The sequence below is a fragment of the Nonomuraea deserti genome (assembly GCF_004348685.1).
In the GTDB taxonomy this organism is placed as follows: domain Bacteria; phylum Actinomycetota; class Actinomycetes; order Streptosporangiales; family Streptosporangiaceae; genus Nonomuraea; species Nonomuraea deserti.
Genome location: NZ_SMKO01000009.1, coordinates 57672 through 113989, shown reverse-complemented (window position 1 = coordinate 113989; position 56318 = coordinate 57672). Strand labels below are relative to the sequence as shown.

52 protein-coding genes (2 of these 52 cut by a window edge) are annotated in these 56318 nt (G+C 72.6%); 25 read left to right on the top strand and 27 right to left on the bottom strand.

The window, feature by feature from the left end; genetic code table 11:
• Window positions 1-28 carry the 3' portion of a YbaB/EbfC family nucleoid-associated protein gene (locus tag E1292_RS06240; protein WP_132592907.1) on the top strand. 401 nt of this gene lie to the left of the window's left edge, so the window shows 28 of its 429 coding nt (coding positions 402-429); its start codon lies beyond the left edge, outside the window; the stop codon is at window positions 26-28.
• Window positions 29-49: 21 nt separating this feature from the next.
• Here the strand turns inward: E1292_RS06240 and eccCa are convergent, their stop codons facing one another.
• Entirely contained in the window at window positions 50-4045 is a 3996-nt protein-coding gene (gene eccCa, locus E1292_RS06235; RefSeq protein ID WP_132592905.1) for a type VII secretion protein EccCa, read from the bottom strand.
• Window positions 4046-4148: 103 nt separating this feature from the next.
• Here eccCa and eccD point away from each other — a divergent pair, with 103 nt between their 5' ends.
• Complete coding sequence (eccD, locus tag E1292_RS06230; protein WP_165974411.1) at window positions 4149-5534, top strand: type VII secretion integral membrane protein EccD; 1386 nt, start codon at window positions 4149-4151, stop codon at window positions 5532-5534.
• Here the strand turns inward: eccD and E1292_RS06225 are convergent.
• Window positions 5531-6373, bottom strand: coding sequence for a hypothetical protein (locus E1292_RS06225; RefSeq protein ID WP_132592901.1), 843 nt, complete (start codon window positions 6371-6373; stop codon window positions 5531-5533). The genes eccD and E1292_RS06225 overlap by 4 nt on opposite strands.
• Window positions 6370-6687 (bottom strand): hypothetical protein, encoded by a 318-nt coding sequence (locus E1292_RS06220; RefSeq protein WP_132592899.1) that lies wholly within the window; start codon window positions 6685-6687, stop codon window positions 6370-6372. Before E1292_RS06220 ends, E1292_RS06225 begins: the two co-directional genes overlap by 4 nt.
• Before the next feature lie 149 nt (window positions 6688-6836).
• On the opposite strand from E1292_RS06220, the gene eccB reads away from it, so the two are divergent.
• Window positions 6837-8237, top strand: a complete 1401-nt coding sequence (gene eccB / locus E1292_RS06215) for a type VII secretion protein EccB (RefSeq protein ID WP_132592897.1) — start codon at window positions 6837-6839, stop codon at window positions 8235-8237.
• Here the strand turns inward: eccB and E1292_RS06210 are convergent.
• From E1292_RS06210 to E1292_RS06200, 4 genes are all read right to left on the bottom strand, one after another.
• On the bottom strand, window positions 8231-9334 hold the full coding sequence (locus E1292_RS06210) for a transglycosylase SLT domain-containing protein (protein ID WP_165974410.1): 1104 nt from the start codon (window positions 9332-9334) through the stop codon (window positions 8231-8233). The two genes, eccB and E1292_RS06210, sit on opposite strands and share 7 nt — an antisense overlap.
• Window positions 9331-9609, bottom strand: coding sequence for a hypothetical protein (locus E1292_RS50930; RefSeq protein ID WP_165974409.1), 279 nt, complete (start codon window positions 9607-9609; stop codon window positions 9331-9333). Before E1292_RS50930 ends, E1292_RS06210 begins: the two co-directional genes overlap by 4 nt.
• A gap of 19 nt (window positions 9610-9628) precedes the next feature.
• Entirely contained in the window at window positions 9629-10630 is a 1002-nt protein-coding gene (locus E1292_RS06205; protein ID WP_132592893.1) for an ArsR/SmtB family transcription factor, read from the bottom strand.
• A 257-nt stretch (window positions 10631-10887) separates the two neighbouring features.
• Window positions 10888-11820, bottom strand: coding sequence for a helix-turn-helix domain-containing protein (locus E1292_RS06200; RefSeq protein WP_165974408.1), 933 nt, complete (start codon window positions 11818-11820; stop codon window positions 10888-10890).
• A 258-nt stretch (window positions 11821-12078) separates the two neighbouring features.
• Between E1292_RS06200 and E1292_RS06195 the strand changes: the two genes are divergently transcribed.
• Window positions 12079-12267 (top strand): hypothetical protein, encoded by a 189-nt coding sequence (locus E1292_RS06195; RefSeq protein WP_132503917.1) that lies wholly within the window; start codon window positions 12079-12081, stop codon window positions 12265-12267.
• Window positions 12268-12414: 147 nt separating this feature from the next.
• Here the strand turns inward: E1292_RS06195 and E1292_RS06190 are convergent, their stop codons facing one another.
• Window positions 12415-13407 (bottom strand): endonuclease/exonuclease/phosphatase family protein, encoded by a 993-nt coding sequence (locus E1292_RS06190; protein WP_132592889.1) that lies wholly within the window; start codon window positions 13405-13407, stop codon window positions 12415-12417.
• 430 nt (window positions 13408-13837) lie between these two features.
• Here E1292_RS06190 and E1292_RS06185 point away from each other — a divergent pair, with 430 nt between their 5' ends.
• Window positions 13838-14281, top strand: coding sequence for a hypothetical protein (locus tag E1292_RS06185; protein ID WP_220446683.1), 444 nt, complete (start codon window positions 13838-13840; stop codon window positions 14279-14281).
• Between the two features lie 335 nt (window positions 14282-14616).
• On the opposite strand, the gene E1292_RS06180 is transcribed toward E1292_RS06185, so the two are convergent.
• Window positions 14617-15555 (bottom strand): SpoIIE family protein phosphatase, encoded by a 939-nt coding sequence (locus tag E1292_RS06180; protein ID WP_132592887.1) that lies wholly within the window; start codon window positions 15553-15555, stop codon window positions 14617-14619.
• Window positions 15556-15883: 328 nt separating this feature from the next.
• Between E1292_RS06180 and E1292_RS06175 the strand changes: the two genes are divergently transcribed.
• Genes E1292_RS06175 through E1292_RS06165 form a run of 3 tightly spaced genes read left to right on the top strand, consistent with a single transcriptional unit; the run spans window position 15884 to window position 18833 of the window.
• Window positions 15884-17038: a sensor histidine kinase gene (locus E1292_RS06175; RefSeq protein ID WP_165974407.1), complete on the top strand. Its 1155-nt coding sequence runs from the start codon at window positions 15884-15886 to the stop codon at window positions 17036-17038.
• Window positions 17035-18153, top strand: coding sequence for a hypothetical protein (locus E1292_RS06170; protein ID WP_132592883.1), 1119 nt, complete (start codon window positions 17035-17037; stop codon window positions 18151-18153). The genes E1292_RS06175 and E1292_RS06170 overlap by 4 nt, the downstream gene beginning before the upstream one ends.
• Window positions 18123-18833: a response regulator gene (locus tag E1292_RS06165; protein ID WP_132592881.1), complete on the top strand. Its 711-nt coding sequence runs from the start codon at window positions 18123-18125 to the stop codon at window positions 18831-18833. Before E1292_RS06170 ends, E1292_RS06165 begins: the two co-directional genes overlap by 31 nt.
• Window positions 18834-18896: 63 nt before the next feature.
• On the opposite strand, the gene E1292_RS06160 is transcribed toward E1292_RS06165, so the two are convergent.
• Complete coding sequence (locus E1292_RS06160; protein ID WP_132592879.1) at window positions 18897-19508, bottom strand: Uma2 family endonuclease; 612 nt, start codon at window positions 19506-19508, stop codon at window positions 18897-18899.
• 301 nt (window positions 19509-19809) lie between these two features.
• Here E1292_RS06160 and E1292_RS06155 point away from each other — a divergent pair, with 301 nt between their 5' ends.
• A complete protein-coding gene (locus E1292_RS06155) occupies window positions 19810-20481 on the top strand; it encodes a lytic polysaccharide monooxygenase auxiliary activity family 9 protein (protein ID WP_132592877.1) in 672 nt (223 codons plus the stop codon).
• A 35-nt stretch (window positions 20482-20516) separates the two neighbouring features.
• Here E1292_RS06155 and E1292_RS06150 read toward each other — a convergent pair whose 3' ends face one another.
• Window positions 20517-21491, bottom strand: a complete 975-nt coding sequence (locus tag E1292_RS06150; RefSeq protein WP_220446682.1) for a LacI family DNA-binding transcriptional regulator — start codon at window positions 21489-21491, stop codon at window positions 20517-20519.
• 133 nt (window positions 21492-21624) lie between these two features.
• Between E1292_RS06150 and E1292_RS06145 the strand changes: the two genes are divergently transcribed.
• The 9 genes from E1292_RS06145 (at window position 21625) to E1292_RS06105 (ending at window position 31405) form a co-directional block, all read left to right on the top strand.
• Window positions 21625-23547 (top strand): primary-amine oxidase, encoded by a 1923-nt coding sequence (locus E1292_RS06145; RefSeq protein WP_246089960.1) that lies wholly within the window; start codon window positions 21625-21627, stop codon window positions 23545-23547.
• A gap of 14 nt (window positions 23548-23561) precedes the next feature.
• Window positions 23562-25184, top strand: a complete 1623-nt coding sequence (locus tag E1292_RS06140) for an ABC transporter substrate-binding protein (protein ID WP_132592873.1) — start codon at window positions 23562-23564, stop codon at window positions 25182-25184.
• Window positions 25185-25186: 2 nt separating this feature from the next.
• Complete coding sequence (locus tag E1292_RS06135; protein WP_132592871.1) at window positions 25187-26155, top strand: ABC transporter permease; 969 nt, start codon at window positions 25187-25189, stop codon at window positions 26153-26155.
• Window positions 26152-26970 carry an ABC transporter permease gene (locus E1292_RS06130; protein WP_132592869.1) on the top strand — a complete coding sequence of 273 codons (819 nt, stop codon included), beginning with the start codon at window positions 26152-26154 and terminating at the stop codon, window positions 26968-26970. The genes E1292_RS06135 and E1292_RS06130 overlap by 4 nt, the downstream gene beginning before the upstream one ends.
• Complete coding sequence (locus E1292_RS06125; protein WP_132592867.1) at window positions 26967-27893, top strand: ABC transporter ATP-binding protein; 927 nt, start codon at window positions 26967-26969, stop codon at window positions 27891-27893. Before E1292_RS06130 ends, E1292_RS06125 begins: the two co-directional genes overlap by 4 nt.
• Window positions 27890-28654 (top strand): ABC transporter ATP-binding protein, encoded by a 765-nt coding sequence (locus tag E1292_RS06120; protein ID WP_132592865.1) that lies wholly within the window; start codon window positions 27890-27892, stop codon window positions 28652-28654. Before E1292_RS06125 ends, E1292_RS06120 begins: the two co-directional genes overlap by 4 nt.
• Entirely contained in the window at window positions 28651-29637 is a 987-nt protein-coding gene (locus E1292_RS06115; protein WP_181958192.1) for a P1 family peptidase, read from the top strand. Before E1292_RS06120 ends, E1292_RS06115 begins: the two co-directional genes overlap by 4 nt.
• A gap of 2 nt (window positions 29638-29639) precedes the next feature.
• Window positions 29640-30275 (top strand): FMN-binding negative transcriptional regulator, encoded by a 636-nt coding sequence (locus tag E1292_RS06110; RefSeq protein ID WP_132592863.1) that lies wholly within the window; start codon window positions 29640-29642, stop codon window positions 30273-30275.
• A gap of 62 nt (window positions 30276-30337) precedes the next feature.
• Window positions 30338-31405 carry a C45 family autoproteolytic acyltransferase/hydrolase gene (locus E1292_RS06105; protein WP_132592861.1) on the top strand — a complete coding sequence of 356 codons (1068 nt, stop codon included), beginning with the start codon at window positions 30338-30340 and terminating at the stop codon, window positions 31403-31405.
• Window positions 31406-31416: 11 nt separating this feature from the next.
• On the opposite strand, the gene E1292_RS06100 is transcribed toward E1292_RS06105, so the two are convergent.
• Window positions 31417-32580, bottom strand: a complete 1164-nt coding sequence (locus tag E1292_RS06100) for an acyl-CoA dehydrogenase family protein (protein ID WP_132592859.1) — start codon at window positions 32578-32580, stop codon at window positions 31417-31419.
• Between the two features lie 64 nt (window positions 32581-32644).
• On the opposite strand from E1292_RS06100, the gene E1292_RS06095 reads away from it, so the two are divergent.
• From E1292_RS06095 to E1292_RS06085, 3 genes are read left to right on the top strand one after another with little or no spacing between them, the layout of a single operon-like run.
• A complete protein-coding gene (locus E1292_RS06095) occupies window positions 32645-34078 on the top strand; it encodes an aldehyde dehydrogenase family protein (RefSeq protein ID WP_220446681.1) in 1434 nt (477 codons plus the stop codon).
• Entirely contained in the window at window positions 34075-35244 is a 1170-nt protein-coding gene (locus E1292_RS06090) for a CaiB/BaiF CoA transferase family protein (protein WP_132592855.1), read from the top strand. The genes E1292_RS06095 and E1292_RS06090 overlap by 4 nt, the downstream gene beginning before the upstream one ends.
• On the top strand, window positions 35241-35909 hold the full coding sequence (locus tag E1292_RS06085) for a GntR family transcriptional regulator (protein ID WP_132592853.1): 669 nt from the start codon (window positions 35241-35243) through the stop codon (window positions 35907-35909). Before E1292_RS06090 ends, E1292_RS06085 begins: the two co-directional genes overlap by 4 nt.
• Before the next feature lie 27 nt (window positions 35910-35936).
• Here E1292_RS06085 and E1292_RS06080 read toward each other — a convergent pair whose 3' ends face one another.
• From E1292_RS06080 to E1292_RS06045, 8 genes are all read right to left on the bottom strand, one after another.
• Window positions 35937-36356, bottom strand: a complete 420-nt coding sequence (locus E1292_RS06080) for a hypothetical protein (RefSeq protein ID WP_132592851.1) — start codon at window positions 36354-36356, stop codon at window positions 35937-35939.
• Window positions 36356-39985, bottom strand: coding sequence for an RHS repeat-associated core domain-containing protein (locus E1292_RS06075; RefSeq protein WP_132592849.1), 3630 nt, complete (start codon window positions 39983-39985; stop codon window positions 36356-36358). Before E1292_RS06075 ends, E1292_RS06080 begins: the two co-directional genes overlap by 1 nt.
• Before the next feature lie 18 nt (window positions 39986-40003).
• Window positions 40004-40477 (bottom strand): WXG100-like domain-containing protein, encoded by a 474-nt coding sequence (locus E1292_RS06070; protein WP_132592847.1) that lies wholly within the window; start codon window positions 40475-40477, stop codon window positions 40004-40006.
• A gap of 1 nt (window position 40478) precedes the next feature.
• Window positions 40479-40802, bottom strand: coding sequence for a hypothetical protein (locus E1292_RS06065; RefSeq protein WP_132592845.1), 324 nt, complete (start codon window positions 40800-40802; stop codon window positions 40479-40481).
• Between the two features lie 15 nt (window positions 40803-40817).
• The gene (locus E1292_RS53515) at window positions 40818-41651 is read right to left on the bottom strand and encodes a YbaB/EbfC family nucleoid-associated protein (RefSeq protein ID WP_246089959.1); all 834 of its coding nucleotides are present in this window, start codon (window positions 41649-41651) and stop codon (window positions 40818-40820) included.
• Between the two features lie 22 nt (window positions 41652-41673).
• Window positions 41674-42312, bottom strand: coding sequence for a TetR/AcrR family transcriptional regulator (locus E1292_RS06055; RefSeq protein ID WP_165974406.1), 639 nt, complete (start codon window positions 42310-42312; stop codon window positions 41674-41676).
• 120 nt (window positions 42313-42432) lie between these two features.
• Window positions 42433-44166, bottom strand: a complete 1734-nt coding sequence (locus tag E1292_RS06050) for an ABC transporter ATP-binding protein (protein ID WP_246089958.1) — start codon at window positions 44164-44166, stop codon at window positions 42433-42435.
• Window positions 44151-45959, bottom strand: coding sequence for an ABC transporter ATP-binding protein (locus E1292_RS06045; protein WP_132592841.1), 1809 nt, complete (start codon window positions 45957-45959; stop codon window positions 44151-44153). Before E1292_RS06045 ends, E1292_RS06050 begins: the two co-directional genes overlap by 16 nt.
• Window positions 45960-46206: 247 nt before the next feature.
• Between E1292_RS06045 and E1292_RS06040 the strand changes: the two genes are divergently transcribed.
• Window positions 46207-48198, top strand: coding sequence for a glycoside hydrolase family 71 protein (locus E1292_RS06040; protein WP_132592839.1), 1992 nt, complete (start codon window positions 46207-46209; stop codon window positions 48196-48198).
• A gap of 37 nt (window positions 48199-48235) precedes the next feature.
• On the opposite strand, the gene E1292_RS06035 is transcribed toward E1292_RS06040, so the two are convergent.
• From E1292_RS06035 to E1292_RS06020, 4 genes are read right to left on the bottom strand one after another with little or no spacing between them, the layout of a single operon-like run.
• Window positions 48236-49027: an alpha/beta hydrolase gene (locus E1292_RS06035; protein WP_132592935.1), complete on the bottom strand. Its 792-nt coding sequence runs from the start codon at window positions 49025-49027 to the stop codon at window positions 48236-48238.
• A 48-nt stretch (window positions 49028-49075) separates the two neighbouring features.
• Entirely contained in the window at window positions 49076-50281 is a 1206-nt protein-coding gene (locus tag E1292_RS06030; RefSeq protein ID WP_132592837.1) for a metal-dependent hydrolase family protein, read from the bottom strand.
• Window positions 50278-50718 (bottom strand): GAF domain-containing protein, encoded by a 441-nt coding sequence (locus E1292_RS06025; RefSeq protein ID WP_132592834.1) that lies wholly within the window; start codon window positions 50716-50718, stop codon window positions 50278-50280. Before E1292_RS06025 ends, E1292_RS06030 begins: the two co-directional genes overlap by 4 nt.
• Window positions 50715-52088 carry an MFS transporter gene (locus E1292_RS06020; protein ID WP_132592832.1) on the bottom strand — a complete coding sequence of 458 codons (1374 nt, stop codon included), beginning with the start codon at window positions 52086-52088 and terminating at the stop codon, window positions 50715-50717. The genes E1292_RS06025 and E1292_RS06020 overlap by 4 nt, the downstream gene beginning before the upstream one ends.
• A gap of 139 nt (window positions 52089-52227) precedes the next feature.
• On the opposite strand from E1292_RS06020, the gene E1292_RS06015 reads away from it, so the two are divergent.
• Window positions 52228-53112 (top strand): MurR/RpiR family transcriptional regulator, encoded by an 885-nt coding sequence (locus tag E1292_RS06015; RefSeq protein WP_132592830.1) that lies wholly within the window; start codon window positions 52228-52230, stop codon window positions 53110-53112.
• Between the two features lie 19 nt (window positions 53113-53131).
• On the opposite strand, the gene E1292_RS06010 is transcribed toward E1292_RS06015, so the two are convergent.
• Window positions 53132-53689, bottom strand: a complete 558-nt coding sequence (locus E1292_RS06010; protein ID WP_246089957.1) for a hypothetical protein — start codon at window positions 53687-53689, stop codon at window positions 53132-53134.
• Window positions 53690-53738: 49 nt separating this feature from the next.
• On the bottom strand, window positions 53739-54089 hold the full coding sequence (locus tag E1292_RS06005) for a winged helix-turn-helix transcriptional regulator (protein WP_220446680.1): 351 nt from the start codon (window positions 54087-54089) through the stop codon (window positions 53739-53741).
• A 90-nt stretch (window positions 54090-54179) separates the two neighbouring features.
• Between E1292_RS06005 and E1292_RS06000 the strand changes: the two genes are divergently transcribed.
• A complete protein-coding gene (locus E1292_RS06000; protein WP_132592828.1) occupies window positions 54180-55286 on the top strand; it encodes an NAD(P)/FAD-dependent oxidoreductase in 1107 nt (368 codons plus the stop codon).
• Window positions 55287-55364: 78 nt separating this feature from the next.
• Here E1292_RS06000 and E1292_RS05995 read toward each other — a convergent pair whose 3' ends face one another.
• A complete protein-coding gene (locus E1292_RS05995; RefSeq protein WP_246089956.1) occupies window positions 55365-56015 on the bottom strand; it encodes a response regulator in 651 nt (216 codons plus the stop codon).
• On the opposite strand from E1292_RS05995, the gene E1292_RS05990 reads away from it, so the two are divergent.
• Window positions 56008-56318: the 5' portion of an ArsB/NhaD family transporter gene (locus tag E1292_RS05990; RefSeq protein WP_281284006.1), read on the top strand. Its footprint extends 790 nt past the window's final position; only the first 311 of its 1101 coding nucleotides appear in the window; its start codon is at window positions 56008-56010; its stop codon lies off the right edge, out of view. The two genes, E1292_RS05995 and E1292_RS05990, sit on opposite strands and share 8 nt — an antisense overlap.

Sequence of the window (56318 nt, the reverse complement as noted above, 5' to 3'; positions counted from 1 at the left end):
CCGCATCCAGCGCGACCTCGGCCCCTGAAACCCGCTCCCCTGAAGCCCTTCAGCCCAGGTAGGCGGTCTGGATGAGTTTCTCGCCCGACCGCCGGTCCACGTAGAGGCCGCGTCCCACCGGGAGCTTGCGCGGCCGTACGTTGCCGAACAGCTGACCCTCGTCCCTCGGCCCCGACAGCAGCACGGCCGGCGAGTTCATCTCCTTCAGCCGCCGAACGATCGGGTCGAGCATGCTGCGTCCCGCCCCGCCCATGGACCGGGCCAGCACCAGGTGCAGGCCGATGTCCCTGGCCTGCGGCAGCAGGTCGCCGAGCACGGTGAGCGGGTTGGCGGAGGTGGCCACGAGGTCGTAGTCGTCCACGATCACGTACAGGTCCTGCCCGGTCCACCAGCTGCGCGTCCGCAGTTGTTCCGAGGTGAGGTCGGGCGGCGGCAGGCGCGTCTGCAGCACCTCCTGCACGCCCTGCAGCAGGGTGGCGGCGGCGGTGCTGGAGGCGGCGTAGCCGATGCGGTGCTCGGTGTCGGTGGCGTCGAGCAGCGTGCGACGGTAGTCGATGACGACGAACCGCGCCTGCAGAGGCGTGTGCGTGTCCGCGATGCCGGCGGCGACCAGGCGCAGCAGGTTGGTCTTGCCGGTCTCGGTGTCGCCGAACACGACGAAGTGCGGGTCGGCGTCGAAGTCCAGCGACACGGGCGCCAGGGCGGCCTCGTCGATGCCGATCGGCACGCGGGCCCCTCCTTCGGCCGGGTCACCGGTGCCGCGCGGCAGCGTGTGCGCGGGCAGCAGGGCGGGCAGCAGGCGTACGGGCGGGGCCGGGTGGTCGTGCCAGGCCGCCGCGGCCGCCTCGACGAAGGCGGTCACGCCGTCGGACAGGTCGGCCACGGTGGAACGGCCGTCGATGCGCGGCAGCGCGGCGAGGAAGTGCAGCGCCTCGCGGGTGAGCCCGCGTCCAGGAGCCCCCTCGGGGACGTTGGCCGCCGCCTTGCGGTCGATCTCGCTGTCGAACGTGTCGCCGAGCTTCAGTTCCAGCCGGGTGCCGAGCAGGTCGCGGATGGCCGAACGGAACTCCATCCACCGGTTGGCGGTGCCGACGACGTGGATGCCGAAGCCGAGACCACGGGTGACGAGGTCGCCGACGTCGGGTTCGAGTTGCTCGTACTCCTGGCGCACGATCGCCCAGCCGTCCACGACGAGGAACACGTCCCCCCAGCCGTCGCCCTCGTACGCGCCCGAGGCGACCATCCTGCGGTAGGTGGCCATGGAGTCGATCCCGCGCTCCACGAAGAGCCGCTCGCGGCGGTCGAGCAGCGTCTTCAGCTCGGCCACGGTCCTGCGCACCGCGTCGGCGTCGAGCCGGGTGGCGACGCCGCCGACGTGCGGCAGCCCGGACAACGACGAGAGGGTGCCGCCGCCGAAGTCGAGGCAGTAGAACTGCACCTCCTTGGGGGTGTGCGTGAGCGCGAGCGAGGCGATCAGCGTGCGCAGCAGCGTGCTCTTGCCGGTCTGCGGCGCGCCGACGACGGCGACGTTGCCCCCGGCTCCCGACAGGTCCAGCCAGTACGGGTCGCGCCGCTGGTCGAACGGGCTGTCCACGATGGCGGCCACGGCGTGCAGCCTCCCCGGCCGCTCGCGCGCGACGCCCGCCGCGGTGAGGCCGTGCCCGGGGGTGGCTTCGATGGGCGGCAGCAGGCGGTCGAGCGAGGTGGGCTCCTTGAGCGGCGGCAGCCAGATCCGGTGCGCGGCCGGCCCCTGGCCGGTCAGCCGCCCGACCACGATGTCCAGCAGGCTGTCCTGCTTGGCCTGCTTCTCCCCTTCGTCCTCCCGCGGGGGCGTCTCAGTCACCGGCGGCAGGGGGACGCGCTCGGTGCCGTACCAGATGATCTTCCCGCGGTGGCCCGAGCGCGTCGGCGCCGCCCGGTGGCGCGCCGCGTCCGGCTGGTACGGCCCCGACACGTACGCGGCCTTGAACCGCGTCATGCCCGTGGTCTCGAACATCAGGTAGGCGTTGCCCGGCTCGGGCGGCAGCGAGTACGCGTCCGCCACCCCGAGCACGGCCCGGCTCTCGGCCGCCGAGAAGGTGCGCAGCCCGATCCGGTACGACAGGTGCGTGTCCAGCCCGCGCAGCCGCCCCGACTCCAGCCGCTGCGAGGCCAGCAGCAGGTGCACGCCCAGCGACCGTCCGAGCCGCCCGATCATCACGAACAGCTCGGCGAACTCCGGTTTGGCCGTCAGCAGCTCGCTGAACTCGTCCAGCACGATGAACAGCGTCGGCAGCGGACGCAGGTCGGCGCCCTGCTCGCGGGCCTGCTCGTAGTCGCGCAGCGAGGCGTGGTTGCCGGCCGCGCGCAGCAGCTCCTGGCGGCGCACCATCTCGCCGTGGAGCGCGTCGTGCATGCGGTCGACCAGGGGCAGCTCGTCCTCCAGGTTGGTGATGACGGCCGAGACGTGCGGCAGCGCGTCGAGGCCGAGGAAGGTGGCGCCGCCCTTGAAGTCGACGAGCACGAAGTTCAGCGTCTCGGACGAGTGCGTGATCGCCAGCGCCAGCACCAGCGTGCGCAGCAGTTCCGACTTGCCCGAACCGGTCGCGCCGACCACCAGCCCATGCGGTCCCATGCCGCCCTGCGCGGCCTCCTTGATGTCGAGCTCGACCGGCCGCCCGTCGGCGCCGAGCCCGATCGGGACCCGCAGCCGGTTCCTGACCGGGCGGGCTTGCCAGGTGGACGCGGGCGACAACCGCCGCGCGTCGCCGATCCTGAGCAGGTCGGTGAGGGTCGTGTTCGTGGCGAACACGTCCTGCTGCTCCTCCTTGCCGCCGGAGCCTGCGCGCATAGGCGCGAGCTGCCTGACCAGGGCGGCGAACGCGGGCCGCGCCATCCGGTCGGGCCGGCCGAGCCCCGACCTGAGCTCCTTTCCGAGCTCGTCCTCGACGACCCTGACCACCTCGTCGGGGCCGACGTCGAGGCGCAGGGTGAGCTGCGCGGGCGCCTGCGGGGTCGCCCCGCCGAGGTCGATGACGGTGACGCCCTCGATGACGTCCAGGGCGAGCTGGCTGCCCGCGGGCACCGTGCCGCCGTCGACCACCACGACGTGGTACGGCAGCGCGTCCGGCGCGAGCCCCTTGCTGAACCGGGGCCGGTCCTTCAGCTCGAACGCCAGCAGGGCGTCCAGCTCGCCGAGGTCGCGCACCACCAGCCGTACCGGGCCGGCGCCGTCCTCCTCGGTCGGGTGCAGGGCGTGCGGCAGCCACTTCACCGGCTCCCATTCGGCGGCCCGTTCCCCGCCTGCGCACACCGAGATCCGCAGCTCCTCCGGCGAGTGCAGCGCGGCCGCCTGCGCCAGCGCGGCGCGGACGAGGTCGCGCACGGCCACCGGATCCCCGGTGATCGCGATCCTGGCGAACGAGTGCAGCGCCAGCGCGACCGGCAGCCCCGGAACGGTGGCGTGAGTGCGGACGAAGCGCCGCAGCGCGCCCGCCGTCATCGGGTCGAGGTCCTCGATCGGCTTGGTCTCCGGCGGGATCATCGGCAGCGCCAGCCGCTGCGCCGAGGTGGCGATCCTGATCTGGGCGAAGTCGTCGTCGCGGGGCCGCCGCTCCCACAGCCGGCTGGTCATCACCAGCGACCAGAGGGCGGCAGGGTCGGGATGGTTCCACGACATGGCCCGGTGTTGCTGCGCGGCGGCGCCGCGGACCCGCTTTCTGACCTGTTCGAGGTATCGGTAGTAGTCGCGGCGCTGGCCGTTGAGCTGGTTCTTGCGCTCGCCGGCGTTGCGCATCATCTGGCCCACGGTCATGCCGATCATGGAGACCGCGAACAGGCCGCTGGACACCATCATGATCGGGTTGCCGGTGCCGCCGCCGGTGACCATCAGCGCCATCGCCCCGGCCCCGGCGATCATGGGCAGGTACGTCAGCAACTGTGTCAGCCCGCCGCCGGTCACGGTCTCGGGGATCTCCGGAGGCGACTCCAGCAACACCTCGCCGCCGGGAGGCTCGGGCGGGGTGCGCCGCTCGGGCCTGCGGACCACGATCAGGCTGCCACTCATCAGAGCCATAAAAGCCTCTGACATAGCGTTATATGCGATATTTCAAAATTCCTCGATGTTTTTAGCGCGTCGCGCACGATGGGCAATCCATAAACTCGGCTGGGTGAGTGCCACCGGAACCGACCTGTGCCGGGTCACCGTCGTGACCCCGCGCGGATTCCTGGACGTCGGCCTGCCGCCCGACATGCCGCTGGGCAACCTGCTGCCCACCCTCCTGCGCATCGCGGGGGAGGGGCTCGCGGAGGCGGGCCTGGCCCACGGCGGCTGGGTGCTCCAGCGGCTCGGCGGGCCGCCGTTCGGCCTCGACGCCACGCTGTCCGAGCTGGCCGTGCGCGACGGCGAACTGCTGCACCTGCGCCCGCGCGGGCACGAGCTGCCGGAGGTCGTCTTCGACGACGTGGCCGACGCTGTCGCGACGGGCGTGCTGGAGCGCACCGGCCGCTGGCAGCCGGCCACCACCAGGTCCTACGGCCTGCGCGCCGCCGCCGCCCTGCTCGGCACGGGCGCCGCCGCGCTGCTCGCGACCGGGCCGCCCTGGGCGCCCGCGGCCCTGGTCGCGGGGGTCGTCGCGCTGGTCCTGCTGCTGGTCGCGGCGGCGCTGTCACGGGCGCTCGGCGACGCGCGGTCGGGCGCGGTCATCGGGTACGCGGCCCTGCCGTACGGGTTCGTCGCCGGGCTGCTCGGGCCGGCCACGGACGGCGCCATCCTCCAGCCGGCCAACCTGCTGTCCGCCTGCGGCGTGGTGCTGATGCTGGCCACGGCGACCGGGTTCGCGGTCGCGGAAGGGTTGCCGGCGTTCCTCGGCGTGGCCGCCGCCGCGTTCTGCGGGCTGCTGGCGTCGGGGCTGGTCATGGGCTTCGACCTGGCCGCGGCCGGGGTGGCGGCGGTGCTGGCGGCGCTCGCGGTGGGGCTGACGACGGCGATCCCGTCCCTGTCGTTCCGGCTGGCGGGCATGCCGCTGCCCGCGCTGCCGACGACGGCCGAGGAACTGCGGCGCGAGGGCAGCGACCTCGACGGCGAGCTGGTGATCGACAAGACGGTGGTCGCCGACCGCTTCTGCGGCGGGCTGCTCGGCGGGGTGGCACTCGTCGTGCTCGGCGCCCAGGTGCTGCTCGTCCTCGACGGCGCCTGGGCCGCGACCGCGATGAGCGCGGCGTTGTCGGTGTCGATGCTCATGCGGGCCCGCGTCTTCGAGGGCCGTGGCCAGCGCGTCTGGCTGCTGACCACGGCCATGGCGGGGGTGGTGCTGGCCGCCGCCGGGGCCGTGTCCGGGGCGGCGGACGGGACGGTGCTCTACGGCATCGTCCCCGCGCTGGTGGTGCTGGCCCTGGGCGTGGCGGGCACGGCGTTGTGGCTCACGTCCGGGCGGCCGTCCCCGTTCTGGGGCCGGATGGGCGACATCATGGACATCCTGCTGATGATCGCGCTGATCCCGCTGGCGCTGGCCGTACTGGACCTGTACGAGACCATCCGCGGCCTGGTCGGCTAGTTCCTGTCCCTGACCACGTCGTCCAGGCTCATGTCGCCGCCGGCCGTCCTGACCCGCCAGTCGAAGGACCGCGTGGCGTCCGGCAGGGGCCTGCCCTGCTCGGGCTCGGCGAACGTGCCCGCCCTCGCGGTGTCGACGGCCGCCTCGGTGAAGTCGACCGCCGCGCCGCCGTCCGGCCGCATGAACGCGAGCTGCACGACGGCCGAGCCGCCGATCCCCGCCGCGACGCCGCTCAGCACGTCCTTGAAGCCGAGCGAGCCGAGGAAACGCCCCAGCCGCCCGGTCGACGCGGCCAGCGCCGCGCTCGCCTGCGCGCCCGTTCTGCGCATCGCGATCCTCGCCGCCACCCTGGTCTGCGGGGCCAGCGCGAGCACCTGCAACGCGGCCAGCCGCAGGTACGTCTCCTGCGCAATCTTGAGCGCGGCTCCCCAGTAGACGAGGAAACCGTCGCCGATGCCGTCGACGTGCCCCGCCGCCCACTGCACGTTGGTGCGGAGCACGTCGAGGTGCGTCCGCAGCACGGCGGCCGCGTCGGCGAACGCCTTCTGGTCCTCGGCGATCCACCTCTGCCCCGAGGCGTTGATCAGGCCGGTGAGCACGTTGTTGGCGCCCTTGTCGAGCCGGCCGCCCACGCCCGCCTGGAGGTTGGCGGCGGCCGTCCAGATGGCCGGCACGTTCGCCACGGCCGGGGCGGTGGCCAGCAGGCCGACGAGCACGGACGGCTCCAGCCGCCCCGCCTTGCGCAGGATGTCCTGCACGGCCCTGGGATCGGGCGGGATCTTCGGCAGCGGGCGCAGCGGGGAGCCGTCCCTGGCCCGTCCGGCCACCCTGCGGGTCACGGCCGCCCCACCCGCCGTACGGCGAGGTCCTCGGCCGCGCGCCAGTTGTGCTCGGCGAAGCGCAGGTGCTCGCCCTCCCACGTCCTGACGACGCCGAGCGCCGCGTCGGTGTCACGGACGAACGCGTCGATGAGCGACCGGTAGAGCGCGCCCGCCGTCCACTCGCCCAGCGGCCCCCACCCGGGGAAGTCGAGCGACCTGTTCTCCTCGAGGATCCGGCGGATCTCCGCAAGGAGCGGCAGCAGGTCCTCCCTGAGGTCGCGGCGCACCTCGCCGATCGCGTCGGGAGTGATGTAGCGGGTGTCCTGATTCACGATCATCATTGTGGAACGCGGCCGGGGGAGTGGCCGGGAACGTCATTCACCGGCCCATCATTGTTCGCCTCTGCGATACCGTGCGGCTTCGCATCTTTTATCCCGATAAATTGGGTTTAGTAAGTACTAGTGGGAAGCAAGGGGCGTTAGTGCACAGCCAGCGCGACCTTTACCAGGCGTACCGCCTCACCGTCCAGCGCATCGGGCTGGCCCTGCTGCGCGCCCAGCCCAACCAGCCCGAGTGGCCGCTGCGCCGGCAGAACATCGGGTTCCTGGCCGGGATCATGGTGGCGGTCCTGCTGTGCGTCGGCTTCGCCGTCTACGGCCTGCTGCGCCCCAGCGGCACGAAGTCGATCGAGGAGTCCGGCACGCTCGTCATCGAACGCGAGACGGGCGCCGGCTACGTCTACAGCCACGACCAGCGCAGACTCATCCCCGTCGCCAACTACGCCTCCGCCCGACTCGTGCTCGCCTCAGGGCAGATCAAGGAGCGCGTCGTGGCGCGGGAGGCCCTGGCCGGGTACGAGCGCGGGGCGCCCATCGGCATCCCCGGCGCCCCCGACTCGCTGCCCGCCCCCGAGAACCTGGCCAAGGGCCCCTGGGCCGTCTGCGTGCAGGAACGCGCCGAGCCGACCGGGCGCAAACCGTACGTGACGCTGGTCGCCGGTCGCCAGGTCGGCGGCAGGCAGGTCGCGGACGGCGACGCGATCCTCGTCGACGTGGGCGGCCGGCAGTGGGCCATCTGGCGCGGCACCCGCATGCGCGTGGCGGGCGGCATCGCCCGCGGGCTCACCCCCACAGCGCCCGCCCCGGTGCCGGTCGCCTGGCTCAACGCGCTGCCGGAGGGGCCCGACCTGGCCGCGCCCGACATCAGCGGCCGCGGCAGGCCGGTCACTGGGCCCGGAGGCAAGGCCGCCGCCGTGGGCCAGGTGTTCCGCGCGGACGGCGTGGCCGGCGGCGAGCCCCGCTGGTACGTCATGCTGGGCGACGGGCTCGCCCCCGTCACCCAGGGCCAGGCCACGCTGCTGCTCAGCGACCCCGATAGCAGGCAGGCCTACGGCGGCGGCGCGGTGAAGGAAATCGCCATCGACACGGCCACCGCCAACGCCGCCCCCCGCTCGCGGACGACGATCCCCGCCGACGGACTGCCGCCGGTCATGCCGCGCATGACCGCCTACGACCCTGCCCGCCCGCTGTGCGCCGTCTACACCGACACGGGCGCGGGATCCACCCGCGCCCGCCTCACGACCGGCGCCACGCTGCCCCAGGCGCACGGCGACGCCACCGACCTCGTACGCCTGCCGCCGGGCAAGGCCGTGCTGGCCGGCGTCCTGCCCGGCGACGGCCAGCTGAAGGCGGTCCAGTCCTACTACCTGGTCACCCCCGACGGACGCCGCTACGCCGTGCCGGGCGCCGACGTGCTGGGCAAGCTCGGCTACGACGCGAGCCAGGCCACGCCCGTGCCGGCGAACGTGCTCCAGCTCATCCCCGAGGGCCCCGTGCTGGACCCCGCGCGGGCGGCCAAGCCCGCGTTCGAGCAGGCTCAGTAGCCGCGGTAGCCGCTGCCGGTCTTCATGCCGACCACGCCCGGCACGTTCGAGACCGAGCCGTAGCGGTCGATGGCGTAGCGCACGCCCGCAATGATGTTGTCGACCGGGTTGTAGATGTTGCCGTGTCCGGGCAGCTTGTGGGCGTGGAACGTCGGGTCGATGGTCTGCATCAGGCCCTTCGACGGCGTGCCCTTCGCCGCGTTGGAATCCCAGTTGTTGATGGCGTGCGGGTTCCCGCCCGACTCGTGCTTGATGATCATCCAGATGTCGTTCGGGTTCATCTTCTCCAGGGGCACGCCCCTGGCCCGGAGAATGGTGATCGCCTGGTTGATCCAGTCGGCGACCTGGCCCTGAGGGGCGGGGCCGCCTCCGGGCGGTGGCGGGCCGCTGGGGCCGTACCCGCCGAAGCCGCCGTACCCGCTGGATCCGCCCGAGCCGCCCTTCGAGCCCGGCGACGAGGCCAGCTCGGTGGCGGGCGGCTTCACCTCGGCAGGCGACCAGTCGAGCCTCCTGCCCGGGGCGGGCGCGAAAGGCTGCGCGTCCGGCTCCGGCAGCTCCTTGGCGACGTCCGGGATCGTGCCGAGCGCGTTCTGGAGCTTGCCCGCGAGGTCGTCGAGCGTCTTGCCGGTGTCGGTGACCAGCTTCTGCAGCGCCGTACGGGCCTCGCCGAGCGCGGGCTGCATGCTCTGGGCGACCTGCTCCTCGGTGGGCGGGGGCATGCGCCCGCGCACCTCCGCGGCGGCGGAGGCGTAGCCTTGGCAGATCTCCAGCGCCAGCGTCTCGGCCGAGCTCAGCGTGCTCGCGGCGGTGTCGAGGTGGCCCGCGCAGTCCCGCAACGCCTGCTGGTACCGTTCGCCGCAGCCCGCGAGCCGGCCCATGTAGCCGGTGAACGCGTCTGCGCCGGCCCCCTGCCACGCCTCGTCCACGTCGGAGACCGCATCGCGCAGCGCGCCGGTGTGCTCCCCGGCGGTGCCCGCGGCGGTGCGCCAGGCACCGGCCGCCGCGGTGATCGTCTCCGGCGCCCCGATCACCCGGGCCGCCAGGTCGGCCAGCTCGCCGCCGCCCGGCGCGGCCCTGACGTCGTCGAGAGCGCTCACCGCTGGACCGCGGCGCCGTCGGCGGCGACGACCGTGCGCTCGACGGCGTCGAGAGTGCGCTCCACCGCCTCCAGGCGTCCGCCCAGGGTCTTGGCCGCCTGCTCGGCGGCCCGTAGCAGGTCGCCCGCTGCCTTCGCCATCGCCGCCGACCCGGACACGTTCCCGAAGGCGGGCACGTCCGGTGCCTGGCCCGCCGACGCCGCGAAGGCCCCGGACGCCGACCTGGCCGCGGTCGCGCACGTCTCCAGCGCGCCGCGGTGGAACGTGAGTCCCACGCTGACTTCCCCTCTCTCCTCAGCGCCGAAAGAGCTCCAGCAGCTCCTCCGCCCGGCGGGTGCGGGCGATCCACACCTCACGCCCGCGACGCTCCCGCGTGATCAACCGCCCGGCGCGCAGCCGGTCGCAGTGGTACGTGAGCCCGCTCGGGGCGATCTTCATGTCCGCCGCCAGCATGGACATGGTCATGGGCTGGTCGAGCGCGCAGAGCAGGTCCGCCCTGATCGGGCCGACGAGCGCGGACAACTCGTCCACCGAGGGCCTGACCGGTTTGCGCCACAACGATTCGGCGCCCCGCACCGGATAGGCGATCCACACCGCCTCCGGGTCGTCCAGGCTGACGATCACGGAGTCCTTGCCGGCCAGCGTCGGCACCAGGACGATCCTGCGCTCGCCCAGCTCGTACCCGCCGGACTCAGGGTCGGAGATGAGCAGGCCGCGCTCGGTGCTGACGATGCGGTCACTGAGCGAGCCGAACAGCAGCTCGGGGCGGCCGCGCACGGTCGCCACGCCCACGCGCTCGATCTCCCTTTCGAGCAGCGGGCGGGCCCGCTTCCACAGGGGTTCCGTGGTGTTCCAGACGTCGGCCAGGGCACCGGCGTAGCCGCGCAGCCAGCGGCCCGGCCGTTCGGCGGCCGCGCGCCAGTGCGCCGGCGGCGCCCCCGGCCCGAACGTCTGCTCCAAGTCCTTGATCAGAGCGTCCGGCGAAGTGTCCTGGAGCGCGCTGATCTGACTTTGCACGGTGACGTCCGCGTCGATCGGGGATCTCGCCACGAGACTGTCGGGCGCGACCGTGCGACCGAGCACGGCCAGCGGTCGCACGGCCTCGTGCCCGTGCGGGCCGACGCGCGCGCTGATCGCCCTCCGCCAGAGCTCGGGCAGGCCGCGGCGACGGCCCGCGAGGGCGTCGGCGATCATGGCGAGCACGGTCAGGTGGGGGGAGATGGAGATGGAGATCTGCGGCGTGGAGGTGAAACGCAGCTCGCTCCACGCCTCGGTGCTCTTTACGCGAGCCCTCATGGGGGGGACTGTAGGCAGCGCTGTCATCACTGGAGCAGTGCTTCGCGAAGCTCTAGGTAATGCGGACACTCCGGACGGTTGCGTGGTTGTACGTCTGCTTTGAGGTCAGCTGCATGACATGTCCTCTGTGTGGTGTCGTGTCGCGATTGGGTTCGTCAACATACGCACCACCGCTAACTTCTCACTAAAAAAGTGCTGTACAGCCTCATCTGAGCAGCGACGAACGACCTGAGCCGGCTTCCTTGGCCGGAGCCCCGTCAGCGCGGAGCCGTGTGGACCGCCTCACGCCGGAAGTCCCGGGGCGACACTCCGTAGGCCCGGCGGAAGGCCCGGCTGAAGTCGGCGGCGTGCGAGAAACCCCACTTGGCCGCGATGCTGTGGATCGGCACATCCCGCAGGGCGGGATCGGCCAGATCGCGCCGGGCGCGGTCGAGCCGCTGAGCCCTGATGTAGCCGCCGACCGTGCTGCCCTGCCTCTGGAAGAGCCGGTGCAGGTAGCTGGTGGAGATGTGGTGCTCGACGGCCAGCGCGCGAGGGCCCAGGCCGGGGTCGCGCAGGTGCTCCTGGACGAACGCCTGGACGCGCAGGATCAGCGCCTCACGGTTGGCGGGCGGGATGACGGGGCTGGTCTCGATGGCGTGCGCGAGGAGCGCGGAGACCAGGTCGAGCACCACCATGCCGAGCCGCGGGGCGTCGGCGGGCCGGTAGGTGCCCGGGTTTTCCGCCAGCCCGGTGATGAAGCTCGCCAGCAGGGCGCCGATGCCGTCGGTGGCCGACATGCTGCTGCCCAGCATCGCGTCCACCTGGTGCGTGGGCAGGGAGACCAGAGACCGGGGCACGGTGACCATGGCGGCCTCGAACCGCAGGCCCCGCTCCGGCGCGCGGAAACGCGCGGCCAGGACGCGCGTCATGTCGTGCACCAGCAGGTCGCCGACCCCCGACGTCGCGTGGCCATCGGCCCAGATGACCTGCAGCGACCCGGCCATGGGCACCAGCAGCTGGCAGGTCTCCTCCAGCTCGGGGTCTTCGGGGTGCTCCGCCGCCCGCCACAGGCGCAGCGGCTCGAAGCTCCTCCTCGCCACGGTCACGGCCCCGAACTGCGCGCTGGTGTCGCGCATCTCGACCCCCGACCTGCACGAGGGATCGCCGTCTCGGACGCGGTTTTCGTCCCATGGCTCGGCCAGCGGCATACCGGCAAGCCTATGTCGATCAGGCGTGGCGCGAGCGGTCACGAACGGGCCCGCCCGCGGATGCCGAACCGGGGAGAGCATCTTTGCACCGAGACCCAAAGATCGAAGCCCGCGAGTGGGATTTCCCATCCAGGCTCGACCCGGCGCCGGTGGCCGGTCGGCCCCTCGGATGGAAGGCTTCCCCGCAGCCGCCCCGGTCCTCCTGCGAACGGATGGCCGGGGCGGAACCTCCGCAGGCTAGTGAAAGGAGTGCTGCAGATGACGTACGACGCCGGCCGCGTCGCGGCGAAGCGGATCAACGATCACGTGGAGGTCATCCACGTCGACCACCCGGACACGGTGCTGGAAGTGCCCCGCCGCGACTGGGAGTCCTTCACCGCGGCCGTCAAGTCGGGTGCGTTCGACCTCGAAACCCTGGAGCGGGCGCGGGAAGAGAACGTGGCCTGACCGCAGCACCGACGGCGCCCGCTCGCCCGACGGCGAGCGGGCGCCTCGCTGCCTCCGTGTGGCGTTGCGCCTCCGCGCCCGTGTGGGCGAGCGGCGCCCCCCGCGTCCGCGATGGCGAGCGGCGCGCCCCTGCGGCCACGCGGGCGTTCAGGGCAGGCGCAACTCGGCGAAGACGCCGCGGTGGTCGGTGCCCGGCACGTCGAAGATCTCCACCCGGCGCACGCTCACCCGACGGTCGGCCAGGATGTGGTCGATGGAGATGATGGGCGGGAACTTCCTGAAGCTCGGCCAGGTCGGCACCAGGCCCTTGCCCACCTGGTCGGCGGCGTCCACGTAGCCCCGGTCGAGCAGGTCGCGCATGGCGCGGTGGTCGAGGCTGGCGTTGAAGTCGCCGGCCAGCACCCGGATCGTCGAGGAGGCGGCCGGGGGAAAGGCGCGCAGGGCGGCGTTCCACTCCTCCGTCTTGCGGCCGAGCGGCGGGTTGGGATGCACGGCCACGAACTCGACCGTGCCCCCGCCGGGCAACGTCACGGTCGCGGCGGGCATGTTGTGCCCGATCGGGGTGAACAGGCCCGTCAGCTCCTTCACCGGATGCTTGGAGAAGATGCCGCTGCCGGTGGCGCCGAAGGAGGGCTGCAGCACGCGGTGCGGCAGGAGCCGCGCGAGCCCGGCCGCGTCCAGCCGCTCCACCTCGGCGTAGCTGAGCTCCAGTGCGCTGAACACGTCGACGTCGTACTCGCGCACCAGGTCGACCACGGTCTCGGCGTCGGCCCGGGTGAACAGGTTGATCGCCAGCACCCGCAGCGGCGCGCCCTGGGCCGGAGGCTGCTCGGCGGCGACCGCGCGCGGCGCCACGATGGAGACCATCACCGCGCACACCACGGCGGCGGCGAGCGCGGCCGGGCGGTTGCGCCTCAGCAGCGACAGCAGCGCGGTCAGCGCCGCGAGCCCCGCCCCGATGGGCGTCACCGTCATGAGCTGGGTGAGGAAAGAGCCCTGCTCCAGGCCGCCGGCGCGGATGACGGCCCAGACGGCCAGCAGCGTGACGACCGTCCAGGCCAGCCACCGCCTGCGACGTCTCGTCCGGCGCGGTGGGGGATCATCCGTCGTGGCCTTCTCGACGCCGACTGCCGCGCTCACTTCGCCATCCTGTCCCCGAACCGTTTCACAGGTTGAACCCTAAACGGCTGCGGAACGATACTGCGCGGCTCCCACGGCGCGCGGCCCGCACGATCGACGCGGCGCCGCGTCCGTCGTTCTGGGCCGCCCCCAGCGTGCAGCCGATCTTGTCGGGCGGCCGTCGCGTCGGAGTACTCGAGAACGCTGCCGGGATCGCGTCCGCCGCATCGTGGCGTCGTGGTCGAGCGCCTTGCTAACACGAAGGAAACGCGACCTCGTGTGGGGTGATTCGCAGGCAGGGCAGGACGATCGGGCGCCGGTGCGAGTCGTACGAGCGACGCCGGAACCGGGCAGCTTACCTAGCCCTCTACCGGCGTTTCAGCATGACGGTCGGGATCTGCGCCGGTAGTGGCCGTCAAGAGGTCATATGCGGAATGGATGGTGTAGTTCAGTGGGTGAGTTCAGGCGGAAAGCGATGCTCTCAATGGCCACCGCGGCGCTGGTTGCCGGGTCCGTGGCAGTGAGCGGCCCGGCGCACGCGGCGTCGTCCCCGATCGAGGAATGCGGTGGTGGCAGTTACCACGTCATAGACAAGCAGGACTTGGGAGCGGTAGCCACCATCTACCTGTTGTACAACGGAACCACCAATTGCGTGATCACCTGGAAGAAGGACGCGCACGCGGGAACCAAGACGTGGATGATGGCCTCCATCGCGAAGCAGAACAGCAACGGCGGCTTCACCGATTACAAGACCGACAGCGGAAACTATGCCTACTATGCCGGCCCGCGGAAAGTGAAGGCACCCAATACGTGCGTCGACTGGGGAGGCGGCGTCCCGGTCAACGGGGTCGACGTCTCCTGGTACTCCCCTCCCTCGCGGTGGCACTGCGACTGATCGCGGAGAGTCCGGCCGCTGAGTGTGCCCGCGTTGCCGAATGGTCTTACAGGTACGCACGCCACTGGGGTTGATCCGCCGGGACGTGCGTACCTCCGGCCGCTGTGCCTGCCACGCTCCCACCCGCGCTGATCAGGCCGACCGACAGCTCCATGATGCCGCCGACGTCACGGCTCCACGAAGCCCCAGGTCGTCCAGGCAAAGGTCACCCGCTCCGGCAAGCCGGATCCTACGGCTGGGTACCTCACACGAGCGTTGCGTTCATGGGCTCGGCAACGCTCCGGGAGCCCTCTGGGTTGCTCGCCGGGCGGCCTGTCCGGATCCGTACGTCAGGCTCACGCGGTGACCACGTCGGCGATGATCACCGTGGCGTCGCCCTCCGGCTCCAGGGCGGCCATCTCGTCGTACAGGCGGTCCAGGCAGGCGGCAGGTGACGAGCCGCTCGCGAGCAGCGCCTTGAGCCGGGCGGCGCCGATTGCGCGGGTCACGCCCTCCGTGACGATGGCCACGCGGTCGCCTGAGCGCAGGGGCAGCGTCCCGGTCTCCGGCGTGAGCGCCGGCGCCTGGCCGGGCCCGCGCGTCATCGGGCCGCCGTCGAACGCGTGCGCCGCCGTGAGCGGCCGCGGCTCCTCACCCTTCGCACAGTGCCAGATGGCGCCGTCGCCGACGTGGGCGTAGCGCAGGCGCGGTTGCTGGTCCTGGTCGAGGACGACCAGATCCAGCGAGCTCACCGGACCGGTCCCGCCAGAGCCGGGCAGGGCGGAGCCGCCAGAGCCGGGTCCCGCAGAATCGGACAGGGTGGGCCCGCGCTCTCCCGAGCCGGGTCCGGCGGCGCCAGGCAGGGTGGGCCCGCGCTCCCCCGAGGCGGGTCCGGCGGGGTCGGGCAGGGCGGAGCCGGGCTCGGCGGAGGCGGGTCCGGCGGTATGGGGCAGGGCCGCGACGCGGCCCGCGCGGTGGGCCGCACGGGCGCACTCGCCGAGGTCCTTCTCCCGCGTCCCCGCGTGCTGCGGCCGGGCGGCCACCACCGCCGCCATGGCGAGGGCCGCGGCGGTGTGGGCGTGTTCCGTGCCGCCCGCGCCGTGCGCCGCCGCGATGAGCCGCTCCTGGATGACGTACGCGTCCGACGGCCGGCCGCGCGAGCCGTCGTACGTGCCGCCCGCCGCCACCAGTCTCGGCCGCGCCACCGGCAGGCCGGCCGGCCAGCTCTCCCTGCGGCCGCGGACCGTCATGACGGACAGGCAGCCCACCAGGATGGGGATCACCACGAAGGTCATCAGGTTCCCTCTCTTTTCGCGTCCCAGCGGCCCGCGCATCAGTACACGCGTGTACAAGGAGACACGACTGACGGCTGTTCGGCCGTCGTGGGGATGACGGCCGATCAGCCGTCATGCCGCAGGGGGAGCGGCGGATCAGGGTCGTGGGTGGACGGTGGATCAGGGTCGGGGGTGGACGGTGATCGACCGCAGCAGAGCCGGCCCGAGGAAACGACCATGCGACCCATCTCCCCATCCGCTGCCGCGGCTGGTGCGATCTTCCCGCCCACCCCTGAGGCGTGCGTTAATCTGAGACTCGTCTTGTGCTCTCACTGCGAGCGGGCGGCGCATGTCTCACCGCGGTTCCACGAGGTACGACTCGGCGGCCAGGCAACTGGAGCAGGCCGCCGCGCGCATCGGGGCCGGTTCCCGGGCCGTGATCGGCCTGGTGGCGGTCGTCGCGGCTGTCCTCGGCGCCGTGCCGCCCGTCTCGGTGGCGTGGCTGGCGCCCGCGCTGGCGATCCACCTGCTCTGGACCGTTCTCTTCCTGCGGGTGGCCTGGCGCAGGAACCCGCTGCCGTCCTGGCTGGCGGCCGGTGATGTGGCCGTCACCGTCATGTTCTGCCTCGCGCAGCGCCACCTCGTGGCGGTGGACGCGCTCGCCGCTAACGCCAGCTGGATCTCCGGGCTGGTCACCATGAGCGTGGTCGTCGCCGGCGTCGCCTGGCGGCCTGCGATCGCGGTGCCCGCCGGGCTGGCCGTGGCGGCGGCGTACCTGGTGGGGGCCCGGTTCGCGGCGCCGCATCAGGACGTCGTGAGCACGCTGGCGATCCACCTCATGCAGATCCTGGCCATCGCGCTGCTGATGACGCTGCTGCGCCGCTCCGCCGCCTCGGCCGACGCCTTCCTGCGCGGCAGCGCGCGCGCCGAGGTCACGCTCATGGTCGAGCGGCTGCGCCGCGAGGACGAGCTGCGCCAGGTCGGCAGCGTCCACGAGACGTCGCTGCACACGCTGACCATGGTCGGCCTGGGCACCTACGACCGGCCGTCGGAGACGCTGCGCCGCCAGGCCGTGACCGACCTGGCGGCGCTGGAACGGCTGCGCGACAGGCCGCACGCGGGCACCGCGGCCATCGCCCTCGACGCCCTGCTCGACGAGGTGGCCGGCCGGGCCACGAGCCTGGAGGTACGCAGGAGCCTGACGCCGGAGACGGTGCCGGGAGATGTGGCCGAGCGGTTCGCCCGCGCCGTCAACGAGGCGCTGGCGAACATCGCCCGGCACGCCGGCGTGCGCGAGGCCGAGCTGGTCTCCAGCAGCCGTGACGGCGAGATCAGGGTGGAGGTCGCCGACGCGGGCGCCGGCTTCGACGTCGAACGGGTGCCGCCCGACCGGTTCGGCGTGCGCGGCTCGATCCTCGGCACGATGCGCTCCCTGCCGAACGCCGGCGCCGACATCCGCTCGGGGACCGGCGGCACCCGGGTGAGCCTGTGGTGGCGGCCATGACCGGCGACATCGAGGAGGTGGCGCACCGCTACACGCTCTACACCGCGATCGGCGCCGTCGTGATCGCCACGGTCTGGCACACGGGCTACGACCTCACCGTCACCGTCACCGGCTGGGAGTCCTTCCGCTGGCCCCTGCTCGCGGCCGCGGCCTGGGTCGCCTACACCGCGATCGGCGCCGTCGCCGCGCTGTCGTTGTTACGCACGTTCGCCGGCCCGGCCAAGGCCCGCGAGCTGGCCGTCGCCGTGCTCGTCCTGGACGTCGCGGTGATCGTGTCCTGCCGGCCGCAGGACCTGATCGGCCCCATCGACTGGGGATGGGGGTCGGTGGGCTGGCTCGGCGTCATGCTGCTGTGGAACCGGCCGCGCTGGCGGGCCGAGGCCATCGCGTTCCTGTCGGCCAACGCCGGCATCATGCTGGTGGCGATGATTGCCACGGGCACCGTCGACCGCGTCTCCCTCGCCAAATACCTGATGGTCATCGTCGGCAGCGTCACGCTCCAACTCGGCTACATGGTGGGCTGCCACACCCTGCGCGTGCGCGCCGAGGACGCCGCGCTGCTGGCCCGCCGGCTGGCCGCCGACGACGCCTGGCGCGAGTCCGCCCAGCGCATCCACGCCGACCGGCTCCGCCGCTACGAAGCGATCCGCGAGGTGGCGGAGTCGATGCTCAAGCAGCTCGCCGACGGCGCCGACCCCGGCGATTCCCGGGTGCGCGGCGACTGCACGGCCGGCGCCATGCGGCTGCGGCGGCTCATCACGGAGCGCGAGGAGGTGCCGGACGAGCTGGTGTCCGCGCTGCGCGAGCACATCGACGCGGCCGAGCGGCGGCAGGTCCTGGTGACGGCGCCGCCGTTCGGCGAGCGCCTGCCCGCGCTGCCTGACGGCGTGCGCGAGGACCTCCTCAGAGCACCCGTCGCGGCCCTGGACGGGGCCAGGACGAGGGCCAGGGTGACCGTGTCCGCGATGTCGGCCATGGTGAGCGTGGCGGTCGTCGCCGACAACGACGACCTGCCGGTCAGCCCCGATCCGGTGCGGGAGCCCAGCGGGGTCGTCGTCACCTACCAGCGGCAGGGAGGGGAGGTATGGGTCAACAGCATCTGGCAGGGCCCGTGACAGGGCCCGTGACGGTGGCGCTGGTGGAGGACCACCAGGTCGTGGTGGACGGCGTGCGCTCGTGGTTCGGGACGCACAGCCAGGTGGAGCTGGTCGCGCAGGGACCCACCATCGAGTCGGTCCGCGGCACGCCCGCCGACGTGCTGCTGCTCGACCTCAACCTCAACGGCACCATGGTCATCGACCGGGTCGCCGAGTTGTGCGCGGGCGGGCAGCGGGTCATCGTCTTCTCCGAGCACGAGGAGCCCGAGACGGTGCGCGCGGTGCTCGACGCCGGCGCCTCGGCCTTCATCGGCAAGGGGCGGGCGACCCGTGACTCGTGTCTGGAGACGATCCTGGAGGTGGCCGCCGACCGGCCGAGCATGACACCGCCGATGGCTCAGGCCATCGCCACGGACGAGGGGCCGCACCGGCCGCAGTTGTCCGACAAGGAGCGGGCGGCGCTGCTGTTCTGGTTCCAGTCGATGTCGAAGGCCTCGGTGGCGGCGCGGATGGGGATCAAGGAACGGACCGTGCGGCAGTACATCGACCGGGCCAGGGTCAAGTACGCGGCGGCCGGCCGGCCCGCGCCCACCAAGGAGAAGCTGCTCATCTGCGCCATCCAGGACGGGCTGCTCCAGCCCGACGAGGTGACCGTCTACACGTCGCTGGCGGCTCGCACGCCGCCCGATCGGGGGTGAGCGCCTGGCCTCGGTCCTCCTGGCAGGAGGGGGCCGGCAGGGCCGAGGACCAGGTCAAGCGCCTCAGCGCCGCCCGCGGATGAGCTCGGCGGGATCGAAGCCGACCGGGAACGGCGTCGTCAGGTGCGCGACGCTGCCCGCCTTGTAGGCGGCCGGCGGATCGTACTTGTCGCCGGTGAGTTCGTAGGCGTAGAGCGTCGGCTCTTCTGCGAGCTCGATGCGCCAGTAACCGGGGATGCCCGCCTTCGCATAGGCGAGGGTCTTGAGACCCTCGTCGCGCATGCTGGTGCTCGGACTGCCCACCTCCACTGCCAGCAGAAGCTCGTCGGGAGAGAACATGAGCTCGTCGGTGTGCAACGACTCCTCGGTCGCGACTACGAAGTCGGGGATGTAGAGGTCCTGGTCACTGACCCTCAGATTGACGGCCGACAAAAGCACCAGCTCTGGTGGCGCGGCTTCGTCGAGGATGCGCTGCAGTTGATAAAGGACGAGTTGGTGCAGCTTTGTGGGGGCAGGGCTCACCAGTAGGCTCCCATTGCAGAGCTCGTAACGGTTCCCGTCGTCGGGAAACTTGAGCAGGTCATCGGCAGTGAACGGCGGCGCACCGGGGAGAACCGTGCGCCCAGTCGTCGGCTCGTCCGCGGCCGATTCGCTCTTCGGTTCGATCGTCGCCATTGCGGTCACCCACTCAGTATCGGGAGTCTCGCCCTCGTCCACATGCTACTTCCCCGATTCCCATTACTCACGGTCACGAAAAACCACTCTGTGAGTGGCCTGTCTTCTCCCGCGGTACTGAAACTTTCATCCCGGGCCTGAGCTGCTAGGAAAGCCCTTTCCACAGCTCACCCCGGCAAGCCCTCGGAAAAAGCGCGAAGCTGACATCTCCCGTTATTTGTATGACCTTCCCCGGTCAGATACCGTCCCGGCGGGAGCGCTCCCAACCACCGGACCCCCCGACCGGAACACGGAGACCGCCATGCCCCGAGTCCGACCCCACCTGCGGCGCGCCATGGCGCTGCTGCTGTCCGTGGTGACGATCTGCGCCATCGCACTGTACGGCCCCATGACCGGTACGGCCTCGGCGCACGGCTCGGTCGTCGACCCGGCGTCGCGCAACTACGGCTGCTGGCTGCGCTGGGGCAGCGACTTCCAGAACCCCGCCATGCAGCAGCAGGACCCGATGTGCTGGCAGGCCTGGCAGGACAACACGAACGCCATGTGGAACTGGAACGGGCTCTACCGCGACAACGTCGGCGGCAACCACCAGGCCGCGATCCCCAACGGCCAGCTCTGCAGCGCCGGCCGGACGCAGGACGGCCGCTACCGCTCGATGGACACCCCGGGGCCGTGGACCATGGCCAACCTCGGCGGCACGTTCGACATCCGGCTGAACGACCAGGCCCGCCACGGCGCCGACTACATCAGGGTCTACATCACCCGCCAGGGGTACAACGCCACCACCACGCCGTTGGGCTGGAACCATCTGGAGCTCGTCCGGGAGACCCCGCGTTACGCGCCCGGCGAGACGTACATGATCAACGGCATCAGCAAGGGCTCGCGCACCGGCCGCCACGTGATCTACACGATCTGGAAGGCCTCGCACATGGACCAGACGTACTACTTCTGCAGCGACGTCACCTTCGGCTGAGCCGCCACGCGCGCCGGGCGCCCGCGCCCGGCGCGTCACCGGCTGGTCGAGGCGCGTACGGCCAGCTCTATCGGATGCACCCGTTCGGTGCCCGCCTGCGCGGCCCCCGCCAGCAGCTCGAACAGCAGCTCGGCGCAGCTCGCCCCGGCCTCGCGCGGCCGCAGGTCGATCGCGGTGATCGGCGGATCGGCGAGCCGGGTGGCGGCGCCGTCGACGCATGAGGCGAGCAGCACGTCGCCGCCGGCCTCGCGCAGCAGGGGCGCCACCTCGGTGGCCGCGCCCGCGGGCGCGCACACCAGGGCGTCGAGCGGCTCCGAACGGAGCAGGTCGCGGGCGGCGGCGCGGACCTCGTCGCCCGTCGCGTCGAAGGACACCCGCCGGACGAGCGGCGCCACCCCCTGCTCCGCGCACCAGCCGAGATAGCCGCGGTGCAGGCTGGCCGCCCAGTCGCTCTCGTCGCCGGCCACGATGAGCGCGGGCCGTGCCGCCCCCGCCGACCGCAGGTGGCCCAGCAGCCGGGCGAGCATCCCGGCGTGCTCGGACCACACCACGCCGTCGGCCTGCCGGTCGCCGGGGAACCGCTCGCAGGAGACCGTCGGCAGGCCCGTCGCCATCAGGCTCTCCACCACCGGGTCGCCGCCGAGCGGGTCGCCGAGCACCAGCCCGTCGACCCGCGGCGGGCGTGGGCGCCGCTGGCCCGAGGTGATCAGCGTGACGTCGTAGTCGTGCCGCGCGGCCTGTTCGACCACGCCGAACACGAAGGACATGTAGTAGGACGAGCGGGTGAGCACCTCGGGCACGTGCAGGCCGATGGTGCCGGTGCTGGCCCTGCGCAGGTGGCGGGCCGAGCCGTTGGGCACGTAGCCCAGCCGCTCGGCGACCTGGGCGACCGCCGCGCGCGTCGCCTCGGACACCCGCCCGGAGCCGCGCAGCGCGTCGGAGGCCGTGGTCTTGGACACCCCCGCCTCCTTGGCGACGGTGAGGATGGTGACCGGCTCGTCTGTCTGCACGCCCCGCATCGTAGCCCGCCCGGTGAACGATGCGTTTCACCTGGGCTCCGGGTCTTGTCTAGTTCCCGCCCTCCGCATTAGGTTGGCGCGAAACCTTTGCCGGAACGTTCCGGCATCAGAAAGGGGCGGAGCGTTGCACCTGACCACCGGGAAGCGTCCCCATCCTCTCGATCCCCTCTCCGCGCAGGAGATCGACGAGGTCAGGCGGGTCCTGCTCGAGGAGGGCCTGCTGACCGAGTCGGTGCGCGTGGCCTACCTCGGGCTGGAGGAGCCCTCGAAGGACGAGGTGCTGGCCGGCGGGGAGAGCACGCCCTCCGGCCGCCGCGCCCGGGTGCTCCTCATCGACCTCGCCACCGAGGCGTCCGCCGACGTGATCGTGGCGCTCGGCGCCGGAGAGACGGGCGCGCGGGTCGAGTCGCGCACGCCGATCGACCCGGTCGAAAGCGGCCAGGTGCCGATGCTGGACGAGGAGCACGCGCTGGTCAGGCGGGTGCTCGGGGAGGACGCCGGCTGGGCCGAGGCGCTCGCGCGCCGCGGGATCACCGACCCGGCGGGCGTCTACCTGGCCGCGCTCAGCGCGGGCCACTACGGCCTGCCGGCGGAGGAGGGCCGCCGGGTGGCGCGGGTGCTGGCGCACGTGATGCCCACACCGCAGAGCCTGCCGTGGGCGCACCCGATGGACGGCCTGGTCGCGTACGTCGACCTGGTCAAGGGCGAGGTCGTGGAGATCGTCGACACCGGCCCGCAGCCCGTCCCCGCCGAACCCGGCGACTACACCCGGGGGCCGCACCGCACCACGCAGAAGCCGATCCGCATCACCCAGCCGGAGGGCCCCAGCTTCACCGTGGACGGCCCGCTCGTCACCTGGGAGAAGTGGAGCCTGCGGCTCGGCTACGACATGCGCGAGGGCCTCACCCTGCACCAGATCGGCTTCGAGGACGGCGGCCGCACCAGGCCCGTCGTCTACCGGGCCTCGGTGGCCGAGATGCTGGTGCCGTACGGCGACCCGAGCCCGGTCCGGTTCTGGCAGAACTACTTCGACACCGGCGAATACCAGCTCGGCAAGCTGGCCAACTCGCTGGAGCTCGGCTGCGACTGCCTCGGCGAGATCACGTACTTCGACGCCGTCGTCACGGACGGCGCCTGCGTGCCCAAGGTGATCACGAATGCCATCTGCATGCACGAGGAGGACTACGGCGTGCTGTGGAAGCACACCGACCCCGCCAACGGATCCAGGGAGACCCGCAGGCAGCGCCGCCTGGTCATCTCGTTCTTCGTCACCGTGGGCAACTACGACTACGGCTTCTACTGGTACCTCTACCTCGACGGCACCATCGAGCTCGAGGTGAAGGCCACCGGCATCGTCTTCACCGCCGCCTACGACGACCGGGCCGCCCCGTACGCGTCGGAGGTCGCGCCCGGGCTGGCGGCCCCCTACCACCAGCACCTGTTCAGCGCCCGGCTGGACATGACGGTGGACGGCGTGGCCAACGCGGTGGAGGAGGTCGAGGTGGCCCGCCGGCCGATGGGCCCCGGCAACCCGTACGGCAACGCCATCGGCAGGGCCGTCACCCGCCTGCGCACGGAAAGCGCGGCCCGGCGCGACGCCGACCTGGCCGCCGAGCGCACCTGGCACGTCGTCAACCCCTCGGTGCGCAACCGCCTGGGCCGCCCGGTCGGGTACGCCCTGCACCCCGAGGGCAAGCCCACGCTGCTCGCCGCCGAGGGCTCCTCGATCCGCCGCCGCGCGGAGTTCGCCACGCGGCACCTGTGGGTCACCCGCTACCACCCAGCGGAGCGCTATCCCGCCGGGGACCTGGTCAACCAGCATCCCGGCGGCGCGGGACTGCCCGCCTACACCAGGGCCGACCGCGACATCGACGGGCAGGACATCGTGCTGTGGCACACGTTCGGCCTGACGCATTTCCCCCGCGTGGAGGACTGGCCGATCATGCCGGTCGACACGTGCGGGTTCGTACTCAAGCCGGTCGGGTTCTTCGACCGGAACCCCACGCTCGACGTCCCGCCGAGCGCCGCCGAACGTTCCTGCCACTAGAGGAGTAGAGGCCCATGCGTCCCATACGCCTGGCCTGCGGTGTCGCGGCCGCCCTGCTGGCCACGGCCTGCGCCGCCACCGGAACGACCACCCAGCCCTCCACCGGCCCGCAGGCGGAGGTCGAGCCCGGCTACCTCGCCGTGGCCGACGACGCGCTGCCCTCGGGCGGCACGCTGAACCTGCAGGTCCACATCGACAGTGGCGCGGCCACCGGCTACGACCCGCAGCTCGCCGACGTCGCCACCACCTGGCAGCTGCTCTCGCTGGCCTACGAGACCCTGGTCACCGTGGGTCCCGACTTCAGCGTCCAGCCGCTGCTGGCCGAGAAGTGGGAGACGCCCTCGCCCACCGAGTACGTCTTCCACCTGCGCGAGGACGTGTCGTTCAGCAACGGCAGGAAGATGACGGCCGACGACGTGGTGGGGAGCTTCGAACGGCTGCTCGCGTCCAAGTCGGTGTGGCGCGGCCAGCTGGGCGCGGTCAAGTCGGTCACCAAGGACGGCGACCACACGGTGAAGGTCACGCTGAAGGAGCCGTACACGCCGTTCCTGGCGGCCCTGGCCAACGTGCCCGCCGCGGTCCTGCCGATGAAGGAGATCAACGACAAGTCGGTCGATCCGGCGACCACGCTGCTCGGCACCGGGCCGTACGTGGTGAAGGACCACCGCCAGGACGTGTCGTGGACGTTCAAGCGCAACGAGAAGTACTGGGCGAAGGGCAAGCCCGCGGCCGACACCCTCAACATCACCATCGCCCCCGAGGAGGCCGCGCGCGTCGCGGCCCTGCAGAACGGCAGCGCCGCCCTGGCCACGCTGGGCAACGTCGACTCGGCCGGCATGCTGGCGGGCGCCGGTGACGTGAAGGTCGTCACGCAGGCCACGACGGACTTCTACTACCTGATGCTCAACACGAAAGCACCAGCCTCGAAGTTCGCCGACCCGAAGGTGCGTCAGGCGATCGCCATCGCGCTCGACCAGCGGCAGATCGCCGACATCGCGCTCGGCGGCAAGGGCGAGCCGAGCGCCGTCACCCCGGCAGGCCTGCCGGGCGCCTGCGACCCCGCCGCCCTGCCGTCGGCCTCGAAGGGCATCGACGACGCCAAGAGGCTGCTGGCCGAGGCGGGCGCCCAGAACCTCACGTTCACGCTCAGCATCTACTCCACCCAGCCGGCCCCCGCGGTCGCCCAGGTGATCCAGCAGAACCTCCAGCAGGCCGGCATCACCGTCAAGATCGAGCAGATGGACGAGGCCGGCTGGTCCGGCAAGGTGTACGGCAAGGCGCCCGCCGAGTTCGACGCCGCCCTGTCGTGGTTCGCCGGATACGCCGACCCCGGCATGGTCACCAAGTGGTGGAACCCGGAGGAGGCAGGCTTCAACGTCGGCTTCATGACGCCCGACAAGGAGCTGAACGCGCTCATCGACGCCGCCGGCAAGGAGCCCGCCGGCGCCGCACGCGAGAAGGCGCTGGCCGCCGTGTGCGCCAAGGCCGACGCGGACGCGCAGATGATCCCGCTGGTCACCCGCCCCGCCACGGTCGCCTTCAGGACCGACGCGCTCAGCCCCAGCCTCTACTCCACCGAGGGCTACGGCAACGTGCTGCGCCTGGTCGCCGACGCCCGCGTGAAGAAGTCCCAGTAACGATGCGGCTGCTGATGTGGTGGTCCGGCCGGGCGCTCAGCTCGGCCGCCACGCTCCTGGGCGTCTCCGTGCTGATCTTCGCGGCCGTGCGCCTGATGCCCGGCGGCTTCGCGGAGACCGTGCTGGGCCCGTTCGCCACCGCCGAGCAGAAGGCGGAGCTGGCCACCCGCTACGGGCTGGACCAGCCGGTGTTCATGCAGTACGGCCACTGGCTTGGCACCGTCGCGGGCGGCGACTTCGGCATCTCCATGATCAGCCGCCAGCCGGTCGGCGCGGAGCTGCTGGCCCGCCTGCCGGTGACCGCCGAGCTGTCCCTGCTGGCCGTGGCCGTCAGCGTGCTCGCCGGGGTGCCCCTCGGCGTGCTCACCGCCGTACGCGCGCGGCCGGGCGGCGGCGGGGCCGCCGGGCGGCTGCTCAGCGGGCTCGGCGTCAGCGTCCCGGAGTTCGTGCTGGGCAGCCTGGTGGTCTTCGTCTTCTCCCGGTACGCGCTCGGCCTGGAGGTCGGCGCGTGGGTGCCGCTCACCCAGGACCCCGCCCGCAACCTGGCCACGATGGTGCTGCCGGCCGCCGTCCTGTCGGTGTTCGCCGTCTCCGTCACGGCAAGGACCACGCGAGACGCCGTCATGGGCGTGCTGGTCGAGCCGTACGTCACGGCCGCCGTCGGGCGCGGCGAGTCGCCGTGGTTCATCGTCAGGCACCACATTCTGCGCAACGCCGCGGCCCCGGTGGTCACGCTCCTCGGCACGATCACCGCGTACCTGCTGGGCGGTGCGCTGATCGTGGAGCACGTGTTCAACCTGCCGGGCGTCGGCTCGTACATCGTGCAGGCCGTCGGCCGCCGCGACTACGCGGTCGTGCAGGCCGGCGTGCTGCTGGCGGCCGGCGTGTTCATCGTCATGAACGTGGTCATCGACCTGCTGGTCGGGGTGCTCGATCCCCGGCTCGGCGTCACGGCGGGGAGGCGCTCATGAAGAGGCTGGACCGGCTGTCCCTCGGCGGGCTGGCCTGCCTGCTCGTCCTGGTGGTGTTCGCGCTGGGCTCGCTCGCCGGGGCAGGGGGAGACCCGGACGCGATCGTCGGTCCGCGCCTCCGGCCGCCGGGGCCCGGCTGGTGGCTGGGCACCGACAACCTGGGCCGCTCGATGCTGCCGCGCGTCATGGAGGGCGTGGGCACGACGCTGCTGCTGTCGTCGATCGCCGTGCTGGTGACGGCGGCGGTCAGCGCGACGTTCGGCATCATCGCCGGATACCGTGGCGGCTACCTGAACGAGCTGGTGATGCGCCTGGTGGAGGTGCTCTATTCCTTCCCCGCCATCGTGCTCGCCATCCTCGTCGCCGCCGTGCTCGGCCCCGGCCAGGTGGCGGCGCTGGCCAGCATCGTGCTGGCGACGATCCCGCTCATGACCCGGCTGGTGCGGGCCGCCGCCGTGGCCGTGTCGCAGCGCGACTACGTCACCTCCGCGGTCATCAGCGGCGCGCGGCTGCCGCGCGTGCTCGGCCGCCACGTGCTGCCGAACGTGGCCGGCACGATCGCCGTGCAGGGCACGTACGCGCTGTCCGTCGGCATCGCGGTCGAGGGCGGGCTGAGCTTCCTCGGCTTCGGCGTGCAGCCGCCGCAGGCCTCGCTCGGCGTGCTCATCCAGCGGGGCGGCACCTACATGATCGCCGCGCCCTGGCTCATCCTCGGCCCCGGGGTGGTGCTGGTGGTGGCGATCCTGGCGATCAACGTGGTGGGCGACGGGCTGCGCGACCAGCTCGAACCCCGGGAGACGAGGTCCCTGACATGAGCCTGCTCTCAGTACGGAACCTGGTGATCGACTACGCGGGGACCCGTGCGCTCGACGGGGCCGACCTGGAGGTCGCGCACGGGGAGAAGGTCGGGCTCGTGGGCGAGAGCGGCTCGGGCAAGTCCACGCTCGGCTCCGCCGTCGGGCGGCTGCTGCCGCGCCCGGCCCGGCGCGGCGGCGGGGAGGTGCTGGTCGCGGGGGAGCCGGTGTTCGACCTGCCCCCGGCGGGGGTGCGCCGGCTGCGCAGGCGACACCTCGGATTCGTCTTCCAGGACCCGATCGGCTCGCTCGACCCGACGATGCGCGTCGGCGCCCAGCTCCGGCTCGTCCTCGGACGCGGCGCCGACGTGAACGTCCATCTGGAGCGGGTCAGGCTCGACGACCCGCGCGTGGCGCGCGCGTACCCGCACCAGCTGTCGGGTGGAATGGCGCAGCGGGTGGCGGTCGCGATGGCCATGGCCACCTCGCCCGAGCTGCTCGTCGCCGACGAGCCGACCGCCGCGCTGGACAGCCAGGTGCGCGAGGAGGTGCTGAACGTGGTGTTCGCGCTGGCCGCCGACGCGGGGACGAGCCTGCTGTGGCTCAGCCACGACCTGCCCGCCGTCGCCCGCCGCTGCGACCGGGTGGCGGTCATGTACGGCGGCCGCGTCGTCGAGCACGGCCCGGCCCGCGAGGTGCTCGGCAAGCCCGCCCACCCGTACACGGCGGCGCTGGCCGGGTCGGCGCCCGCGGCGGCGGCCCACGGCGCCCGCCTGGAGCCCGTGCCGGGACGGCCGCCCGTGCTCACCGGGCCGTCGCCGGGCTGCGCGTTCGCCCCGCGCTGCGCGCTCGCCGCCGACCGCTGCCACCACGAGCGCCCTGACCCGGTCAGGGTGCGCGACCAGGAGGTCCTGTGCCACCGGGCCGGCGAGGTGACGGCATGACCGGCGACACGCCAGGGGCTGAGGCGATCCTCGAACTCGACGACGTCACGGTCACCTTCACGGCCGGGCCGCCGCTGCGGCGCATCCGGCTGGACGCCATGAGGCACGTCTCCCTGTCGGTGGCCAAGGGGGAGACCCTCGGCCTGGTGGGGGAGTCCGGCTCGGGCAAGACGACCACCAGCCGGGTGGCGCTCGGCCTGCACCGGCCGACGAGCGGCGCCGTCAGGTTCGACGGCCGTCCCTTCCCCAGGCGGCGGCGCGAGCTGGCGGGCCGGATGCAGGCCGTGCTCCAGCACCCGCACTGGTCGCTCAACCCGAGGATGCGCGTCGGCCAGAGCGTCGCCGAGCCCCTGGCGGTGCTCGGCCGTCCCGTGGGAGACCTGGTCACGGAGATGCTCGGCCACGTCGGCCTCGAGGAGTCGTTCGCCGCCCGTTACCCGCACGAGCTCTCCGGCGGCCAGCGGCAGCGCGTCTCCATCGCCCGCGCGCTGGTCACCAGGCCCGACTTCATCGTCTTCGACGAGGCGGTCAGCGCGCTGGACGTGTCCGTGCAGGTGCAGATCCTCAACCTGGTCAAGGATCTCCAGGCGGAGTACGGCTTCAGCGCGCTGTTCATCTCCCACGACCTCGGTGCGGTCCGCTACGTCGCCGACCGGATCGCGGTGATGCGCTCGGGCGAGGTCGTGGAGACGGCCGACACCGCCACCTTCTACACCGCGCCCGCCCACGAATACTCCCAGCGACTCCTGGAGGCACTGTGACCGACGAGCCACGGCTCGCCCAGCCGTCCGCGTTCGCCGCGGGGGTGCCGCGCAACGCGGACCTGCCGCTGACCCCGCAGCCCAGCCCCGGGCGCGCATCCGTGACGTTCGACCTGCCCGGCGTGCACGTCGGCACCGCCGAGTACGGCGAGGGCCCCACCGGCTGCACCGTGATCCACGTTCCGGCGGGGGCGCGCACGGCGGTGGACGCCCGCGGCGGCGCGGTCGGGATGAGCGGCGGCTACGACTTCAACCACGCCATCTGCCTGGCGGGCGGCTCGGTCTACGGGCTGGCCGCGGCGGCGGGGGTGAGCGACGAACTGCTCGCCCGCAGGGACAACCGGACCAGGTGGGACGACCTGCAGCTCGTGTCCGGCGCGGTCATCTACGACTTCTCCTGCCGCGACAGCGCCGTCTACCCGGACGCCGAGCTGGGCCGGGCCGCGCTGCGCCAGGCGCGGGAGGGCCGGTTCCCGGTGGGCCGGTGCGGCGCGGGCCGCACGGCCAGCGCGGGCAAGGTCGAGTTCGGCCGGGCCGAGTTCGCCGGGCAGGGGGCGGCTTTCGGCGTGTTCGGCGAGGCCAAGGTGCTGGTCGCGACCGTGGTCAACGCCGTGGGCGCGGTGGTGGACCGGGACGGCGGGATCGTGCGCGGTAACTACCACGCCGGCGAGGGCGTCCGGCGCCACCCGCGCGTCGACTACGCCGAGACGATCGGCGAGCCCGCGCCGTCCGTCATGGGCAACACCACGCTGACCGTGATGGTGACGAACGTGCGGCTGTCGGACGTCGAGCTGCTCCAGGTGGGCAGGCAGGTGCACAGCTCCATGCACCGCGGCATCCAGCCGTTCCACACCCTGACGGACGGCGACGTGCTGTTCGCGTTGACCACCGACGAGGTGGATCTTGCGGGCGTCAAACCGACGGGCCTCGGGACGCTGGCGTCCGAGGTCGCGTGGGACGCGATCCTGAGCGCGGTGGAATAGGCATGCACACCTTCCCCCGTTACGCCGCCGAGGACCCGGCGCAGGTGTCCGCGCTGATCAGGGAGAACCCGTTCGCGCTGGTCGTGAGCGCGGTGGACGGCGTGCCCGTCGCCACGCACGTGCCCGTCATCCTCGAAGGGGCCGCCGTCGCCGGCGGCACGCTGCTCGGCCACATGGCCCGCGCCAACCCGCACTGGCGCTCGTTCGAGGGCTCGCCCGACGTGCTGGTGATCTTCTCAGGACCGCACGGGTACGTCTCGCCCACCGTGTACGCCACCGATCCGGCCGTGCCGACCTGGGACTACGCGGCCGTGCACCTGACCGGCCGGGTGGAACTCGTGGACGACGCGCTCGACGTGGTGGAGCGGACGGTCACGGCCCTTGAGTCGCTGCGGGAGCCCGCGTGGGAGCCCACTCCGGCGTCCCGTGACCGGTTCCGCGCGCTGCTGCCGGGGGTGGTGGCGTTCCGGGTCCACGTGCGTACGGAACAGAGCATGTTCAAGCTGAGCCAGGACCTCGACGCGGAAAGGTACGCCAGGGTCCGCGACGCGGTGGCCACCGAGAACCCGGGGCTCGCGGCGCTGATGCGCGAAGCCGGGTGCGCAGCGCTGAGGGACAGGGCTGATGGACAGGGCTGAGGGACGGCGCTGATGGACGGCGCTGATGGACAGGACAGACGGACAGGGCTGAGGGTCGAGTCATGACATTTCCTACTTTCACGTCCAGCCAGAGCGAACCCCGAGCCCGCGGCGAGGAACTCGGCTCCCACCGCCGCGCGGCCATCGCCGCCAACCTCGCCGGCTACGGCGACCTGTTCAGGGTCGCCGGCGCCACTCCCGCGCAGGTCCGCGCGTGGGGCGAGCGGGCGCTCGACCGCAGCGCCGCCTGGGCGCCCCGGCTGGCCGACGAGATCGCCGGGATCGCGTCCGGGGCGGGGCTGGAGCCGTGGCAGGTCGCCGTGGTCAACGCCAGGACCGAGATCCTGGCCGCCCTCCACGCGACCGGCGAGGGGGAGTGCTCGACCTCCGTCGTGCTGCCGGGCCCCGGCCTGCCGCCGCGTACGGTGCAGACCTGGGACTGGCACGACCACCTGCGCGACGCCCCCATGTTGTGGGAGTTCGAGCCCCGCCCCGGGCACGTCGTGCGCACGTTCACCGAGTCGGGGGCGCTGGCCAAGATCGGGGTGAACACGGCGGGCCTGGGCGTGCACTTCAACATCCTGCGCCACGACGCCGACACCGCCGAGGTCGGCGTGCCCGTGCACCTGATCGCCCGCCGCATTTTGGACGAGGCGGCCACCGTCGAGGAGGCCGCCGGCATCGCCCGCTCGGCCACGGTGTCGGCCTCCACCGTCATCACCGCCGTGACCGCGGGCGGCGCGGGCGCGATCGAGATCTCCCCGGCCGGCGTGGCCGTCATCCCACCCGATCCCGGCGGCGTCCTGCTGCACTGCAACCACTTCCTCGACCCGGCGCTGGCCGAGGGGGAGCGGCACGCCACCGAGCGGCCCGGCACGTACGCCCGGCTGCGGCACCTGCGCGACCACGCCGGGGAGCTCAGCGGCGACGACCTCACCAAACGCGCGCTCGCCCTGCTCAGCCACGGCCCCGAGGACGCGCCCGTGTGCGCCCACCCCGATCCGGCGCAGCCGATCGACCAGCGGTGGGAGACGCTGGCCACGATCGGGCTCGACCTGCGGGCCGGGCGGCTGCGGGTGCACCAGGGCGGGCCCTGCCAGGTGACCGAGGCGACCTGGCAGACGTTCTGATCGGCGGCCGGTCAGCTGAACGCGCTGATCCCGGTGAGCGCCTTGCCCAGCACCAGCGTGTGGATCTCCGACGTCCCCTCGTAGGTCAGCACGGACTCCAGGTTCACGGAGTGCCTGATCACCGGGTATTCCAGGGTGACGCCGCTCGCGCCGAGCAGCGTGCGGCACTTCCTGGCGATCTCCAGGGCCTCGCGCACGTTGTTCAGCTTGCCGGCGCTCACCTGCTCGGGCGTGATCGTGCCGGCCTCCTTCAGCCGTCCGAGGTGCACCGCGAGCAGCAGGCCCTTGCCCAGCTCCAGGGCCATGTCGGCGAGCTTCTCCTGGGTGAGCTGGAAGGAGGCGAGCGGCCTGGCGAACACCTCACGGTCGCCCGCGTACGCGATCGCGGTCTCCAGGCAGTCGAGCGCCGCCCCCATCGACCCGAACACGATCCCGAACCGCGCCTCGTTGAGGCAGCCGAGCGGCCCGGACAGGCCCCTGGCGCCCGGCAGCATCGCCTCGCCGGGCAGCCGCACCCCGTCGAGCACCAGCTCGCTGGTCACGCTGGCGCGCAGCGAGATCTTGTGCTTGACGTCGTTCACGGTGAGGCCCGGCGTGCCCGCGGGGACCAGGAAACCCCTGACGCCCTCGTCCGTGCGGGCCCAGACCACCGCGACGTCCGACACCGAGCCGTTGGTGATCCACATCTTGGTGCCGTTCAGCACCCAGTCGCCGCCCTCGCGCTTGGCCGTGGCGCGCATGCCCCCCGGATCGGAGCCGAAGTCGGGCTCGGTCAGGCCGAAGCAGCCGATGCGCTCGCCGGCCGCCATCGCGGGCAGCCACTCCTGCTTCTGCTCCTCGCTGCCGTACTTCCAGATGGCGTACATGGCCAGCGACCCCTGCACCGACACCAGGCTGCGCAGCCCGGAGTCGGCCGCCTCCAGCTCCAGGCAGGCCAGCCCGTACGAGACCGCGCCCATGCCCGCGCAGCCGTAGCCGTCGAGGTGCATGCCGAGCACGCCGACCGAGCCGAGCGTGCGGGCCAGCTCGCGCGCCGGCAGCTCGCCGTCCTCGAACCAGCCGGCGACGTGCGGCCGGATCTCCCGGTCGCAGACGCGCCTGACCGTGCTCCTGATCTCGCGTTCCTCCTCGGTCAGCAGCGTGTCGAGGGCGAACAGCGCGGTGGGTGCGATCATGACCTCTCCATATTTTGGATCCAATATTGAAAATCCAATATGTCACGGTTAGGGTGCGTTGACCATGGACGTTCTCAATCTCATCGACGGCCGCTGGGTCGAAGGGGACGGCGAAGAGTTCGCCGACACCAACCCCGCCCGGCCGGGCGAAGTGGTGGCACGCGGGCGCTTCGCCTCCAGCTTCGAGGTGGAGCGGGCCGTGACCGCCGCCAGGAAGGCGGCGCCCGGCTGGGCGGCCACCCCCCACCACGCCCGCGCCGCGGTGCTCACCGCCGCCGCCGGCCTCGTGGACGCCGAGGCCGACGCGTGGGGCGCCGAGCTGGCCCGCGAGGAGGGCAAGACGCTGCCCGAGGCGGTCGCCGAGGTGCGCGGCGCGGCCCGCATCCTGCGCTATCACGCGGCCGAGGCCGACCGGGAGAACGGCGAGGTCTACGCCTCCCCGCGCCCCGGCGAGAACGTGCTCGTCGTCCGCAAGCCGATCGGCGTCGCCGGCCTGATCACGCCGTTCAACTTCCCCATCATCATCCCCGCCTGGAAGATCGGCCCCGCGCTCAGCCACGGCAACACCGTGGTGTGGAAGCCGTCCTCGCTGGTGCCGCTGCTGGCCTACCGGCTGGCGCAGGCGCTGACCAGGGCGGGCCTGCCCGACGGCGTGCTCAACCTCGTCCACGGCGAGGCCGCCGCGGGCTCCGCCATCGTCGACCACCCCGGCGTGGACGCCGTGTCGTTCACCGGCTCCACGGCGGTCGGCCGGGCGGTCATCGCCCGCTGCGGCGAACTGGGCAAACCCGTGCAGACGGAGATGGGCGGCAAGAACGCCTCCATCGTGCTCGCCGACGCCGACCTCGACCACGCCGCGGAGCAGGTGTGCCTGGGCGCGTTCCGGTCCACCGGGCAGAAGTGCACGGCCACCTCGCGGCTCATCGTCGACTCCGGCGTGGCCGACGACCTGCTCGAACGGGTGGCGGAACGCGCCGCGCGCCTGGTCGTGGGCGACCCCCTGAAGGCGGGCGTCGACATGGGCCCCCTCGTCAGCTCGGCCGCCCGCGACCGGGTGACCGCCGGGGTGACACGGGCCGTCGACGAGGGCGCCAGGCCGCTGGCCGGCGCGGAACCGCACGCCGGTGAAGGATGGTTCGTGCCGCCGACCGTGCTCGACCTGCCGGGAACCGGCGTGGACTTCTGGCGTACCGAACTGTTCGGGCCCGTCGTGGGGGCCGTGCGGGCGTCCGGCGCGGAGGAGGCGCTCGGCCTGGCGAACCTCAGCGACCACGGGCTGTCCGCCGCGATCTTCACCCGCGACCTCGGGGTGGCGCTGTCGGCCGTCGACCGGGTGGAGGTCGGCGTGCTGCACATCAACTCCGAGTCCGCGGGGACGTTCCCGCACGTGCCGTTCGGCGGGCTCAAGCAGAGCGGGTTCGGGCCCAAGGAGCAGGGACGGGCGGCCAGGGAGTTCTTCACCCGGACGGTGACCGTCTACCTCGGGGCGCCGGCGTGACCGGTGGGGCGCTGTCCGGGCTGCTGGTGGCCGACTTCAGCCGGGTGCTGGCCGGGCCCTACGCCACGATGCTCCTGGCCGACCTGGGCGCGGAGGTCGTCAAGGTGGAGCGGCCGGGCACGGGGGACGACACCCGCGCCTGGGGCCCGCCGTACGCGCCCGGCGGGCAGGCGACCTACTTCCTCGGCGTCAACCGCAACAAACGCTCGATCGCCCTCGACCTCGGCGACGAGGCGGACCTGGAGGTCGCGCGGGCGCTGGCCACCCGGGCCGACGTGCTGGTGGAGAACTTCAGGCCGGGCACGATGGACCGGCTCGGGCTCGGCTACGACGCGCTGCGCGCGCTCAACCCGGGGCTGGTGTACTGCTCGATCACCGGGTTCGGGTCCGGCGCCGGGGCGGGGCTGCCGGGGTACGACCTGATCGCGCAGGCCGTGGGCGGCTTGATGAGCGTCACGGGCGAGCCGGACGGGCCCGGCACCAAGGCGGGCGTGGCTCTCGTGGACGTCATCACCGGCCTGCACGCCGCGCTCGGCGTCCTGGCCGCACTCCGCCACCGCGACCGCACGGGCGAGGGCGGCCACGTCACCGGAACCGGCCGGCCGCATCAGGGCCAGCGGGTCGAGGTGTCGTTGCTCTCCTCCCTGCTGTCGGCGCTGACCAACCACTCCTCCGCCTACGCCGCCGCCGGGGTGGTGCCGGAGGCCATGGGCAACCGGCATCCCAGCATCGTCCCGTACGAGGTGTTCCACGCGGCCGACCGCCCCATGGTGATCGCGGCCGGGAACGACCGCCAGTTCCGGGCCCTCTGCGCGGTGCTCGACCGGCCGGACCTCGCCGCGGACCCCCGGTACGCCACCAACGCGGGCAGGGTCGCCGCCCGCGACGGGCTGGTATCCGCGCTCGACGACGCGCTGCGGGCCCGTCCGGCGGACGAGTGGTTCGGGCTGCTCACCGCCGCCGGGGTGCCCTGCGGCCCGATCAACGACCTGGCCGCCGCGTTCGCGCTCGCCGAGGAGCTCGGCCTGGAGCCGTCCGTACGGCTCGACGGGGTCGGCCAGGTCGCCGCCCCCGTACGCCTCAGCGCCACCCCGCCCTCCTACCGCTGTCCGCCGCCGGAGCTCGGGCAGGACGACGCCTGGGTTCGTGAGATATTGGGGCCGTGAGTTCGGACGGGGCAGGGCGCAGGCCGCCGACGGCCCAGCAGTTCGTGCTGGCCGAGCTGCGCCGCGCCATCACGACCGGCCGCCTGCGCCCCGGCGCCCCCATCAGGCAGGACGCGCTGGCGGAGGAGCTCCAGGTCAGCCGGGTGCCGCTGCGCGAGGCGCTCAAGACGCTCGAGGGCGAGGGCCTGGTCACCTACAAGGCGCACAAGGGCTACTGCGTCGCGACGCTCTCGCTCGACGACCTGCGCGAGGTCTACCGCATCCGCGAGCTGCTGGAGGAGGAGGCCGTGCGCCGGGCCGTGCCCCGTCTCACCGACGCCGACGTCGACCGGCTGGAGGCCGCGCAGAGCGACGTCGAGCGGGCCGCCGCGGCGGGCGACGTGCTCGCCATGGCCACGGCCAACCGGCTGTTCCACATGACGCTGTTCGACTGCGCGGGCATGCCCCGGCTGGCCCGGCTGATCAGGACCTTGTGGGACACGACGGACGCCTACCGGTCGATGTACTACGGCGACGGGGGCAACCGCGAGCGGGTCGTCAAGGAGCACCGGGCCACCCTCGACGCGCTCCGACGCCGCTCCGCCGACGAGGCCGTCGCCACCCTCGACGTCCACCGCGACCACGCGGTCGCCGAGCTGGAGTCCCTGCTCCCCGCGTCACCGTGACAGCGCGAGCCTCGTCCGCGCGGGAGGCTACTCCGTGTGCTCCCATGTCTCTCGCTGATCCGGGTCGAGGTCGATGGGCGGCATGTGCAGCAGGTGGAGGTGCGCCATCTCCACCAGCTCGTCCGTGGTGACGTCGGCCAGGGCGTCGTAGTCCCCGCGGGACACGTCGAGGGTGAAGCTTCCTCCCGAGCCGTCGTCCAGGACGGCGGTGACCAGGCACCGGTAGACCCCGGGTCCTTCGGCGCCGAAGACCACCGCGAACAGCGAACGGATCCGGCCCCGGTGCCCGGCCATCCAGCCCGGCCGGCCGACGGCGGCCCTGCCTTGATCGCGGGCGGTCCGTGCGAGCCGGTCATAGTCGGCCAGGGACGGCTTCTTGATGTCGCCCCTGCCGCCGGGCGCGTAGAGGTCGATGCTCGGCCACTTCCGCTTGCCCAACATACGCATCAGCTTCTCCTGAAGTTGTTGACGAAGACCGGAGTGTCCAGAGTGATCTCCGAGTCCGCGTCTTCCGCCCGCTTGATGAGCGCCATCCGCCGGTGGTTGCCCTGCAGGATCGTGCCCGGGTGCGCCGGGTGCACCGCCATGTACTGGCCGTCGCGCGGGCGGAAGACCGACTGCAGCAGCTCGGCGTCCGAGCGCTTCGACGCGCCCGCCGCCCTGCCAGCGTACTGAGGATTGCCCGCCTTCAGCTGCAGGAGGTCACGCACCGTGCTGTTGGGCGCGGGGGCGGACGCCTCGCCGAGGCTGCGGTTCAGCCGCCGGTTGTCGCGTTTGGCCAGCTGCAGGGCGACGGCCCAGCGTGGCCCCTTCTCCCGCCAGCTGCGGACTTTGAGCGCCAGATCGTTGAAGAAGACCCGGCAGGGGGCGAGGCCCAGCGGGTCGGTCCAGGTCAGCGGGTTGGCGACGTAGGCGTACGGGTCGGGCTGCGGCGTCAGGCCAAGGTGATCGGGGCTCTGGTAGCGGGCCGTGGCGGGATCGTAGTAGCGCTGATTGTTGTAGTGGAGCCCGGTCTCCGGGTCGAAATACTGGCCGGCGAACCTGAGCGGGCAGTCCACTCCCTCACGGGCCTGCGGAAGGCCGCGGCCCCACAGCGTGGCCGCGTGCCGCCAGACCGGCTCGCCGGCGTCGTCGACCAGCTCGGCCGGGGAGCCGGCGAGGTCGGTGACCATGCCGTAGAACCGCCGGCCGGACCCGTCCCGCTCGGTCTGGGTGAGCGGCCGCACGCCTCCGGGCTCGTAGTCCCAGGTGACCGTGCGCGGGGTGGCACCCGTGACGACCGCCGTCGTCTGCTCGGCGAGCACGGCGTCGTCCCAGGTGTAGTCGGTCTGCTCGACGACCGTGCGACCGTCGCGCGCCAGCCGTTGCTTGGCCACGCGGCGACCGAGCGCGTCGTACCGGTAACGCCAGCGCTGCCCGCCGGGAGTGGTGACGCCTGTGAGCCGGTCGTCGGCGTCCCAGCCGAAGCGCCAGGGCGGGGAGCCGTCCGCGTGCCGCCGCAGGACGACCCTGCCCTGCCCGTCGTAGTCGTAGCGGACCTGCCCGGCCGAGCGGAGCAGCGCGCCGGCGTACGCGCGCCCGCCGAGCGTGTCGTCGCGGGCCGCCCCTCCGGTGCCGTCGGTGCGGGCGAGGCCGCCGGCGGCGTCGTACGTGTAGCGTTCGTGCCGGCCCGCCGCCTGGACGGCCGTCACCCGCCCGGCGGCGTCCAGGTCGAAGCGCCTGGCCCCGGCCGTGCGGTCCTCGATGCCGGCGAGCGCGCCGTCCGGCCGGTAGGAGTAGGCGCGCCGCTCGACGATGCCGCCGGCGCCGCGCAGCGTCTGGCGGACGAGCCGGTCGCCGGGCCCCCAGTCCTGGGCGAGCGTCGCGCCGGGACCGAGCCGGCGGCTGGTCTCCCGCCCGGCGGCGTCGTGGGCGAAAACCAGGGCGCGGCCCGCCGTGCGCAGGGCGACGTGCCGGTTCGCGGAGTCGTACTCCCAGGAGGCCTCCGCGCCGGACGGCGTGCGGCGCAGCACGCGGCGGCCCGCCGCGTCGTAGGCGGAGTCGAGCCGGCGGCCGTTGCACGTCTCGGCCACCACCCGGCCGAGCGCGTCGTGCTCGAACCTGACGTCGGCGTCGGCGTTCACCGCGCTGACCAGGCGGCCGGTGGGGCTGTAGGCGAAGGTCGCGACCTCGTCGCCGGCACGCTGCCCGATCACCTGGCCCAGGAGGTCGCGGGTGTAGCGGACGCGCTGGCCGGCTCCGTTGACCCGCTCGACCAGCCGGCCGGCGTCGTCGTGGGCGTAACGGAGCACCCGGCCGTTGTAGTCGGTTTCCCGCACCAGGTTGCCGGCCGGGTCGTAGGCGTAGCGCCACACCAGCCCCCGCGGGTCGGTGACGGCGGTGAGCCGCAACTCCGTGTCGTAGGCGAACGCGAGGCGGGCGCCGTCCTGCTCGACCCTGGACGTGGGCACGTCGAAGGGCCCGTACGCGGTGCGGCTGATGCGGCCCGCGGCGTCCACGTGCGTGACCAGGTTGCCTTCGCCGTCGTAGGACCAGAGCTCCGTCTGCCCGCCCGGCAGGGTCACGGAGGTGAGGAGGCCTTCGGCCGTCCAGGTGAAGGCGGTGCGATGGCCGAGCGGGTCGATCGTCTCGATCACCCGGCCGAGCGGGTCGCGGACGCAGCGGCTCGTCGCGCCGAGCGGGTCGGTGACGCTGACCGGCAGTCCCGCGTCGTCATTGACGATGCGGGTCAGCGCCCCCAGCGGGTCGGTGACCGCCGACAGGCCGCCCCGCTCGTCGTAGGTGTATCGGGTGGTCGCGCCGGCGGGGTCGGTCAGCGCCACGAGGTTGCCGCGCGAGTCGTACTCCTGCCGCCACACCGTCCCGTCGGCATCCGTCACCTGGACGGGGAGCCCGATCCCGTCGTAACGGGCGGTGACCCGGCGGCCGTCGGGGCGGACGACGGCGGTGACGTTTCCCGCCTCGTCGTAGGAGCACCTGGTGGTGCGGCCCAGCGGGTCGGTCCTGGACAGCAGCCGGTCGCGCTCGTCCCACTCCGACCAGGTGGCGTGCCCCAGCGGGTCGATCTCGGCGGTCACCTGGCCGGCGTCGTTGAGGTGATAGGTCGTCCGGTGCCCGAGCGAGTCGGTCATGACCGTGACGCGGTCGTCGTAGGCCAGCGCCACGTCGAGGAACCCGCCGCTCCCGTGCCCGCGGACACCGCGTCCCCACTCGTCGTAGACGTAGCGGTACGAGTGCCCGTTGCGGTCGGTCCAGCCGGCCAGCCGTCCCTCGGGATCGTAGTCGAAGCACAGGGGGCGGCCGGCGGAGTCGTACACCTCGGCCAGGTGGCCCGCGTCATCGTAGGCGTAACGGACGAGGTCCAGATCCCGGCCGCCGGACACCAGCCGTAACGCCGTGACCCGGGCGGTGTCGTCGGTGTGCACGGCGATGCGGTAACCGCCGGAGTGCCGGATGCCGGTGATCCGTCCCTCGGCGTCGTGGTCGACGTCGATCCGGTTGCCGTTGCGGTCGCCGACGGCGACGATCCTGCCGTCAGGGGCGAACCGCAGAGCCTGTCCCGCCAGCGGGTCCGTGACGGTGTAGCCGCCCGCCTCGCCGGCCGCCAGCGGCCAGCACGGGCCGGATTCCGGCAGCACCGGGGTGTCGCCCACCGGCGGGTAGGCGAGCACCATGCCGTCGGCCGCGACGAAGTGCACGCCGCTCGCACCGAACAACAGCCGCTGGTCCAGCGTCGACGCCCACGACGCCCCGAACGACCGTCCTGCCCGGTACGACGACACGTGGGTGCGTTCCAGCACCAGCGGGAGCACGCCGGGCAGCTCCACGTCGACCTGCTGGAGCACGACCTCGCCGCTGGCCACGTCGATCGGGTCCTTCGTCCTGACCCGCGCGGCATAACTCCGCCAGCGCCGCCAGGTGCCTGCTCCGGCACCCGGCGCCCGCCGCGGCCCGGCGCCCGCGCCACGAGCCGCGCCGTCGAGAACTGCCCGCGCGCCACGGGTCTTGAAGAACGCCCCCGCCGCCCGGAACAGGCCTTGCCCCGCCAGGCCGCGGCCGGCCCTGGAAAGAGCCATTCGTCTGTCTCCGGCGGCTCAGCCCAGCACGGCTGCCGTCGCCGCCTGCGTCGTCCGGTCGAGCTGGCGCCGCCCGACCTCCCGTATCAAGGGGAGCATCGTGCCCCCGGTGCCGGCCGCGGAGGCCAGAGCCGCGGCGGTGAGGCCGTACTGGTAGAGCGTGTAGGCCTTGTGCGCCAGCACGATCGCCGCGCAGACCAGCAGGCCGAGGCCGACGACCCTGACGCCGGTGGCGGCGGACTGGAGGTTGGCGCTCGCGTTGTCCGGGTCGCCGAAGTGCTCGTCGAACGCGGTGATGGCGTCGCCCTTGTTGGTGGAGACGACGGCCCGCGCGAATGCCCTGCCGTCGGCCAGCAACGCCTGCATCCGGTCGGCGTGCCGGTCGGGGACCTTGCCCATGGCCGTGACCTGGTCCTCGTCGCCGTCGGGGAAGACCGCCCCCAGGAAGGCGGCCACGACGGCGAGCTGTCCATCGGGAAGTTGAAGACCCATGTCACCCTTCGAAAGTCTGGCGGATCTGTGCTGTCGAGGCGTCCTGCGCTGATCTGTAGACGTCGGCCATCCTGCGCAGGGCGTCAGGATAGGAGGCGTAGTCTTCGAGGTTGTCCTGCTGACACTGCGTGTACGCCTCGTGAACGGCGCCGAAGCACATGTCGATGGCCTGGCCGACCTCGTTGTTCGATCCCCATGGACGGCCGTAGGAGGCCATCTCGGCCAGGTATGCACGCGCGGCCTCCTGCGAGTGGCCGTGCACGTCGCCGACCCCGTCGGTGTACCGCGCCAGCAGCGGAAAGTCGATGTCCAACTCGGCGGCCATGTCGTACGTCCTGTCTCACCTGTTCGGTCGAGGGCCGGCCTTGATGCCGCCCATGAAGTCGTTCATCGCCCGCCCGAACGCCCGAAGGTCCTCGACGCCCAGGTCCCGCAGGTCGGCGAGTCGCGCGGAGATCTGCTCGGGGTCGGCTCCCGCGGCCTGCCGGCGCTTCCGGACGCCGGCCTCCAGGTCGTCCAACGCCCGGTTCACGGCGGTCGTGAGGGCCTCGCCGAGCCGGGCCGAGTCACGCATCGCCCGAGGCCGGATGGTCACCGACGCCACGCGCCCCACGGGCCGGCAGACCGCATGGACGAGGCCTCCCGCGGCCGCGCCTTCGCCGGTGGCCTCGGCGGTGGCACGCTCGGCGGCGGTCGCGCGCCCGATGGCCTCCAGCGTCTCGGCGAGCCGGTCGAAGGCCGGCCCGAGATCCAGCGCAGGAACCTCGAAAGGCACCTCAGCCTCCTGCCGCAGCCGCGAGGCGCTGGCCTGGATCGCGGCGGTGATGTCGTCCGCCCGCGCCGCGACATCGTCGCGGATCTCCCGGAACTGCCCGGCCAGTGCGAGAGGGTCGATGACCGGCGATCGACCGGCCTGATCGTCGTCAAGGGCTTCGTTCACGGCCGCCGGCACGTGCCCGGCCAGTTCCTCCGGTGGCAGGGCCAGCGCTCGGGGACGCACATGGCACGACACCACCCGGCCGCCGGCGACCACGACGTGCACGGGGCCGTCGGCCTTTCGCCCACGCGTGTCGTCGCGGCCAGCCCCGACGTGATGATCGCTCACGATGAGGAGCGTACTGGATACGCCAAAACCCAATAAAAGGACTCCCGCCCAGGCCGCCTCCGAGGCCAAGGGTCGCGCTTCTCCGCCCGGCTCAGGGCGGCGCGAGGCTCGCGGCGACTCCGTCGAGCACCAGTTTCAGCTTGCGGTCGAACCACGTCGCGGCCGGGTCCGTGAGCGCCTGCCGCATGATGGGAGCGAGCTCCGCGCCCACCGCCTCGGCCCAGGCGTCGGCCGTGCTGTCGCGGACGACGCTCGCGCCGGCGGGCGCGTCGAGCTGCTTGCCCCTGCTGAACACGTCGATCGTCAGGTCGAAGACGGTGTCGGCGGCGAGGAAGGCGTTCTCGACCGTGAAGCCGCAGTCGATCAGGCGGCGCACCGCCGCGCCGAAGCGGAGCATCACCTGCTCGGGGAAGCGGGTGAGCCTGAGGAACTCCTTGATCAGCCCCGGATGCCCCTCCAGCAGATGCCAGAGCGCGGCGGCCTGCGCCTCCAGGTCGGAGCGCCACTCGCCGGTCGGCTCCGGCCAGGCGACGGCCGCGACGGCCCGGTCGATCGCCACCATGACCAGCTCCTCGCGGTCGGCGACGTGGCGGTAGAGGGCCGAGTGGGCGACCTGGAGCCGGTCGGCCACGGTGGCGAGGGTGAGGTTGTCGAAGCCGACCGCGAGGGCGGCGTCGGCGATGGCGGGCCGGGTGATGCGCGGGGGACGGCCGCGCGGGCGTCCGCGCACGCGCCACTCCCGCCCCGAGACACCTCGGCCCGCCTGCTCGCCGCCCATCACGCTCCCCGATCCCCGCTCATGTGCCCGCCCCTCGCACGAGCACGTCGCGGCGTGGGCGGCTCGCCGGACTCATGCCGGCTGGGTCAATCGCCAGCCGCGGGCTCGCGTGCGTTCCGACCAGAACGCAGCGTACCGGCCGTCGAGATCGAGCAGCTCCTGGTGGGTGCCGCGCTCCACGACGGCGCCGTCCTCCAGCATGACGATCTGGTCGGCGGCGGCGATCGTGGTCAGCCGGTGCGCGATGACGAGCAGGGTGCGGTCGCGAGCGAGCGTGGCGAGCGCGTCGATCAGGGCGGACTCGTTCTCCGGGTCGAGCGCGGCGGTGGCCTCGTCGAGCAGCACGATCGGGGCGTCCTTGAGCATGGCGCGGGCGATGGACACCCGCTGCCGCTCGCCGCCCGACAGCGTGGCGCCGGCCTCGCCGATCCTGGCCTGCCAGCCGCCGGGCAGGCGCTCGGCGATCTCGTCGACCCGGGCCAGCCGGCCCGCCTCGCGCACCTCCTCGTCGGTGGCCTCGGGACGGCCGATCCTGATGTTGTCCTCCAGGGTGCCCTCGAACAGGTAGACGTCCTGGAACACGATCGACAGCTGCGCCATCAGGTCCTCCGGCGCGTAGTCGCGCACGTCGTTCCCCGACACCCGCACCACACCCGAGTCCGCGTCCCAGAAGCGGGCGATGAGCCGGGTGAGCGTGGTCTTTCCGGAGCCCGACGGCCCGACCAGGGCGGTCACGGTGCGGGGGGCGACGGTGAAGCTCACGTCACGCAGCACCGGCCGCTCGTCGTAGGCGAAGCCGACGCCGTCCAGCTCGACCGACGGCTCGCCCGCCCGCGCCGAGCCGGTGCCCGGCAGCGGCCGGGTGTCGAGCACCGCCTTGATGCGGCGCAGGCTGCCGCGCGCCATGCGCAGCTCGCCGCCGACGTCGGCGGCGGCCAGCAGCGGCTCGGTGAACCGCACGGCCAGCACCAGCACCCCGACCAGCTCCGGCACGTCCACCGCGCCACCGAGCGCCAGCGCGCAGCCCGCGATCAGAATCGCGGTGAAGGCGAGCTGTACGGTCAGCGCGACCGTGCCCAGCCCCGGCAGCGTGGTGCGCAGCAGCCGCCGCAGCGTGCTGCGCTGCCGCACCAGCGCGTCGTCGAGCAGGTCGTAGCCGTCGGCGGTGCGCCCGAACGCCCGCAGCGAGGGCTGCTGCCTGGCGAACTCCACCACCCGGTCGGCCCCCTCGGCCCCGGCGTCGTCCATCGCGGTGTCGCTCCGCTGCACCAGGCTCTGCGTCCACCGGAACGCCAGCCACAGGAACGGCGCCGTGAGCAGGGCCGCCAGCCCGAGCCGCCAGTCGAAGACGAACATGCACACCAGCACGGTCGCCGGCGCCGCCACCGCGCTCACCACGACCTGCAGCAGGTGGGCGGGCACGCTCATCACGTCCATGACGCCCTTGCCGACGAGCTGCCCGAGCCGCCCGACGCGGTCGGCGCTGAACCAGCCGACCGGCAGCCCGGCCACGTGGTCGCCGAGCCGGTGGTAGAGGGTGCGCAACGCGGCCAGGCCGACCGCGTAGCCGTACTGGGCCTGCACGTAGGAGGCGACGGCGGTGGCCACGACCACGGCGGCGAACGCGGCCAGCCACGGGCCGACCGCCTCCCCCGACAGCAGCGCCCGCAGCACCGGCACCAGCATGGCGAACGACAGGCCCTGCAGCACGCCGTACACGGCCATCGCGAGCAGGCTGCGGCGCAGGCGCGCGCCGTGTTCCCGGCCGAGGACGGCGCCCAGCTCTCCGATCATCTTCTCGTCCAATCCCGCTCGTCGTCGCGTACGTGCGCCGCCCACATCCGGGCGTAGAGCCCGTCCGCCGCGAGCAGCTCGTCATGGGTGCCGCGTTCGGTGATCCGGCCGCCGTCGAGCACGGCGATCTGGTCGGCGCCGGTGATCGTGCTCAGCCGGTGCGCGATGACCAGCAGCGTGCGCCCGGCCACCAGCGTGGACAGCGCGTCCTGGATGGCCGACTCCGACTCGGGGTCGGCGAAGGCGGTGGCCTCGTCCAGCACCAGGATCGGCGCGTCGGCCAGCAGGGCGCGGGCGATCGCGACGCGCTGCGCCTCGCCGCCGGACAGGTGGGCGTCCTCGCCGATCACCGAGTCGTAGCCGCGCGGCAGCTCCGCGATCCGGTCGTGGATCTGCGCGGCGCGGGCCATGCGCTCGATCTCCCCGCGTCCCGCGTCCGGGCGGCCGAGCGCGATGTTGTCCGCCACGGACGTGCGCAGCAGCTGCACGTCCTGCAGGACGAAGCCGACATGGTGGTACAGCTCGGCGGAGCCGATGGTGCGTACGCCGGCGCCGCCGACCACGATCTCCCCCTTGTCGGGGTCGTAGAAGCGGGGCAGCAGCTTGGCCAGCGTGGACTTGCCTGACCCGGACGGCCCGACGAGCGCGGTGACGGTGCCGGGCTCCAGCGAGAGGCTCACCCCGCGCAGCACGGGCGTCGTGCCGTCGTAGGAGAACGACACGTCGCGGAAGTCGACCGCGTGGCCGACGGGGCGCACCGGTGTCTCGGGCTCGGGCAGCGGCGGCGTGTCCAGCAGCGCGGCCACCCGCCCCGCGGACTCGGCCGCGCTCCTCAGCCGCATCGAGCCCATGTCCAGGACCAGGAAGGGCGCCGTCAGCGCCACGCCGACCAGCACGAACGGCAGCACGTCGACCGGCTCGATCCAGCCGTTCGCGGCGAACAGCGCACCGCCGGCCGCGGACACCAGCAGCATGGCGGGCGGCGAGATGAACGCCATGGACAGGCCGCTGAGCCGGAGCATGGGGCGCACCCAGGCGCCGAAGAAGTCGGCGAAGTCGTCGGCGGCCTCGGCGAAGCGCCGGTAGGAGCGCCGGGTCTGGCCGAACGTCTTGATCACCGCGATGCCCTGCACGAACTCGACCACGGCCGAACTGATCCGGGTGTTCGCCTCGCTCCAGCGCCGCATCTGCTCGTCGTAGCCGCGCATCATGATCGCGAACGCGGCGGCGAACAGCGGCACCGGGATGAGCACGACGAGGGTGAGCCGCCAGTCGACGTACAGCAGGTAGGCCAGGGCGGCCAGCGGGGTCACCACGGCCGCGAGCAGGTCGAGCGCCGCGTGCGCGACCAGGTGGTGCATTTCCCTGACGTCGTCCTGGAGCACCTTCTTGACGTGGCCGGAGTTGCGCTCGCCGAACCAGCCCAGCGGCACCCGCGACAGGTGCGCGGCCATCCGGCGACGCAGGTGGAGCTGCAGGTCGGCGTCCGCGAAGTGGGTGATCGCGCCGGCCACCCCGAACGACAGGAACCGGATCAGCAGCCCTGCGACGGCCAGGGCGGCGATCGGCCAGACCCGGCCGGGGCCGCCGGCTCCCGGGCTGAGCAGCACGCGGGCCAGCTCCGCCACGCACACGAAGGGCACGAGCGCCGAGATCGCGTAGACGACCTGGAACGCGGCGGCGGCGATGAGCCGTGGCCTGATGGGGGCGAGCAGCGCGATGAGCGCGGCGCGGCCGGGGGCGGGCGTGTCGTCGCCGTCCGGCGCGGGCGCCACGGGGACGGCCGCCTCGGCGGTGATGGTCATGGGATGGGCCTCCTGCGGTGTGCGGGGGTGCCCGCTATTTTGTTACAGACTGTCTTGAATAGGCAAGGGTTCCCTAACAAGGTCCCGGAGTCTAGGGGTGCGCAGGGGTGCATCGCCTCGTGATCATGCGCTGACCAGGCGTAATTTATGGTGATTTGCCCCGTTCCATTTCCTGAAGTCACCGCAAGGCATCCACCCGCCCCTTACCTTGACGGTGATCTTCCGGCACGAACCCCCTAGGAGGGCAATGTTCTCCCGGCACCGACGGGTGGGATCCACGTTGATCGCCGCCGTCCTGTCCATCGGCATGACGGCCGCGGCGGCGCCCGCGCACCCGTTACCCGCGCGTACGTCCCCGACCGCGTTATCCGCGGAACGCGTCACAGTCCCCGCCACGGCCGACGTGTTCGTCAGCCAGGCCGAGCCCTCCAAGAGCTTCGGCACCGCCACGTGGATGTCCGTGTGCGGCGCGACCTGCGGCGGCAAGACCTCCGCCCAGCGGCTCGCGCTCACCAGGTTCAAGGTCTCCGGCATCCCCGGCGACGCCACGAACGTCAAGGCCACCCTCGACGTCACCTCCGCCAGGACGACCGCCACGAAGTTGTCCGCCCGCACGGTCACCGGCGACTGGACGGAGAGCGGCACCGTCTGGAACGACCGGCCGGAGACCGGCGGCGTGATCGCCTCGCACAGCGGCTTCACCGCCGGCGAGAAGGCCGAGCTGGACGTCTCGTCCGCCGTCACCGGCAACGGCACCTACTCCTTCGCCCTCACCGGGAACGACGAGACGACGACGGTCCTGTTCTCCTCGCGCGAGACGGGCGACCGCGGCCCCAAGCTGACCGTCACCTACACCGCCGGCACGCCCGTGCCCTGCGCCGCGCTGCCCTTCGACAAACCCTCGGTCGCCGCGCTGCGCGCCTCCGCCAAGAAGGCGTTCGCGTTCTACTTCCCGCCCTTCCCCGTGTCCGTCGACAACAAGGACCCCGCGAAGGACCAGTACGCTTCCTGGCTCGACCCTGACGGCTCAGGCGGCGCCTACCGGGACCGGGGCGGCTACCTCAGGGACCGCCCGGTGACCCGCTCCGTGCGGCCGGAGTCGCACTGGCGCCGGCTCGACTTCGAGATGGAGGTGCGCCAGGCCATCGCGCAGGGCCTCGACGGGTTCGTCTACGAGCACCACACCTCCAGCGACCAGCGCTGGAACCACCTGCCGGAGCTGCTGGACGCGGCCAGGAACGTCGACCCCGGCTTCAAGATCATGCTCAGCCCGGACTTCCCGACCGAGTCGGGCGCGTCCGTCGCGAAGGTGGTCTCCGACGTCCTGCTGGTCAAGGGGCATCCGTCACTCTTCACGCTGCCGGACGGCAGCGTGCTGCTCACGCCGTACCACGGCGACCGCCAGCCGCCTTCCTGGTGGCAGAAGGTGCGGGACGAGCTGGCCGCCAAGGGCATGAAGACGTCGCTGATGATGTCGTTCAACTACTGGAGCGGCAGCGGCAAGACCGAGTGGGACGACCACGTCCACGGCTACTCCTCCTGGGGGGCCAACCGGCCCGAGGTGACGGACGCGTTCCGCCGCGCCTCCGAGGCCACGCACGCGCGCGGCCTGACGTACATGGCCCCGATCGGCTTCGAGGACACCAGGGCCAAGGAGCTGCACTACTGGGAGGCGCAGAACAGCAGCACCCTGCGCGGCTCGTGGAAGTCGGCGATCGACGGCAAGGCCGACTGGGTGCAGCTCGTCACCTGGAACGACTACGGCGAGACGCAGCAGGCGCCCTCCAAGGTGCGCGGCGAGGTGCTCGCCGACGTGAACACGTACTACACGACGTGGTTCAAGACGGGCGAGGCCCCTGAGATCGTCCGCGACGGCCTCTACTACTTCCACCGCAGCCACAAGGCGAACGCCCCCTACGACACGAGCAAGCAGACGGCCGGCAAGTTCACCATCCCGGCGGGTCCCGGGCCGGTCGACGACGTCGAGTTGCTGGCCTTCGTCAAGGAGCCGGGCACGCTGGTCATCAAGCAGGGCTCCGACGTGAAGACCAAGGAGGTCACCAGCGCGGGCGTGGTGTCGTTCAAGGCACCGATGGTGCCGGGCACGACGCCGGTCTTCGAGCTCCGGCGTGACGGCGAGACCGTCCAGGCCCTGACGAGCAAGACGCCGATCAGGACCAGCGTCACGTACCAGGACATGATCTACCACGCCGGCGGCGGCACCGGCTGCTCCGGCTAGCACGCACCCCGTCCTGGCGCGGCCGGCCGCGCCAGGACTACGGCCCGCGGACCCGCCCGGCCAGCTCCGCCACGGCGCCGATCAGCTCGTGGCCGGCCAGCAGGGCCAGGTCGTTGTGCCCGGCGCCGGGCACCTCGACGGTCGTGACGGGACCCGCCGCCGCCTTCGCCACGGCCTTGCTCAGCCGGGGCGGCACGATCGTGTCGGCCGTGCCGTACACGACCACGACGGGCGCCCGCACGTCCGCGATGCGCTCCGAGACCGGGAAGCGGTCCCGCAGCAGTGCCCTGACCGGCAGGAACGGATAGGCCTCCTGGCCCGCCGCCGCCAGGTCGGTGAACGGCGAGCGCAGCACCAGCCCCGCGGGCGGGCGCTCGCGCGCCAGCCCCGTCACCACCCCCGCGCCCAGGCTCTCACCGAAGTAGACCACCCGCGCGTCGCCCAGGAAGGCACGCGCGGCGAGCGCGTCGAGGCGCAGGCCCTCCTCCGTGGGCGTGCCCGGGTTGCCGCCGTAGCCGCGGTAGTCCATCAGCAGCACCGGCAGGCCGCGCGCCGCCAGCGCCCTGGCCAGCGGCGCCCGGTGCAGCCTGTTGCCGGCGTTGCCGCCGGCGACCAGCACGGTCACGTCGTGGTCGCCGGGCACGTACCAGGCTCCGAGCGTGAGCCCGTCGCCCGTCGTGAACGAGACGTCGCGCGCCCCGGGGATGACCTGGCCAGCGGGCGGCACCCGCGTGCCGTCCGGCAGGTAGATCAGCCGTCGCTGGAAGATCCAGAGCAGCCCGAGGAGCAGGACCAGCACCGCGACGATCACCAGAGCGGTGCGCGCCATCGTCGTCACCCTGCCCACGGTACGCATCCCGCCCCGGGCGGCACAGCGTCAGGCGATCACGCCTGCCTGCACGACGTGGCGGATGTGCTCCGGGCCGGCCAGCACGCCGGCGTCGCCGAGCGGGTCGCCGTCGAGCACCAGCAGGTCGGCGTGCGCCCCCACGTCCAGCGTGCCGATCTCGCCCGCCATGCCGGTCAGCTCGGCCGCGACCGTCGTGGCCGAGCGCAGCACGTCGATCGGCTGCTGCACCTCGCAGCGCAGCCGGAACTCGTGGTTCTGGTGCCGGTGCATGCCGCCGAGCAGATCGGTGCCGTAGACCAGGCGCACGCCGCCGCGGGCGGCGCGCTCCAGCGCGGCCAGCCCCGCGCCGAGCACCTCGTCGACCTTGCGCACGCTCGCTTCTGGCAGCCCGAACGCGCGGCCCTCCTCCTTGAGCGCCCAGTACGTCACCAGCGTCGGCACGAGGAACGCGTCGTGCCGCAGGAACAGCTCGACGCTGTCGTCGTCGATCAGGTTGCCGTGCTCGATGGAGCGGATGCCCGCCTCCAGCGCCCGGTTGACGGCCCGCGCCGTGTAGGCGTGGGCGGCGACGTACCGGTTGGCGGCCTCGGCCTCCTCGACGGCCGCGCGCAGCTCGTCCATCGAGTACTGGGTCGAGTCGATCCGGTCGGTGGGGGAGGCCACGCCGCCGGAGGCCATGACCTTGATGTGGTGCGCGCCCTTGCGCAGCTCGTCGCGGGCGGCCGTGCGCACCGCGTCGACGCCGTCGGCGACCCGGCCGAGGCCGGCGCAGCACGGGTGGTCGTCGTGCAGGTGCTCGCCGGGGCCGCGGAAGTCGGCGTGGCCGCCGGTCTGGCTCAGCCCCTTGCCGCCGAACAGCAGCCTGGGGCCGCGGATCAGCCCTTCCGCCTGGGCGTCGGCCAGCCCGAAGTCCGCGCCGGACGCGTCGCGCACCGTGGTGAAGCCGCGGTCCAGCATGCCGCTCATGATGCGGGCGCTGTGCGCGGCCACGTACGACGGCGCCATGGAGCCGATGGCGCCGAGGTCGGCGGTGCAGGCGGTGACGTGCACGTGCGCGTCGATGAGGCCGGGCACGACGTGCGCGCCCGCGAGATCGACCACGCGCGTGCCGTCAGGCGCGCTCAGCCTGGGGCCGGTCTCGACGATGCGGCCGCCGGCGCAGCGCAGGTCGGCCTCGGTGTACGCGCCGGTCGTCACGTCGAGCAGCAGGCCGTCGCGGAGCAGCAGACTCATGCGCCACCTCCCTGGACGGCCGCGCGCAGGGCGGGCACGGCCGCGGGCGCGAGCGATCGGGCGGCGGCCACCGACGCCTCGTCGTACCGGCCCTCGGCGTCGAGCAGGTTGAGCACGCCGATCACCCGGCCGTCCTCGGTCACGGGCACGTTGATGACCGCCCCGCACCCCAGGCTCTCGATCAGCTCGTGGTCGGCGAAGATCTCCCGTACGGCGGCCCGGTCCGCACCGAGGTACGGCTGCCCGCCCTCTATGCACTGTGCCAGCCAGCCCTGGGCGACCTCCACGCTCTTCTCGCCTCCCACCGGGTACTGCTCGGGGTGGCTGCTGTGGACGCGGCGGAGCGTGCGCCGTCCGGGGATCCAGGCGAGCACCGTGAAGAGCCGCGCGCCCACCTCTCGCCGCACGCTCTCCTCCAGCTCGGGGAATCCGTTCATCGGGTCGCCTCCTTGGCGGGTTCCGTCAGTTCTTCCAGGGACCGGCCGGCCGTGGCCAGCCCGAACACGACCACGCAGATCACCCCGGCCGCCAGCACCGCCGTGGTCAGGCCGAACACGCCGCCGAAGCCGAGGGTCGCGGCCGACAGACCGATGATCGTCGGGGCGAGGATGCTGCCGACCCGCCCGAACGCGCTCGACAGGCCGGTGCCCGTGGCCCGGATCCAGGTGGGGAACACTTCGGGGGTGTAGGAGTAGACGCCCGCGTACGTGCCGTTGAGGAAGAACGACAGCACCGCGCCGGCGAGCGTGATGGTGACGGGGGTCTCCATCTGCGACAACCAGAACGCGCTGAGGGCCGAGCCGGAGAGGTAGAGCGCGATGGTGTTCTTGCGGTCGAGCCGCTCCGACAGCCAGGCCGCGGAGAAGTAGCCGGGAATCTGCGCCAGGTAGATGATGATCGAGAACTCGAAGCTCTTGGTCACCGTGATGCCGCGCTGCACGAGCAGCGTGGGGATCCAGGAGAAGAACCCGTAGTACGAGAACGTGATCACGAACCAGACCAGCCAGATGATCCCGGTGCGCCGGGCCATGGCCGGGCTCCACAGGAACTTGAGCGCGCTCCAGAGGTTGACCTTGGGCGTCTCCGTGGAGGGCGCGGTGGCGGCGTCGGGCACCGGTGGGAGCGGTCGGCCGGTGGCGTGCTCGACGCGGCGCTCCAGGTCGGCGACCACGGTCTCGGCCTCGTCGGTACGGCCCTGCTGGAGCAGGAAGCGCGGCGACTCGGGCAGCGAGCGCCGCCACCACAGCAGCATCACGATGGGCACCGCCGTGATCACCTGCGCGACCCGCCAGCCCTCGTCGATGGTCGGCACGACGAACCGCCCGATCAGGGCGGCCATCACGAACCCGAACGAGAAGAACCCGGCCAGCGCGCCGATGAACCACCCGCGCCGCTTGGCGGGCACGAACTCGGACAGGAACGGCGCGATGATCGCGCTCTCCGCTCCTGCGCCCGCTCCGGCCAGCACCCGCGCCCCGAGGAACACCTCATAGGTGGGGGCGAACGCGGCGACCACCGAGAAGACGGCGTAGAAGGCGAGTGCGTACATCATCACCTTCTTGCGGCCGATCCGGTCGCCGAGCAGGCCCGCGACCGTCGCGCCGAAGAGGAACCCGAACGGTGTCGCGGACCCGATGATGCCGAGCTGGCCGTTGGACAGTCCCCAGGCCTCCTGCGCGCTCGGCAGCAGGAACGCGACCACGGCGCTGTCCATGCCGTCGAAGGTGTAGCCGAGCCCGCCGATCAGGAGGAGCAGGTAGTGCGGGCGGCTCAGCGGGAGGCGGTCCAAGCGGGCCAGCAAGGTCATGGGGCAAGCCTCTCCCAGGTCGTGGCCGAGTAGGTCGAACGCGAAGCAACATATAGTGCGAAATGTCGAAATTGCAATAGTCTTTGCATGGTGGCGTCGGCGCGAGCGCGTAGCATGATTCCGGCGAGGAGAGGATCACGTGGAAGAGCGCGCTACCGACAGCTTCGAAGACTGGCTGCGCTCGCGGCTACCCGAGCGCGGGCTGCGCGGCAAGGCCGCCGCCGTGCTCGAGGTCCTGCTCTCGCAGCCACGCCGGGCGTCGTTCGGGTCGGCCAGCGAGCTGGCCCAGCTGGCCGGGGTCAACGTGGCGACCGTGACGCGCACGGCGCAGGCGCTCGGCTTCACCGGCTGGCCCGCGCTCCAGCAGGAGCTGCGCGCCCGCTACCTGTCCTCGCTCAGCGCCGGTCAGGTCGCCGCCGAGCACAGCGGCAACGGTTCGCCCAGCGCCCGCTCGCTCCGCCGCGACCTCGACAGCCTCGCGCTGCTCAACCGGCGCATGGACGAGGGTGTGCTGCTCACGATCGCCGAGGCCGTCGCCGCCGCCCGCCGCACGGTGATCGTCGCCGACGGCAGCTACGCCGCCGTCGGGCTGGCGCTCGCGCACAACGCCCGGCTGGCGGGCTATGCCGTCACGGCCGTGACCCTGGGCGACGCGGAGCTGGCCAACACCATGGCCGCCATCGGGCACGGGGACGTGCTGGTGGCGATCAGCTTCTGGCGGCTGTACGAGAGCACGGTGCTGGCGGCGAACGTGGCGCGCTCGCGCGGCGTGCGGGTGTTCGCGGTGACGGACGCCGCCAGCCCCGCCTTGGCGGAGGCGGCCGAGGAGGTGGTGATGGTGCCCGCGGAAGGGGAGGCGTTCTTCCCGTCGCTGACGGCCGGGATGGCGGTGGCGCAGGCGCTGGTCACCCAGCTCGCCGCCGTCGACCCGGCGCGTACGGGGGCCTCCATCGAGGCGGCGGAGGCCATGTGGGGCAGGTTCGGCCTCCTGCACCGCCGCCCCATCGCGGGCGATCACCCCTGACCGCCCGCGCGCTTCCTTCCTACAGCCAGCTGGCGCGTACGCTGGTCGCCGGTTCCGCGCCGGGCGGGGTGCCGAGCCGGCCGGCGCGCACGCCGTCGAGCATCCGGCCGACCGTCTCCACGATCTCCGGCGCGCGCTCGCGCAGCCCGGCCACGTCGGCGGGGCTCGCCTCGTCACGGTCGGCGCCGGCCCGGTCGAGGACGTCTTCGAGGTCGGCGAGGCGTTCGGCCAGCCACGCCAGCGGGTCGGCGGACAGCTGCCGGTCGAACACCCGCTGCCCGGGCTCCCACCCGCTGGTGCCGGGGTGGTGGTGGGTGCGGTCGAAGCTGCCGGGCCTGCCGTCGACCGACTCCAGCAGGTCGACCCGCCAGATCGGCCGGTCGATGGTGATGGGCCTGGCGGAGTAGATCGACCCCTTCAGCTCGGCCGGCTCCAGCCTGCGCAGCTCCAGGCGCACGCCGTGCTCGGCTCCCTCCTGGCCTTTCATGGGGTTGGGATCGACGAAGTAGATGTCGCTGACGGCCACGCCGATCCGATCGAAGCCGAAGAGGTAGAGCACGGCGAACCACTTCCTCACGCAGGTGTCCTGGGGGCTCTCCGCTCACCGTACCCGCCGCGCGCGGAGGCTAGCAGCCCTCGGACAGCAGGTGCTCCTCGGCCCACTCGGAGATCTGGTGCAGGGCGGGCATGAGCGCCTTGCCGCTCTCGGTCAGCTCGTAGGAGACCGCGACGGGCGGGCCCTCGTCGACGGTGCGCGCGATCAGGCCCTCCTTGGTCAGCTCGGACAGCCGGTCGGAGAGGACGGAGTCGCTGAGCCCGTCGATCGCCCGTGACAGCTCGCGGAACCCGGCGGGGCCGCTGCGCAGGCTCCCGAGCACGACGGCGCTCCAGCGCTTGCCCAGGATCCGGAACGCGCGGGTCAGCGCGGCGTCGCTGCGGACGCACTCGTGCATGTCATGCGGAGATGCCGTCGCCATGCCTCCAAACTAGCGCATCCCGTGCCGCTTTGATTTTCCTAGCGAGTATGAATAATGTAGCCACACTTCGATTCCTAGCAAGGAGATGTCATGGTGGAGAGTGCCGTCACGCGCCCGAGCGTCGTGGTCCTCGGCGGTGGTTACGGCGGCCACAAGGTGGCCAAGCTGCTCGACGACGTGGCCGACGTATCCCTGGTGGACCCGTCGGAGTCGTTCGTGCACAACGTCGCGTCATGGCGGGCGCTGGTCGAGCCGCAGTGGCTGGACCAGATCTTCCTGCCCTACAGCCGCCTGCTGGTCCACGGGCGATACCTGCGTGATCGCGCCGTGGCGGCGGACGGCCGCCGGGTGACGCTCGCCTCGGGCCGCACCCTTGAGCCCGACTACCTGGTCCTCGCGACGGGCACGGCCTACCCGTTCCCCGCCAAGATGGACGAGCCCGACACGGAGACGGCCAAGGCCCGGGTGCGGGACGCGCACGAGGCCCTGCGGAGCGCCGAGCGCGTGCTGCTGATCGGCGCCGGCCCCGCCGGCCTCGAACTCGCCGGTGAGATCAAGGCGTTCTTCCCCCGCAAGCACGTGACCCTCGCCGACGCGGCGCCCGACATCCTGCCGGGCCCGTTCGGCCAGGAGCTCCGCGACGAGCTGCGCAGGCAGCTGGACGCGCTAGGCATCGAGCTCAAGCTCGGCAGCAAGCTCCGCGAGCTCCCGGGTGCGCCCCCCGCCACCGCCGCGCCCGTCGCGATCGCCACGGAGGCGGGGGAGAAGATGACCGCCGACATCTGGTTCCGCTGCTTCGGCGCGACGCCGCGCACGGACTACCTGCGCGGCTCACTCGCGCTCGCCCGTGACGAGCGCGGATATGTGCGGGTGGACGAGCACCTGCGCGTCCAGGGCCACGAACGGGTCTTCGCGATCGGCGACATCTCCGACGCCGACCGCGACATGGCCGCATTCGCCGGCGCCCAGGGCGAACTCCTCGCGGCGAACCTCCGTACGGCGATCACCGGTGAGGGTGAGGCGGCCGCCTACGAGAAGCAGCCGACCGTGATCCTCGTCCCGCTCGGGCCCGAGGGCGGCGCCGGGCAGCTGCCCGGGCAGGACGGCATCGTCGGCCCCGAGACGGCCTCCGAGATCAAGGGGCGCACCATGCTGGTCGAGCGGTCCAACGCGCTCTTCGACGCCCCAGGGGCCTGACCGGCTCCTGACGTCTCGCCTCCCGCCCGGAGCCGCCACTCCGCGCTGGGCCGTGACCTCCGCCCGCACGGGCGGGGGTCACGGCTCGACCAGGCCGGACCTGATGGCGTAGCGGGTCAGTTCGAGCCGGTCGCGCATGCCGAGCTTCTGCAGGATGTTCGCGCGGTGCCGGTCGACGGTCTTCACGCTGATGACCAGCGTCTCGGCGATGTCCTTCGCCGAGTTGCCCTCGGCGATCAGCTTGACGATCTCCTCCTCCCTGGGCGTCAGGATGCTCTCGGGCATGCGCTCGCCCTCGCGGTCACGCTGCAGGTAGTCGCGGATCAGCGCGGTGACCGCGCCGGGGTAGAGGAACGGCTCGCCGCGCATCGTGGCCCGGCAGGCCTCCAGGAGGTCCTGGTCGGCGGCCGACTTGAGCACGTAGCCCGAGGCGCCGACCTTGAGCGCCTCGAAGAAGTACTGCTCGTTGTCGTACATCGAGAGGATCAGGATGCGGATGCCGGGCGCGCGCCTGGAGATCTCGCGGGCCGCCTGCAGGCCCGTCATACGCGGCATCGCGATGTCGAGGATGGCCAGGTCGACCGCGTCGTCCGAGGCCGCGGCGACGGCTTCGGCGCCGTCGGCCGCCTCGGCGACCACCTCCAGGTCGGGCTCGGCGTTGAGGATCAGCCGCAACCCCTGACGGACCAGGGAGTGGTCGTCGGCCAGCAGGATACGGGTCTTGTTCACGGGTGGAGGCTCCGATTCGCGATGTCCGGGACGACCAGGCTCACGCACGTGCCCTCGCCTGGCGGGGAGTCGATGTCCAGCCGGGCGCCGCCTGATGGTCATGCTGATGATCATCACCGCGGTGGCCTCGCCCTTCCTGGACAACATCACCACGATCATGCTGGTCGCGCCGGTCACCGTGGTCGTGTGCAACCGGCTGCACATTCCCGCGCAGCCGTACCTCATCGCCGAGGTCCTCGCCTCCAACATCGGCGGCGCGGCGACGCTCATAGGCGACCCGCCCAACATCATCATCGGCAGCCG

What these genes read in the sequence shown, in the direction of transcription:
- E1292_RS06075 (WP_132592849.1), bottom strand. Translation starts at nt 39,985, where the DNA reads ATGGCTCTTTCCAGGGCCGGCCGCGGCCTGGCGGGGCAAGGCCTGTTC.
- E1292_RS06125 (WP_132592867.1), top strand. Translation starts at nt 26,967, where the DNA reads ATGAGCCTGCTCTCAGTACGGAACCTGGTGATCGACTACGCGGGGACC.
- E1292_RS06100 (WP_132592859.1), bottom strand. Translation starts at nt 32,580, where the DNA reads ATGATCGCACCCACCGCGCTGTTCGCCCTCGACACGCTGCTGACCGAG.
- E1292_RS06175 (WP_165974407.1), top strand. Translation starts at nt 15,884, where the DNA reads ATGTCTCACCGCGGTTCCACGAGGTACGACTCGGCGGCCAGGCAACTG.
- E1292_RS06120 (WP_132592865.1), top strand. Translation starts at nt 27,890, where the DNA reads ATGACCGGCGACACGCCAGGGGCTGAGGCGATCCTCGAACTCGACGAC.
- E1292_RS06095 (WP_220446681.1), top strand. Translation starts at nt 32,645, where the DNA reads ATGGACGTTCTCAATCTCATCGACGGCCGCTGGGTCGAAGGGGACGGC.
- E1292_RS06035 (WP_132592935.1), bottom strand. Translation starts at nt 49,027, where the DNA reads ATGGCGCGCACCGCTCTGGTGATCGTCGCGGTGCTGGTCCTGCTCCTC.
- E1292_RS06170 (WP_132592883.1), top strand. Translation starts at nt 17,035, where the DNA reads ATGACCGGCGACATCGAGGAGGTGGCGCACCGCTACACGCTCTACACC.
- E1292_RS06205 (WP_132592893.1), bottom strand. Translation starts at nt 10,630, where the DNA reads ATGAGGGCTCGCGTAAAGAGCACCGAGGCGTGGAGCGAGCTGCGTTTC.
- E1292_RS06030 (WP_132592837.1), bottom strand. Translation starts at nt 50,281, where the DNA reads ATGAGTCTGCTGCTCCGCGACGGCCTGCTGCTCGACGTGACGACCGGC.
- E1292_RS06105 (WP_132592861.1), top strand. Translation starts at nt 30,338, where the DNA reads ATGACATTTCCTACTTTCACGTCCAGCCAGAGCGAACCCCGAGCCCGC.
- E1292_RS06080 (WP_132592851.1), bottom strand. Translation starts at nt 36,356, where the DNA reads ATGCGTATGTTGGGCAAGCGGAAGTGGCCGAGCATCGACCTCTACGCG.
- E1292_RS06155 (WP_132592877.1), top strand. Translation starts at nt 19,810, where the DNA reads ATGCCCCGAGTCCGACCCCACCTGCGGCGCGCCATGGCGCTGCTGCTG.
- E1292_RS06160 (WP_132592879.1), bottom strand. Translation starts at nt 19,508, where the DNA reads ATGGCGACGATCGAACCGAAGAGCGAATCGGCCGCGGACGAGCCGACG.
- E1292_RS06135 (WP_132592871.1), top strand. Translation starts at nt 25,187, where the DNA reads ATGCGGCTGCTGATGTGGTGGTCCGGCCGGGCGCTCAGCTCGGCCGCC.
- E1292_RS06140 (WP_132592873.1), top strand. Translation starts at nt 23,562, where the DNA reads ATGCGTCCCATACGCCTGGCCTGCGGTGTCGCGGCCGCCCTGCTGGCC.
- E1292_RS06045 (WP_132592841.1), bottom strand. Translation starts at nt 45,959, where the DNA reads ATGACCATCACCGCCGAGGCGGCCGTCCCCGTGGCGCCCGCGCCGGAC.
- E1292_RS06020 (WP_132592832.1), bottom strand. Translation starts at nt 52,088, where the DNA reads ATGACCTTGCTGGCCCGCTTGGACCGCCTCCCGCTGAGCCGCCCGCAC.
- E1292_RS06110 (WP_132592863.1), top strand. Translation starts at nt 29,640, where the DNA reads ATGCACACCTTCCCCCGTTACGCCGCCGAGGACCCGGCGCAGGTGTCC.
- E1292_RS06000 (WP_132592828.1), top strand. Translation starts at nt 54,180, where the DNA reads ATGGTGGAGAGTGCCGTCACGCGCCCGAGCGTCGTGGTCCTCGGCGGT.
- E1292_RS06200 (WP_165974408.1), bottom strand. Translation starts at nt 11,820, where the DNA reads ATGCCGCTGGCCGAGCCATGGGACGAAAACCGCGTCCGAGACGGCGAT.
- E1292_RS06130 (WP_132592869.1), top strand. Translation starts at nt 26,152, where the DNA reads ATGAAGAGGCTGGACCGGCTGTCCCTCGGCGGGCTGGCCTGCCTGCTC.
- E1292_RS06180 (WP_132592887.1), bottom strand. Translation starts at nt 15,555, where the DNA reads ATGACCTTCGTGGTGATCCCCATCCTGGTGGGCTGCCTGTCCGTCATG.
- E1292_RS06040 (WP_132592839.1), top strand. Translation starts at nt 46,207, where the DNA reads ATGTTCTCCCGGCACCGACGGGTGGGATCCACGTTGATCGCCGCCGTC.
- E1292_RS06165 (WP_132592881.1), top strand. Translation starts at nt 18,123, where the DNA reads ATGGGTCAACAGCATCTGGCAGGGCCCGTGACAGGGCCCGTGACGGTG.
- E1292_RS06005 (WP_220446680.1), bottom strand. Translation starts at nt 54,089, where the DNA reads ATGGCGACGGCATCTCCGCATGACATGCACGAGTGCGTCCGCAGCGAC.
- E1292_RS06070 (WP_132592847.1), bottom strand. Translation starts at nt 40,477, where the DNA reads ATGGGTCTTCAACTTCCCGATGGACAGCTCGCCGTCGTGGCCGCCTTC.
- E1292_RS06025 (WP_132592834.1), bottom strand. Translation starts at nt 50,718, where the DNA reads ATGAACGGATTCCCCGAGCTGGAGGAGAGCGTGCGGCGAGAGGTGGGC.
- E1292_RS06195 (WP_132503917.1), top strand. Translation starts at nt 12,079, where the DNA reads ATGACGTACGACGCCGGCCGCGTCGCGGCGAAGCGGATCAACGATCAC.
- E1292_RS06065 (WP_132592845.1), bottom strand. Translation starts at nt 40,802, where the DNA reads ATGGCCGCCGAGTTGGACATCGACTTTCCGCTGCTGGCGCGGTACACC.
- eccCa (WP_132592905.1), bottom strand. Translation starts at nt 4,045, where the DNA reads ATGAGTGGCAGCCTGATCGTGGTCCGCAGGCCCGAGCGGCGCACCCCG.